Below are 57,671 nucleotides of genomic sequence, written 5' to 3'. Positions count from 1 at the left end.
TTCTTATAAAATTAGATAATAAACTATGTGATATTGAAGGTCAGGTGTCCCATAAACCCATGTCTATTCAATCATTTGAGCTACACTATTTGCGAGCTCGTCATCGAGTAAACGACTTCTTTTGAGAAAAGATTTGAAATGGGAATAACCCCAGGTATTACCATCATGATAAACATAAACATACAGAAATGGAGCTCCACCAATATGTAATAGTTGTCGTGTAGCATCCAGCATATCAATGATATTACTATCTTCCCCACGATCCATATTACTATATTGATACTCAGTAAATACCTCCCTTTTGCATAACAGCGTGTTTTCCCATGGATAAAGGAAAGAAAGGTAAGCCCGCTGGGTAGTGGCATCGTACAGAATCAATTGATTTAAAATCGATGCTTTAAACTTTCCTCCTGATTCTTTGAGATTATGATATTGATAAGATAGCCGGCTTACATGATACCAGTCATCGTCATCCCAGGTACATATGTATTCACCATTGGATTTCGCAACCGCCTGATTCCTTGCCTCGCCAAGACTAAGTTTATCATCCCTTTCCAATTTTATTATCCTTAATTCTCCTGCGGAAATTATCCTGTCAATGATATATCTGGTTAATTTATCCTTGATAGGATAAGATATTATAAGTTCTTTATTTGGATAGTCCTGCAATTTAAAATATGAAATTGCCTTTTGAAGTTTTGCTATTCTGTTGCTGGTAATACAGATACAGGTGATCAATGGATACTCGGTTTTCATAGAAATTTTGATTGGTTGTGACCACGCTTTTCTCTGGGATGTTCAAAATATTTGGTAGTGGTATTGTGCGGATGTAAAAGAGCTACAAAACCATCGATATAGTCGTGCGCATAAACTCTTGCACCGTGTCTAGTAATAAACCCATCATCCTCACCGGTATTCTTATGTTCAAAAGGATGTGCTTCCCAAAATGTTCGCCAGTAGGCGAGGGTGGCTCCGCTTAACCATTGCTGTCTGTAACCCTTGTTTCTGTTCAAAGAAGTTCCTGTCCAGAAGGTATCAGTAACAGGGGAGAAAAAGTGTACATGCTCAATTCCACACATGTCTGCATCAGATTCCTTTAAGTAGTGAACCTGCCGACTAACCCAGTCTGCAGCATACCAGTCATCATCATCCCAATGCATAATAATTTCTCCAGTTGATCTTTCACACGCATAATTACGCTTTGCTCCAATAGTGCCGATAGGCAGAGAATAAAAATATTTTATTCGTTTGTCATCAGGAATAAGGGAAAGGACGGAGTCTTTCCCGTCATCTACAATGACTAATTCGGTGTATGGATAATCCTGACTAAGGAAATTGTCAATTGCCAAAGGGACATATTTCTGCCGGTTAGCAGTCAACATGGTACAAGATACAAGTGGTGTTTCCATATTTTTCGATTGATTAACTGATAAGTTCTCGAATGCTTGCAGTAACTTCATCCGATAGGAGTTCACTTTTCTTCATTAAATACTCGTAATGCTGGTAGTTCCAGGTGTTTTGTCCATGATATATATAGACGTATAAGAATGGGGATTCCTGAATATGATGCAGAAACTTTTTACCATCAAGGAATTTAATTATATGTGTGTCTTCCCCACGGTTTTGGTGTGCGTACTGGTTCTGCATAATAATTTCCTTCCTGCATAAAAGCGTATTTTCCCAGCAATAGGAAAAGGACATGTAAGCTTTTTGAGTGGTATTATCAAACAATAATACTCTCGTCAAAACACTTGCATTAAAGCCAATTCCTGTTGTGTTCATGCTATTGAATTGGAAGGACAATCTGCTGGGATGATACCAGTCATCATCATCCCACACACAGACATAATCTCCTTTACATTTAGAAATAGCCTCATTTCTCGCATTTCCAACTGATTCCTTATCAGATCTTTCAGTTCTGGTGATAGGAAGATCAGATCTCCCCATGAGATCAGCTATGAGTTCTTTGGTCTGACTATCATTGAAAGGATAGGAAATCACAAGTTCTTTATTCGGATAATTTTGCGACGCAAAGCAATTGATCGCTCTTTTCAAAAACTCCGTTCTGTTATTAGTTACACAAATGCAGGAAATCAATGGATATTTATCTCTCATGATACACTAAGCTTTATTTCTTGTTTTAAATATTCAGAGATGCCATATGCAAATTCTTTTTCCAGGGGATCACTTTTTCTGGTTAGGTATTGATAGGACATCCGATCAGTTTTATTTTGACCATGATACACATAGATGTATAGTTGCGGATTAAAGTCAGATTGCAGCAAAAGATTATTTTGGTGCAAATAGTTAATTACTGGTGAACATTCGAATTGATTTGAATTTATACACGGATGTGCCAAAAAATGATCTTTCCTGCAGAGTAGTGTACCCCCCCAATGGTAAGGGAAAGATAAATAGGCTTCGCCTTTACCCGAATCAAATAGAATGATCTGCGGAACTACACTGGCTTGAAAGTACTTCCCGTTTCCTTGTAGCAAGTTGTACTGATCTGCAATGCGACTGAAGAAATAAATATCATCGTCATCCCACATGCATACATAATCCCCGTTGCATTTCGCGACAGCATTATTTCTGGCTGTGCCGATGGTTTCCCCCGGATCTCTTTCTATTCCTAATATTTTTATATCAGAGATTTGCTTTAGCCGGGCAACAATACTCCTCGTAACTTCGTCAGTGCGAGGATAGGTTATGACCAGTTCAGTATTTGGATAATTTTGCTGGTCAAAAGATAAGATTGATTTCAGCAACATGCCCGGTCTATTGTGGGTGACGCAAATACAGGAAATCAAGGGGTGTAGGGGCTTAATCTTCATGGTACACTAGTAATCTTTCAGATAAACAAACTTTTTTGCGCCAACAGGAATTTCTGGTTGTAATTGTCCAGTACTTAAGGCTGTCCGGATATACACTTTCATATTATCCGACAATGGGCTGACTGGCTCCCTGTCTATACCTTCAGCATAGATTGCGCAGATCTTATCACCGCACAAGCACATGTGTTTGCCTACAGGAACCTTTATATATTTTGACGAATCCAGCGGATCATCACCGCCGATAAAAAAATACCACGATTTAGCCATGTGTTTGAATTTGATGTTGTTGTAAAATTATATAAATCAGCTGCAGGGAAATAAGGCCAGTTGTCCCATAATTTATCATCTAAATAATTTCTACAGGCAGCTGAACCTGCCACTCTAAATGGTGTTTTATGCTGTCAGAAATCTCGGTGGGTATAGTTTCACTTTGATTGACAAGGAATAAAAATGTGCTGTACCTGATTAAATTTCGTCCATGAAAAACAGAGATGTATAATGATGGTGCCGGAATTGAGCAAAGCAGCTGGTTGTTGTTTAGAAAATTCAGAATCCCTGCATACTCAAATTGATCAGCATCTAAGCAGGGATATTGTACTAGGTGATCTTTTCTGCAAAGTAGCGTGCACGCCCAATATGATGGGAACGAAAGGTAGGCGGTTTGATTAAATTGGTGGTAAAGTAATATCTGGGAAAGGACATTCGCCTGAAACAAGCGTCCATCACTATTCAAGGTAGTATACTGGACAATTAGCCTGGATTCTTCATAAAGATCATCATCATCCCACATGCAGACATAAACTCCAGTAGCGATGGCAATAGCATTGTTCCTTGCCATACCTATAGATTCATTTTTATCCCTTTTAACACCGATAATTGGTACTGATCTATAGTCCAACAAGTGCTGAACAAACTGTTGCGTTTTGTAATCAGTCTGAGGATAAGAAATAACAAGTTCTTTATTTGGATAATTTTGCTGCTCAAAAGAAATGATGCACTTATAAAGCATTTCTACTCTGTTATCAGTAACACAAATGCAGGAGATTAAAGGGAATTGTGATTGGAAATCCATTGCCATTTTTTATTCAAGATAGAAAGGATTGTGTGCTGGCTCTAGGGTCATCCGACTCAAAATAATTTGCCCAAATGTATTTTTAGACCTATTGATTATCTTAGAATCTTAATGTTTCTATCAAAAAATAATTATTAAATCAGTAAACATGGAAGAGAAAACTGAAATTGATGTGATAATAGTGAGTTATGCACAAACTGATGAACTCAAACAAATCACCATTAATGGAATTGAGTCATTGATCTCATCAGAGGATCCTAATACCATCAAATTTAATGTGATTGTGATCGAGTCAGAGAAGTCTATTGCTCCTTATCAATACCCTTATAGTACTACAGTATATCCAGAGGTCCCTTTTGGTTATCATCGCTATTTGAACATAGGCATAGACATGACTTCATCACCTTATATCTGTATCTGCAACAACGACTTACTATTTCATAAACATTGGGCAACAGAAATATTAAAACCTTTCCAGCAGTTTATTGATGTGTACAGCGCTTCTCCAGTCTGCTCCATTCATCATCCAAAATTTGGCTTCAAATTAAATGACGGTTTCAAAATCGGATATAGAGTACGGTACGAGGTTGCAGGCTGGTGTATTTTCTTTAGAAGGGAAATCTTGAAAGTTATAGGCAGGTTGGATGAGAATTATATCTTTTGGTGTGCAGATAATGATTATGCCAATGCGCTTTACTGCATGAAGCTTAATCACCTATTGGTGACTTCATCTGTTGTGGATCATCTAGAAAGTAAGACCTTAAAAAAACAGTCCCATGAACGCGAATTAGAACTCACCGAAGGAGAAATGTGTTATTTTAAAAAAAAGTGGGACCCACGATGGGGAGAAGAATGGAAAGAAGTAAATTGAAATTGCACCACACTCAACCATTATAAACAGAATAGGGATTAACCGAACGATACGGCTCTGGAGCTGTTCCTGTCACATAAAGGCATCTAGCCAGAATGATAAGTAAAATCACCAAAATAAGAAATAATAACTTCATTAAAAGATGTCTCATAGTCAGCCTTTTAATTGAAGTTATTATTTAAAGAGCTGAATTCTAAGGGTCAAAAGCGTCATAAGACAATGGGGCCAAAAGTCCCAAATTAACACCCTCAGCTTCTACAATTGCTTTTCTTGTTAACTTGTCTTAACTAAATATTCCTGAAATTATTTACCTGAAACGCTTATGAAGTTGATAGAAAAAATTGACCGCCATGAAGTACTGCGACGATGGGCGGTGGGAGAAGTGTATTCCCAATTCTTTAATCCGGTGTATGAATCCAGCAGGCAAGATACATTAGCGATGCTTTTGTCTGGCAACAAGTACCTGGAAAAGGAAGGAATAGAAAGCGTTCTCGAGTTAAAACAAGGTCTGGTAGATTCAATTTCACTGTATATTAACTGGTACAGAGCTTATCTGGAGATTAATAAATCAGATCTCGACATGGTATACACGCTGCAGCTACCAGGATGGGAAAGAAATACTGAAGGTTCCTACCTGATTTCCGATGCAGCGAGAAACATACAGAAAGTACCATACCTGGACTCTCGTGTTACAGGAATCTACCGGGCTCTAAAAAACAAAGAAGTAAAGCTGGAGGGAATAACCCTGCTGGCTGTAGATAAAGTTGGCCCCTATGTAGCTGTTGAAGGCACTGGAAGGCTGACAAGTATTTACATAGCCCAGCAACTTGATCATCTTGATTTACTGGATAACAATCAGGTTGAAATTACTTTGGGTTTGTATTAATGACGGACATTAACAAATATAACCATGGAAGGTATAACAGAAATAGATATCATCATATTAAGCTGTGGGCAAAACGAAGAATTAAAAAGTATTACAGAAAACTGTATCAATTCTTTAATCGTCTCTGAAAGTCCCCATCAGATTAAATTCAATGTCCTCGTAATTGAGTCACAAAAAGATCTGATGCCTTTCCAATATGAAAACTCTACGACTATCTATCCTGAAGATAGATTTTCTTACAACAAGTATCTGAATATAGGCATCGAGTTGACTGAGTCAAAATTTGTTTGCCTGTGCAACAACGATCTGATTTTTCATCCCAGATGGGCAACCGAGATTCTAAAGGCATTTAACCAGAATGCAGATCTATCCAGTGCTTCACCTGCATGTTCTAAACATCATCCTAGAATGGGGTATCAACTAAATAGTGGCTTATATACTGGTTACCGAAGCAGCTATGAACTGGCTGGCTGGTGTGTTTTTTTAAAGCGTGACGCATTACGTATCATCGGTAGGCTGGATGAGAATTATAAATTCTGGTGTGCTGATAATGACTATGCAAATATGCTGTCTGTATTGCGCCTCCGTCATGCATTGGTGTCGTCGTCGATTGTTGATCATCTCGATGGTGCAACTTTTAACAACCGGATCGAGAACGATGATGAGCACATAACAGATCTTGAATTCTTTTATTATGAGAAGAAATGGAACTACCGCACTGACGCCCTTGTGTGGAAGGAATTATGATTTAAAATATAATTCTAAAATTATAAGCAAAGTCAAAATATTATCTGTATGTTTGCAGCTCAATATAATATTATAATACAATGCAAGAAGGAGTAGTAAAATTTTTTAATGAAACTAAAGGTTTCGGATTTATTGTACCAGCTAATGGTGATAGTGAAATCTTTGTTCATTCAACAGGCCTAATGGCTAACATCCGTGAAAACGATAAAGTTACTTACGATGTAGAAGATGGCCGTAAAGGTCTGAATGCAGTTAATGTTCAACTAGTATAATTACCGCATTATAAATCAGGCCCCGGCTGGAGATAATCCATCCGGGGTTTTTTGTTTTATGGGACCATTGTCCCAAAAATGCCCGCGTAATCTTAAGGCAACAGATGATTCTTTATCTTAGTTTCTAACCAAAACTCACGTAGATGAAGATTAAATTTTTTTCCGACTATACCACATCCGAAGATCTTCTGGTAAATTTTAAAGCAAAGTATACGATATCAGATGATCAGCTGAGCTTTACCCTTGACAATGATTATGACTATGCAGTTGTTTTTAATCGCGCTGTAGAACTGATTAAAGAGTCAGCAAAGATCATCACCATTATTCAGGAGCCCTCCTGGAATGAAGTCCACCAGATCAAAACCTTTTTAACTGGCAGCGATGTACTGATTATCCATGATCCGGATTTGTTTGAAAGAGTGCATGGGATCAAACTGGGTGGTAAAGTAATCGAATCACCATCCTATATGTTTTATTACGACCGGGTCGCAAAATCAGCATTCACCGGGGTGGAAAATATACAGAAGGAAAAAAAACTGTCAATGATTGTCTCTTCCCTGGGCTCAGCGAAAGCTAATTATAGGAAAAGATTGGCGCTGGTGGATAAAATAATAGAGTCAGACCTGAATATTGATATTTACGGCAGGGGACTTGACTTAAGAGATGAGAGATATAAAGGAGCTTTAGACTACAAATATATGGGCTTGATCCCTTATGAATATTCTATTGCCATTGAAAATTGTAATGAAAAAAACTACATCACTGAGAAGTTTGCAGACTGCCTGTTGTGTAATACAGTCCCAATTTACAACGGCGCACCCAATATTGCTGAAGTCTATGATGAAAGATATTTTAAAACAATAGATCTCAATAGTCACAGTATTATTGAGGATATCAGGAAGATCATAAGCATTCCCGCACCCGGCACAATCGTAAACCGGGACATATATTTTAATAAGCTGAATTTATATGATAAACTAAAGGAGATCATATTTTCATAGTAAATACTGTTTATCTGTTTTTCTTCAATCGTAAATTTTCAAATGGCTTCACCGTAGTGTTGTCAGGATGAAGGATAGCAATAAATCCATCAATATATTCGTGGGCATAAACCTTTGCATCCTCGTGTTGCACAAATTCTTCATCTTCCCCTTTTTGAAGATCCTTAAATGGATGTTTCTCCCAATAACTTTTGTAGTAAGCCAGAGTTGCACCATGTAGCCAATTTTTTTTATTTGGATCATTGCGGTTATCTGCATCACCATACCAGAATGACCCCATGATCGGTGAGAAGTGATGCGCATGTCTGATCCCGGTGATATCTGCTCCAGTTGTAAAGAGAAAATTTACTTCCTGGCTGATCCAGTCAAATGCATGCCAATCATCATCATCCCAATGAATAATAATACTGCCTCTGGCTTTTTCAATTGCATAGTTCCGCTTTAGGCCAATGGTACCTATCGGTTCAGTATAAAAATACCTGATCTGAGGATTGTCAGGTAGTAAATGTCGTATGGGAACTTTCCCGTCGTCGACAATTACCAGTTCTTTATTGGGATAATTCTGCTCTGTAAAGTAAGCGATGGCAAACGGAATAAATTTCTCCCTGTTCGCAGTTGGCATAATGCATGAAACTAGTGGTAGGCCCATATTTTTTTTTGCAGCAATTTATAAAGGATTGATTTCCATAAACAGGGTCAAATGTCTCATAAGCGCCAGCAAAAGAGCTCACTGCGCACCTGATGCTTATCTTAGAGAATAACCAAATAAAAAAATAACATGAAAAAAATAAGACTCATAACAGCGTCATTCGGAAATGATAAAAAGGAACTGACTGTAAGATCGCCAATCATGCATGACGACTATATTATTGATCAGATCTATTACAACAATACCAACACCAAATCCAGAGTCAACAGCTTACATCCCAGAACTAAGGGCAAAATTCCTAAAATGATGGAGTGGTATGAACACCCCGGTTATGACTATTATATCTGGGTAGATTCTAAATTTACATTGCTTGATGGCTTTATAGATCACATGCTTGAATATGCAGGAGACGAAAGTGCAGATATTTGTTTTTTCAGACATCCGGAAAGATCATCGTCGAAAGAGGAAATGGATTTTATGAGTGACAAAATGAGAGTGGGTGATACCTATCTGCTGAGTCGCTATGAGGGCGAAATTATGGAAGAGCAGCTGAATAAATACCTGGCTGATCCATCCTTTATTGATGATAAACTGTTCTATTGCGGCTTATTTATGTATTCTAAGCGTTTGGTTGAAAACAGAGAAAGTAACCTGATGACAGACTGGTTTCTTCATTGTATTCTCTACCATACCCAGGATCAATTATGGTTCCCGTATTTACTGCATAAGCATAAAGTAAATTATAAAGTATATACCCCTCATATGTTGCATAATAATTTTATGCTGTACAATGTCTGATCTTTATAATTAATTGTATGCAAAAAGTAACGATGAGAATAGGACATTGGTCCTAAAATCAATACTTTATGAAAGAGCCTGAAGCAAGGCTCTTTCAAATTAAATATGATATACAAAACGGTACCAGTCTGTTTCTTTTTCCTTTTCTTAAAGTTATCTGGCCAGGCACAATCACCGGTATCAGGTCTAAAATCAATATCCTTTACTGATATACAAGTTTCTGGGGAACTTGCAACCCGCGCGCTGAAAAATTATGATCGTCTGGAAAGCAGCATTTATACACCAGCTAAGGTTTTTCCTGTATTAAATCTAAATGTTCCGGTTCAATGGCCAGGGGATATTGAAGGAAGGATTATTTTGGGGCTGGTATTGCAAGCACAGGCCACGCATAGAGAACCAAAGTATCTTTCAGAAATTATTCGCCTTCTGCCAGAAAAGGTAAATAAGGATGGATATTTTGGACCAGTGCAAAAAGATACAATCAATGAGCAGCAGCTCTCTGGTAATGGCTGGTTTTTAAGGGGATTATGTGAATATTACAAATGGAAAAAAGACCCAAAAATAAAGGGATACATAGCAAAAGTGATCAGGAATCTAGCCCTACCAACAAAAGGTCAGCACCGCATTTACCCTATTGATCCCACTATAAGGAATAAAACAGTAGGAGCAGCATCTGGCACAACTCAAGCTACTGTAGGTCATTGGAAGTTGTCTTCCGATATTGGATGCAACTTTATATTTATGGATGGTGTGGTTCAGGCCTACGAAATTGTGCCGTCTGAAGAATTGAAAAGTTTAATCGATGAGATGATTTCCCGCTTCCTCGAAATGGATCTCAAAGCTATGAATGCACAGACGCATGCAAGTTTAACGGGGCTAAGGGCGTTGTTACGATACTACACCATGACGAAGAGTTCCAGACTTCTGGATGAAGTGCGCAAGCGCTATGGGCTGTACCGTTCACATGCAATGACGGCCAACTTCGAAAACTTCAATTGGTTCGGACGACCGGAATGGACCGAACCATGTGCGATCGTAGATTCTTACATGCTTGCTGTGCAGTTATGGCAAATAACTGCAGAACCGCTTTATCTGGAAGATGCCCACCATATCTACTTTAACGCCATTGCAAATACCCAGCGGGCAAATGGGGGCTTCGGCTTAAGTAATTGCACCAGACCAAATTTCAATTCGCTGCGGGTGGATATTGATGAGGCTTCATGGTGTTGCACTATGCGTGGGGCAGAGGGGTTGGCAAGTGCCGTGAAGTACAATTATTTTACTGGCACTGATCAATTGGCTGTTCCGTTTTACTGTAACAGCAAGGCTGATTTGAAATTAAAGGATGGAATTGTTACCATTCAGCAGACATCAGCATATCCCTTCAGGGGAGTTGTTAATTTTAGTATTCTCAAGTCTTCACTAAAGTTTTCAGTTCTGATAAAATTAATTGCACCTTCCTGGACAAACAACCATAAACTCAAAATAAATGACGTTGAAATCCCTGTGCTAATCAAAGATGGATTTATAGTTTTTCGGAGAAAAATGATCAAGGGCGACCGTATCGAACTATCATTTTTACAGGATTTAAGTCCTGTAAAAATGATTAATGACGAATATAATTTACCAGATTTCTATACAATAAATTACGGCCCGCTTGTACTTGGATACAATAATAAAGATAAGCAGGAGCAATCTTTTAAAGCAATCCCTGAATTCAAAAGAATCTCTGATATGGACTGGCTGGTTGAAGGTACTGAAAAGCATCTATCACCAGTATATCATTTACTTGACCCCCAGGTCAGCAAGGAATCCGGGCATTCCAAACAAGTACTTTTTAGAATTGATAATCAAAGATAATGCTGATAGTATTGGTGCGAATATTGTCAGTTTATTGTAGCTAAGGCCGGGTTACCCGGCCTTTTTATTTGGAGGACAACTGTCCCATAATCAGGTGCTTACTATAAAATGGATGTGTCAATGCTTATCTTAGGAATAAGCAAATTCGCATCAATGAAGATCAAGTTTTTCTCCAACTATGACAGGCCTGAGGGCTTATTAAAAAGATTCCTTGCAAATTACAATGTTTGGGATAATGAAATATCATTCACTATTGCCGAAGATTATGATTTCGCGGTTGTATTCAATCAGACAAGTGATCTTATTATGCCTTCCGCCAAAATTATAACGGTAATTCAGGAACCCTCCTGGAGTCCTGCACATCAATACACGAAGTTCCTGAAAGGTAGTGACTATCTTATTGTGCATGACGCTAAGCTATTTGAACAGAAACTTGGGTTTAAATTAGGCGGCACAGTGATTGAATCACCATCCTACATGTTTTACGATGACAGGGTGGACAAAACCTTTTTTCATTATGCCAGCAGTACTCAGAAAGTAAGGAAGCTCTCTATAATCGTGTCTTATTTAAATGTACCCCTTGGGATTTATCAAAAACGTACCGCCCTGCTCAAAAAGATACTGGAATCCGATTTGGATATAGATATCTATGGACGGAAACTGGCCATTAATGATCCGAGATATAAGGGTTACATAGATTATAAATTCACCGGCCTTCTGCCATATGAGTATTCGATCGCTATTGAAAATTCAGAAGAGAAAAACTACCTGACAGAAAAATTTGTGGATTGTGTGCTCTGCAATACTATCCCAATTTATCATGGCGCACCAAATGCTGCTGATATATATGACAGAAGCTATTTCAGACAATTGGATCTGGATAGCCCAACCGTTATTGAAGATATCAAATCAATTATAGCCATACCTGCACCATATTCAACGGTGAACAAAATGATCTATTTCAAGGAATATAATCTGTATAAAAAACTCAAAGAAATCGTGCTTAATTAAAATTATGACCTCTTTTGATAAAATCAGGCTGGAAACTTCCAGATTATACCTCTGTCCACTAACTTATAATCAGCTTTTGAAATATGCTGCTCTTGACGACTCTCTGGAGTTAGAATTAAGACTTTCCCCAAGAGCAAGGGAGCTGAATGAAGACTTTAAAAACACCATAGAAACTTATCTGATTCCCTACATTAATCAGCACCCGGATCAGATCCTGTTTGCTACGATATGGATAATTATTCATAGGGAGCAAAATATCGCAGTAGGAGACATTGGGTTTAATGCCGGCCCCAGTGAAAAAGGCGTCGTAGAAGTTGGTTATAGTACCTATCCGGGCTACATGAACCAGGGATATATGACAGAAGCCCTAGCTTCGATATCAGCCTGGGCATTTCGTCATCCCGGAGTGAACATTATCATAGCGCAAACGGACAGGGATAATGTAGCAACACACCGAGTATTAAATAAAAACAATTTCATGCCCTTTGCCGAAGCTGACAACTTCTTATGGTGGAGGCTGGATAAGGAAAATCAGGAAAATTATTCATAACATGAAAAAACATTTAATCAGTTATGGCGATTCAAACTACGCCATGCAGAAAGAATTTTTAAAGGAAACAGCACTGGCATCAGGTTTTTTTGACGAGATCAAAATTTTCTCGGCAGAGGATATCGACCCGGAGTTCGGACAACACATCTTTCGCTTTGTGAAGGGCGGCAGAGGAGGAGGTTACTGGGTTTGGAAACCTTACTTCATAAAACGGGTGATTGATGAGATTGCGGAAGGTGACCTGCTGTTCTACGTGGATGCTGGTTGTATGATCAATGGCAAAGCGAAGGAAAGATTCGATCAATATGTGTCAATGGTGACAGCGGCCGAAACAGGTACACTGGATTTTGAACTGCCATTCCCGGAATTTCAATACACAAAACAGGAGGTGTTTGAGTATTTTAGTTCTCCGGATGTAATTCGCAGATCAAGTCAATTAATGGCTACAATTATAATTTTGAGGAAATGTAAACATGCTTTGATGTTAGTCAATAAATGGTATGACACCCTAATGGATGATTTTTCTCTCTTTACTGATGAGGTGATTTTAACGCAAAATGATGCTTTTGTAGATCACAGACATGATCAAAGTATTTTCAGCATCATTCGTAAGACTTATGGGGCAAACATCATTCCTGATGAAACATACTTTTTGGACTTCTTAAAGGATGGTCAGGATTCTCCGATCTGGGCAACGCGCCTCCGCGGATAAGTACCAGAAAAGATTGTAAATAAATATCATTCAAACAGCTGTTGCTAAAACTATTTAACACTAGAGGTCTGTAATTTAGATGCTTACCTATATTTTTTCACAAGGATTATCTGTATATATTCGCTGAGCCAAATATATAAAATGAGAAAATTCCTTATTATTATCATGCTGTTCTTCTGGACATCCAGTTTTGCACAGGTACGGATTGCTAACCTCCCAGTTTGGGATGAAACTGCTGAACTGACTTCTAAACAGGATTGGATGATCATCAAAAATACCAGCCGGGCAGAAGTGTATAGAAGCAGCGATAGCAAGGATATTATAATCAATAATGGATTAGTAAAACGCTCATTCCGCGTACAGCCAAATCTTGCATGTATCGACTTCAGCAATTTAACCACCGGGGAGCAGCTGTTAAGAGCAGTTGGGCCCGAAGCAAAAATATCTATAGACGGCAAAAACTATAACGTTGGAGGCTTATATGGTCAGAAAGAGAAAGCATATCTCAAGCGGGAGTGGATTGATAACTTCAAGGGTGACCTCTCTGATTTTCAATTTGAATCTTATATTACAACAACTATTATACCCTATGTAAAATGGAGACCATCTCATACCAGTCAGGCTGTACGCCAAGTGCAGCCTGCTGGTAAGATGGTTACCTTCATTTTCTCTTCTCAGGTTCCTGAATTGAAAAATGTTAAAGTTGAGGTCCACTATGAACTTTACGACGGAATTCCAGCTTTATGTAAATGGATCAGCATTCTGAATAATAGTAACAGGCAAATTAAATTGAATAAAGTCTCAAATGAAATATTGGCTGTCCATGAAGAGGAATCTTCAGTGGCGGGTTCAACGGCACAAATGAGAACTCCTCATGGTATTTATGTGGAAAGCAATTATGCTTTTAATGATTCGATGAATGCAAGGTTGTCTGATCAGACAACACATTGGAAGGCAGATTCAACATATACTTCACAAGTTAGTTATGAATTAAATACCCCGTGTTTGCTGGAGGTTTATCCCCCGGTAGGCCCCGGGGTACAACTGTCCCCGGGTAAGACTTTCAACTCTATCAGGACCAATGAATTGTTATTGGATAGTTATGACAGGGAGCGAAATGGCATGGCGCAGCGTTTAATGTACCGGACAATTGCGCCCTGGATTACAGAAAACCCAATCTTTATGCACCTGATATCCAATAAACCTGACAAAGTAAAAGTAGCTGTAGATCAGTGTGTGGAAACAGGGTACGAAGGTATTATTCTCAGTTTTGGAAGTGGTATCAATCTCGAAGATACCGCTGAGAAAAACATCAGGGCTATTAAAGAGTTGGTTGATTACGCACATAGCAAGGGCATCTTATTAGGTGGGTATACATTATTCTCAAGCAGAAGAATTAACGACGAAGAAGATGTGATTGATCCGAAGACAGGCAAAGCAGACGTGCATGCTGCCTTTGCAAAGGCACCCTGTTTAGGTAGCAAGTGGGGACTTAATTATATAAAATCACTAAAGGAAGTCATCACCAGGACTGGTCTTGATATATTAGAATATGATGGCCCATATCCGGGGGATGTATGTGCCTCCGTAAAACATCCGGGGCACAAGGGCCTGGATGATTCACAATGGTCGCAAATGGAATTGCAAAAGGAATTTTATCGCTGGTGCAACGAAAAAGGTGTGTACGTTAATGCGCCCGACTGGTATTTTATGGATGGAACCAATAAGATCGCTTTAGGATACCGCGAAGTAAATTTCTCTTTACCCCGCGAGCAACAAATCATACTCAACCGTCAAAATATATATGATGGAACCTGGGAAAAAACGCCCTCTATGAGCTGGGGTTTTGTGCCATTAACCGAATATCATGGTGGTGGGGCAGCGGCAACACTTGAACCCTTATCGGAGCACTTGCATGCCTACAGGCAATTAATGATGCAATATTATGGTGCTGGGATACAAGCATGTTATCGGGGCCCAAGATTATACGATACAGACGAAACGAAGCGTACGGTGAAAGACGTGATCAGCTGGTACAAAAAATACCGGACCGTTTTAAATTCTGAAATTGTGCACCTTCGACGAGCAGATGGGAGAGACTGGGATGGTATCTTGCACGTACATCCTGCAGGGAAGGAAAAAGGATTGGCGATGTTATATAACCCAACCAGTGAGATGATCACCAGAAAGATTGTATTACCGCTGTATTATTCCGGCTTGAAGAAAAATGCATTTATCCGCGAGATGGATGGCAAAGCCAAAAGATACACGCTCGATCCTAATGGCAAAGCAACATTAACAGTAAAAATCCCTGCCAATGGAAATACCTGGTTAGTCATTGAATAGATTGCTTGCTCTGGTTCAATATTAAAACCCACATCTTATAAATCATATCCGATGAAAATCATCACTTTCTTGTTGCTCTTTGTATCCTTACAAACAGCCGGCTTTGCAAAGGAATATACACTACAATCACCCGATAAAAAAATCACGGTAAAAGTTACAGTTGATAAAAAACTTTACTGGTCTGTCCTTAGGGATCGTGAAGTGCTGATCAAACCAAGCCCGATGAGCCTTACGCTGAATAAAGGAGTTACATTAGGCAGCGCGCCAGTAGTATCGAAAACTGTGGTTAGTTCTGTAGGTGAAATGATTACTGCCATCGTGCCTGTTCGCAATAGGTTAATTCCGAATATTTACAACGAATTAAGATTCCTGATGAAAGGTGGTTATTCCATTGAATTCAGGGCATATGACGATGGGGTTGCCTACCGTTTTGTCACGGAATTAGGAAGGGATGAAATAGAGGTTAAGGGAGAAGAAGTCGCCTTCAATTTCAATGAATCTTGTGATATTTACCTTCCTAAAGAAAACAATCCAGAATTACAATCACACTATGAGGCTGATTTCAAGCACATGAAGATTTCGGATATTTCTGCTGAAACTTACGGATACCTCCCTTTATATATTTCAACCGCTGCAGGTACAAAGATGGTCATCACTGAATCCGATTTGCACGATTATCCAAATCTATTTCTTTACGGCACTGGTAGAAATAGTTTAAATGGAGCATTTCCTAAAGTTATACTTGAGTCGAAAGCAAAGGAGAATTCGGACCGTGCAGAAGTAATCATCCACAAGGCAGCGTATCACGCTAAAACAAACGGTAACAGGTCATTTCCCTGGCGAACAGTAATTATAAGTCCTGATGACAAAGGTTTGCTTGAGAATGAACTTGTTTACAAACTGGCTAAACCAAATGTCCTAAAAAATACCACGTGGATTAAGCCTGGTAAAGTAGCCTGGGATTGGTGGAACGACAACAATATTTATGGTGTTAATTTTAAGTCGGGCATTAACACGGAAACTTATAAATACTACGTCGATTTTGCTTCTGAATATGGATTGGAATATATTATTCTGGATGAAGGCTGGTCCCGCACTACTACTGATCTCATGGCGCCTAACCCTGCATTAGACCTCAAAAACCTGATTGATTACGCAATGCGCAAAAATGTTGGTGTTATTTTATGGGCATTGTGGAAGCCGCTGGACCAGAATATGGAGGCTATTCTCGATCAATATGTGAGCTGGGGTGTAAAGGGTGTTAAAGTTGATTTTATGGCACGTGCCGATCAATACATGGTTAACTTTTATGAACGTGCTGCAAAAGCTACTGCTGAAAGGAAATTACTGTTGGATATGCACGGAGCGTACAAACCGGTTGGATTGAACAGAGAATACCCTAACCTGATCAACTATGAGGGGGTGCGTGGAATGGAGAATAACAAGTGGGAAGAATCTATTTCTCCGGTCCATAACACAACACTGCCTTTTACAAGAATGGTTGCGGGACCAATGGACTATACACCCGGGGCAATGCTCAATAGCAATAAGAATGAATTCCATATCAATTTTAATTCACCAATGAGCAGGGGTACCAGGGCACACCAAACTGCTATGTACGTAGTCTATGATAGTCCGCTCCAAATGTTATGTGATAATCCATCCAATTACAAAAGGGAGCCAGTTTATACGCATTATATATCCAGGATTCCAACGGTGTGGGACAAGACAATCGCGCTTGAGGGAAAGATTGGTGCGTATGCAGTGATGGCCAGGAAAAATGGTAATAACTGGTATATCGGCGGAATCACCAACTGGGAGGGGAGAAATTTTCAGATCCCCTTAACATTCCTTGACGGCAAAAAGTACAAAGCAGAGATATTAAAAGATGGAATCAATGTGGAAAAGCATGCTGCAGACTACCAGTTGCAAAATATAGATCTGAAATCAGGTGATATACTTTCCCTGGATATGGCTGCCGGTGGGGGATATACAGCTATCTTATCACCGGTAAAATAAAAATACAACCGGAGGCCTGATTGTCACCGGTTAGTATTTAACTCAATAGCTAAGATTAATTTTTTAACAGCACCACGGGTGAATTGGCGTCCGAAGGTTGTGACGTTCCTAGTGCCAGTGCATTCGCAATTTGCGTTTTGAGCTTATTCGAGAATTCAAATGGTTGGTCTTCGTAACCGTCAGCATATATTGCACATAAGTTTCGGCCATTTGAACACCATGGTTTCGTATGCACCAGTTGATAATTTTCCGGATTAAATGGATGGCCATAGAGATAGACATACCAATGTTTGTATCTTGATTTATCCCCCATAACAATTTTGTTTTTTTACTAAAAAATTCTAAAACTTGAGGTGTTTGCCTACTCTTACCAGGGTTTTCAGCTTCCCCCTATTTGATTTAAAAATAGAAAAAATAGCATAGGCTGAATTGGACAGGTGACACCAAATACTTTGTTTGATCATTCCTAAACCATGTGTGTATACGCAACCAGGTTTGTGACGTAGCCACATCACCTGATTGAAAAGTATTTGCACTTCAAGCTTGATATCACGGGGATTGATTAGTTATGTTTAACTCTAATTTAAGATCTTATTATGCCTGGATTGCCGGCTTTAAGCTGTGCTTGTCTGTAGTAAAGGCAGTTAATTCTGTCAATATTTCATTTTCTAACTGAAAAAATTTCATCTTTTATATGGGTTCTGTATAGTAATCACTTTGGCATTTTCATTGTACACACTTAACCAGATTTGAAAGGTTATCATTAATTTATAATTCAACTTAAAAGGAGGATTTAATATGTCACTGATTAAATTTAACAATCCAAAAAACGGCCACACATTGGCACCAATGTTTAACGATCTGTTTGAATCGTTTCTGAGCGAGTCCCCATTTTCTGACCGCATGATAGCACGTGTACCAGCTGTAAACATCAGCGAGAATGAAAATGCCTATTCCATTGAGCTGGCAGCGCCAGGATTAAACAAAGAAAACTTTAAAATTCAGCTGGATAAGAATTTACTGACAATCTCTGTTGAGCAAAAATCAGAGAGCAATCAGGAAAGTAAACAATACAATAAAAGAGAATTCAGTTACTCTTCGTTTGTAAGATCCTTTGCTTTGCCAGAATCCGCAGATGATTCTAACATCGATGCAGAGTATACTGACGGAATCTTAAAGATCGCAGTACAGAAAAAAGAAGAGGCAAAATCGATTGCCCGTCAAATTGAAATTAGGTAACGTAAATAGTAAAATGAATCTGTAATACTTTCAAATCGTATATTAACAGTCCATGTCATCTGATGGCATGGACTTTTTTTTGCGCCAGCATTTGAGGCGATCTAATGTTGTTCGTGTATCGTTCGTATATTGCTTTGTATTGACGGCTTGTTGGAGGCGTATTGAAGGCGTATTGGAACCATGTTGGCGGCATCTTGGTAGCAAAAAAAGTGCTCCCAACCCCCTCTCATCATGCTAAGAAAATGGGCATAATATACTGGCAATCCAAAGCAGTGTACGAACAGTGCATAAGCGATGAAGGATAAATAAATATCAATCATCAGGGGCGGGACATTGAAAATACTTCGAAAAAGCTGTTTCAGCAGCATTCTGCGGCCATATTGCAGGGGGCTTGTCCGGGGTCTGCCCGTACTTTGCCTTGGGTAACTCCACAGAAGCTGTACAATAACTGTTTTATGACACCGCTAAAAACTCTAGGGTTTTCAAGGGAGTTAAAGCTTTATTAAAGTGCTGCTTCTGTGGAGTTACCCAAAGCAAACCCCCTGCGAACTACGCGCGAAAGAGGTAAAAGCTCGGGTCAAACCGCGATTGATATGGAATCGCTAACCTTTGCACAATATTTTTTTATAAGAAATATCAGAATAAAATATAACCCTCACCATCTTAAGGCATACCGTATACGATAATTATTGCCTGCCTTTAAAAATTATATTCTGTATATGCCCGGCTATCAAATAAAAAGACTAAAATTAAAATTGCAGATATAAAAGCAATGTCTTAAATTAGTACTACTAAATCAGTAGACATTATATTTGTTACAATCATGAAACACGCTTTACTCTTCAGGACATCTACAGAGAATCATGGAAATCTTTCCCAAAATGTAAACAACGAGCTACGCTCAAGTAACCTGATGCTGCCAGTATCTTGCCTCATGTGTAATAGCATGGGCTGTTAAATTCCTCGATAATCCGTTCTGGATTGTAAAATTCAATACCAACTCTAACATTTCCTGACAGCCTGAAAAGAGGCTGATGGAACTGCTTTGCTCAAAATTTCCTAAACAACAAAAAAATGAATCAACTTTACAAAAAGGGGTTTCTCCTGTTTTTGTGCGCTTTATGGTCTGCCACAACCATCGCACAAGTGAAACCCACAATCAAATCAACCCTGAACGGTACCGTGCAGGATCAGACCAATAATCAGCCATTGCCCGGAGCGGTAGTCAGGATTAAAGGCACAACCCACACAGTGTCAACCGACTCAGAAGGTAAGTTCAGCTTCGTAACCGGTCAGAGTTTCCCCTATACATTGATAGTCAGCTTTATCGGATACGATCAAAAAGAGCTTACAGTAAGCGGAAGTCCGGTAACTATCAGATTGCAGGAAACCCAGAACCAGCTAAACGACGTAGTCGTAACCGGTTACAGCACGCAGGAAAGAAAGTATATCGCTGGTTCCATCAGCAGTATCAGCGGGACGGCAGTGCAAAATCAGCCCTCTGGAGGCTTCAACCAGTTGCTGCAGGGAAAAACTACTGGGGTGCAGGTAACCTCAAATTCCGGAGTTCCGGGAGGAGGGATTACCTTCCGCGTAAGGGGTAACAACTCGATCAACGCTTCAGTAGATCCCCTGTACATCATTGACGGGGTGTTTGTGAACAACAGTGATCCCATTCCAACTTCTGCAGCAGCGCTCGGCCAGCAGGCGATATCCAATCCGCTGGCAGATCTGAACCCGGCGGACATAGAAGATATCCAGATCCTGAAAGATGCCAACGCAACGGCCATCTATGGATCGCTGGGCGCAAACGGGGTAATCATCGTAACAACAAAACGCGGTACACGCAATACCAAAGCAAACATCAGCCTGAGTACATTCCAGGGATGGTCTACCGCAGTGGATAAATTCAAAGTAGCCTCCGGACCTGAAGTTGCGCTCCTGACCAATGAATCAAGGATCAACACGGCCAGAGACAATGGACAGAATCCCTCAACAGTAGTTTTGCCATTCCCGGATCCGGCAAGTCAGCCCACGTATGACCGCATCAGCGGACTGTTCCGTACAGCAAGAACCAAAAATTACGAACTCTCTACACAGGGCGGTACAGATAAAAGCACGTACTACATCAGTTTAGGTTATCTGGATCAGGAATCAATAGTAAAACCTTCAAATTATACAAGATACTCAGGAAGGTTAAACTATGATAACTATCTGACGGATAAACTAAAGATAGGAACAAGTATCAATTTTACCCGTTCTGATAGAAAACTGAGCGGCAGTGATAACAACCCGACAGGGGTAATCAACTCGGCACTGTTTCCACGCTCTTATCTGCCGATCTATAATGCAGATGGTACTTATGCCCGTTACGGAAGTTTCGATAACCACCTGGCACTGATAGAAAACCTTGATAACAAGTCGACCGGCTGGAGGACGATAGGAAACATCTTCGGAGAGTACAACATTATCCCAGGATTAAAACTGCGCAGCAGCTGGAGCATAGATAACACAAGCGAATACGATAACAGCTATTCCAATACCTTAATCAGTGCAGGGATCGCAACCAATGGTGCTGCATCCTCATCTGAAACTAAGTACCAGGTGTTAACCAATGAACAAGTGCTGAGTTTTGTGAAAACCTTAGGTGCAAATAAAAAACACAACATCAATGCACTCATGGGAAACACAATCAATACAGTGCTCAACCAAAGTACTACGGCCTCGGGAACGGGCTTCGCAGCAAACAGCCTGAAATCTGTTTCGGTTGCAGCTACCCGGTCAGGGACTGCGTCAAGAAACGAAACAAAACTGCTGTCTTTCTTCAGTAAAGCGAGTTATACGTATGACGGAAAATATACGATTGACGGAAGTATCCGTGCGGATGGCTCTTCGAAATTTGGTACCAACAAACGCTGGGGTTACTTCCCATCGGGAGGGGTAGCATGGCGACTGAGCCAGGAGGATTTCATCAAGAACCTGAATGTCTTTAATGAACTGAAAGTCCGTGCAAGTTTAGGGCTTTCGGGTAACCAGAACGGAATCGGCGCTTATGCCGCTCAGGGCTTGTGGTCATCCGGCGCGAATTACCTGGAACAGCCGGGTACAGCTCCAACACAGCTGATCAATCCGGACCTTACATGGGAGACTACCCGTCAGTTTAACGTGGGTTCAGACTTCAGTATCCTGAAGAACCGCCTGAGTATTACAGCCGATTATTACAACAAATACACCTATGACCTGCTGTTGAATGTGCCAGTTCCTTACCGCTCTGGTTTCGCTTCGTACCTCCAGAATTATGGTGCAGTGAGGAACAAAGGTTACGAACTCGGTATCAACTCTACGAATATCGAAACCGACGCATTTCAGTGGACAACAAACTTCAATATCTCCTTCAATAAGAACAAGATTGAGAAGCTGGCCTCTGATATAAGTTTAGGTGCTTCGGGAAGAAATATCTCGATCTTAAGACAGGGATATGCAGTAAACTCATTCCAGTTATACAAACAATTGTACGTAGATCAACAGACTGGAAACGCAGTTTATGACGATGTAAACAAAGATGGAATTATCACTTCTGCCGACCGCCAGATAGTAGGGAATGCACTGCCGAAATACACAGGCGGACTGACAAATAACTTCACGTACAAAGGTTTTGACTTCAGCTTTTTCTTCTACTTCCAGCAGGGAAACAAAATCATGAACATGAACGACTTCTTTATGGTACATGGCGGAACGCAGGCTAATATTGGCTTCCTGCCGCGTCAGCTGGAAAGATGGCAGAACCCGGGTGATGTTACAGATATCCCGCGTTTGACAACTTATAGCGGCAACCCAACCCAAAACGGTGGTGCAGCAAATAACTACGGGGGTAATGTAGCAAGTCTTTCTTCGCGTTACCTGGAAGACGGATCATTCATCAGATTGAAAGCGCTGACCCTGGGCTATGCGCTTCCAAAAGATGTACTGAGCAGGATTGGTGTGAGTAAACTAAGAATTTATGTGCAGGGAACCAACCTGCTGACCTTCACCAAATACGGAGGTCTTGACCCCGAAGTAAGTTCGCAGTCGAACAACCAGAACACAGTGGGGTACGACTGGGCAACAGTGCCACAGCCAAAGACAATCCAGATCGGCGCAAACGTAACATTTTAAAAAATAACAACTAAACATATGAACACAACATATATCCGAAACGCAGTGCTGATAGCCTTTATCCTGGTCTCGGCCTCCTGCAAGAAATACCTTGACGAAGTGCCGGATAATTCACTTCCAACTGAAAGCGCTATCATTGACGCGAGTACCGCAAGGGCAGCGATAACCGGTGCTTACGACCGGGTACAAGGCTATTATGCTTCGAATTACCCTACACTGGGAACAATCACTACAGATAATGTGATCTTTAACGGAACGCTGAGTGAATACCTGCAGCTCGATCAGAATGCGATCCCTACTGATAACGTGATCACGGTTGCAGCTTATCAGAACATCTATAGAACTATCAATTCTGCGAATAGCGTGCTCGCTGCTGTGCCGGGGCTGAATGATCCTTTGCTGACCACCGCAGAGCGAAACAAGATCCTGGGTGAAGCGTATTTCATCCGTGCACTCTCGTACTTTGACCTTGGAAGAGGATGGGGAGGAGTACAGCTTCAGCTGAAGCCAACAAGTGATCTGAGTGTATTGAAAGGTATCAAGCGCAGTACACTTGATCAGACTTATGATCAGGTGCTGGCAGATCTGGTGCAGGCTGAGCAACTCCTGCCAGAAGATGCCACAGTAAGAAACCGTGCACAGAAAAGTGCGGCAAGAGCATTGCGCGCAAGGTTGCACCTGTACAGAAAACAATGGGCAGATGCAGAGACATATGCTACTCAGGTGATCAGCAATACAAAATACACGCTGGTTAAACCTTACAAATCGTTTTTCACTGCGCCTTTCCAAACGAGTGAAGCTGTATTGGAACTGGCTTATTCCGCAAACGACAGAAATACGTACTGGAACTTATGGTATCCGAGTTCGGCAGGGGGTCAGTACACCTTGAAACCTTCGGATGCGCTGGTAGCAAAGCTGAACAATCCTGCAATTGGGGGAACGAGAAATACTCTGATTGCCGGCACCGGAACGACTGTATATGGTGTGCTTTACAATTCTACTGCTACCGCTATTGATCCATCTTACCTTATACGCATTGCGGAATTATACCTGATCCGCGCAGAGGCAAGGGCACAGCAAAACAAACTGTCTGAAGCGGCGGCTGATCTGAATGCGGTAAGAGCAAGAGCTGATGTGCCTGCAACAACGGCAACTACTCAGGCCGGACTTTTACAGGCGATAGAGGATGAAAACGGAATTGAGTTTGCCTTTGAGGCACACCGCTGGTTTGATCTGGTGAGAACAGAAAGGGCAGGTGCTGTACTGGGTGTAACCAACAGGAACTACTGGCTGTTCCCGATCCCATATTCTGATATCCAATCAGATCCGGACGTAGTGCAGAACCCGGGATATTAAATTGTTCCAATCACATCAAGAGTAAATAGATAATAACTGAAAATAGAATGAAAAAATTCGTCAGCATAACAAAGATTCTCATTGCATTTAGCTTCATCTGGATTAGCCAGGCATCAGCGCAGAATGGCTATTTCTTTCCGAAAGCGACTTCGCTGGATGCAAAAATTCCTACGCCAGAACAATTTCTGGGTTATCCCATCGGAACATACTACACAAGGATAGACCAGGTGGCTGCCTATTTCCGTCAGCTGGAAAAGGTATCTGACCGTGTACACGTGCAAAACATAGGCAAAACCTATGAGCAGCGTGAGCAGATTATTGTAACGATCACGGCACCCTCAAATTACGCAAAACTGGAACAGATCAGACAGGAACACTTAACACAGGTTGATCCTGCGAAACCGGTACTGAGCCCGGCTGCGCCAGTCATTATCCACTTGGGTTATGGAGTGCACGGGAACGAAACCTCAAGCACTGAAACAAGTTTACTGACAGGCTATTATCTGGCGGCAAGCAATGATGCAGAAACCCAAAAATGGCTGTCAGAGTCGGTCATCTTCATCGATCCCGCGCTGAATCCTGATGGCAGGGACAGGGCAGCGAACTGGCATAATGCTTATCACTCTTTTCCTGCGGTAGGTGATCCGGTGGATAAGGAACACCAGGAAGGCTGGCCAAACGGCAGGACTAACCATTATTTCACAGACCTGAACCGCGACTGGCTAAATCTGGTACAGGTGGAAAGCCGTAACCGCCTTGCGTTCTTCCACCAGTGGTACCCGAATGTGCAGATCGATTTTCATGAGCAGGGCGCAAACGCCACCTACTATTTCGAACCAACGCCGAAAAGCCACGAAAGCCCGATTATCCCGCAGTTTTTGTATGATTTCCAGGTCATCCTCGCCAAGTATCATGCGAAGGCCTTAGATGACATCGGATCGCTCTATTTTACTAAGGAGAACTATGACAACCTTTCGCCGATTTATGGATCAACTTACCCAAAATTCTTTGGTTCAGTAGCAGCGACATTTGAACAGGCAAGTTCACGCGGTATTTTGCAGGAATCCACTAACGGTCCTTTAACGTTTGCCTTTACAATCCGAAACCACCTCGCAACCAGCTTCTCGACAATCAGGGGTGCCGTGGAAGAAAAATCTGGTCTGTTCAAAGTACAAAAGGATTTTTTTAAATATGCGCTTCAGCAGGGCCAAAAGAATCCTGCAAAGGGATTTGTATTTGGGGACAGCAACGATATCAACCTGACGCAGAAGTTCCTTGGTTTGCTGTTGCAGCATCACGTAGAGGTTTATGAGGTTCAGGATAAGCTGAGTCAGGAAGGAAAGACTTTTGAAAAAGGTAAATCTTATATCGTGCCTTCGGCACAGCCGAACTTCCTGATCGTTCATTCGATCTTCGAAGAGAACGCGCTTAAAGACAGCATCTTTTACGATAATACAGGCTGGAGCATCGTTCACGCCTACGGATTGAAATATGCGAAACTGAACGGTTCTTTCTCAAAAGGCGCGGTTGTAAAAAATGTGCCTGCTGAAACCGGGAGTTTAACCGGGGACAAATCGGCCTATGCCTATCTGATCAATTCTTCGGATTATAACTTTACGAAAGCGCTTTATCAGTTGCAACTGAAGAAAGTCTTTGTGAAAACTGCATTTAAGTCTTTTGTCTCCAATGTTGGCCCGTCTGCTGCGGGATCACCGAACAGTAGCCCGGGTAAGGGTAGTGCTTCTAAAAAAGCGTTCCTCCCAGGATCACTGGTAATCCCGGTGGCGGGTCAAACCATTTCAGCGGATTCACTTTATGCAGCATTGAAAAGTGTTGCAGTTTCGGCAAACGTGGAGATCGTTCCTGTTTCCACCGGCTTCAGTGCCGAAGGGATAGACCTCGGTAGTAACAACATCAAAGGCCTGCGCAAGCCGGAAGTAGTCCTTGCATTTGGGCAGGGAGTAACTGCCTCTGAGGCCGGTCAGGTTTGGTTCCTGCTGAACCAGCAATTGAACCTACCCGTTACTAAACTGGATTTACAGAGTTTCGCCAGGGCGCCGCTGAACCGGTATAATGTGCTGGTACTTCCCGGAGGAATTTACACCGATTGGGATAAAGCCACAGTAGAAAAGATCAAAAACTGGGTAAGCGATGGAGGAACGCTGATCACCTTCCAGACGGCAACAGCCTGGGCTGTGAAACAGGGCATCGTGCAGGAAAAGCTTTCAGAAACGGATAATTTCTCCAGAAGAGGAGATACTCCGGCAGCGACATCAGCTCCGGCATCATCATCACCATCAGGTTCTTCAGGAGCAGGTTCTTCCGGTTCGGACACCAATAGTTCAGCCGCAACAGCAGCCAGCAGTTCCAAAACCGCTGATAAAGCGAAAGCCACAGACCCTGCAGGCAGGTCTGGCAAACCCGCAACCGAAAGGCTTGATTATGCGAGACAGGAAGATGTCGAGGGTTCGAAAAGGATCAACGGGGCGATTTTCCTGGCCGACCTGGACATTACCCATCCGATTGCTTTTGGCGTAACATCGCGGAAGCTGTTCATCAACAAAAATGGCCCCACCTTATTGCTGCCAAGTGCAAATAAGTACGCTACAGTAGCGCAGTATGGTGCAAAACCTTTTGTGAATGGTTATTCCTCTAAAAACAATATTGGCAAAGTAGCGAATTCTGCAGCGATCATTGCAACAGCAAGCGGTAGCGGAGAAGTGATTCTTTTTGCAGACGATCCTACATACAGGGGATACTGGTTAGGTACCAGTCGTTTGTTCCTGAACGCGATATTTTTTGGGAATCTTTTAAATGTTGGATACAGATAAAACTTCTAAGCATTTGGCGGATCTATTTTCATCAATTGCTATTTACAAAATAATCTATGCAGGGGGTCATGTAGCTACCCTCTGCATTTAGATCAGGCGGAGTGGCTGAGTGGTCAGGCGGGGGTCTGCAAAACCTTTTACGGCGGTTCGATTCCGCCCTCACGCCTCTGAAATATTTCGAATATTATTCCTCTTTTAAATTATAGTATATTAAATTAGTATAGTAATTATTTATCAAAAAAAAACATGAGCGCAATATCCATATCTTACGAACAGCCAGACTGGTTCAAACCATTATTCGCGGAGCTGGAAAAAAGGGGAATACCTTTCCAGACTACCAATCCTACAGCACATTATTTTGCTATCGATGGTGCAAAACCGTCATTCGATCTTTTCTTTAACAGGATGAGCCCATCTGCCTATCTGAGAGCGGGTATACAGGGAACATTCTACACCCTGAACTACCTGAAATTCCTGGAAGAACATGGTATCCGCGTGATCAACGGTTACAAAGCATTTACCTACGAAACATCGAAGGCCCTGCAACTACTATTACTTGAAAAACTAGGTATCCGTTATCCAAAATCATGTGTTGTAAACCATGTCTCCCAGATTGAAAAGGCAGCTGAAGGACTGCGTTTCCCGATCGTAATTAAGGCCAATATTGGCGGCAGTGGCGCGGGTATTGAAAAGTTCGATGACATAGATGGCCTGCGGGAATCGATAGCCAATAATACCATTGATTTCGGGATTGACCACACCGCATTGGTGCAGGAATTTATTCCGGCCAGGGGCGGATACATTACCCGGGTAGAAACGCTGGGCGGAAAATATCTGTATGCCATCAGGGTATATACCAATGGGGACAGCTTCAATTTGTGCCCTGCGGATATCTGCCAGACTACCGGCGGTCAGGAACTGGTACGTAATGCCTGCGCGGCAGATGCCCCAAAAAACGGACTCAGGGTTGAGGCTTTCACGCCTTCGGCAGAAATCATTGCCAACATTGAGAAAATCGTGCAGGAAAGCGGTATTGATGTAGGTGGTATCGAATATATCATTGACGACAGGGATGGCGAAGTCCTGTATTACGACGTAAATGCGTTATCAAACTTCGTAGCCGATGCAGTCAATGTGATCGGCTTTAATCCACATGAAAGGCTGGTTGATTTCCTGGAAGAGGAACTGGAAAAAGCTGACGGCATTAAAACAAGCTATTCGATATGAGATACGGCTATTGGTTACCTGTTTTCGGAGGCTGGCTCCGGAACGTGGAAGATGAAAATATGCAGCCCAGCTGGGAGTATGTAAAGCGGCTGGCTATCCGCAGTGAAGAGATTGGTTTTGATCTCGCGCTGATTGCAGAACTGAACCTGAACGACATCAAAGGAGAACATGCGCCGTCGCTTGATGCCTGGTCTACCGCTGCGGCGTTGGCTGCCGTAACTACCAGGCAGGAGCTCATGGTGGCAGTAAGACCAACATTTCACAATCCGGCTTTGCTGGCAAAACAGGCAGCAAATATTGACCACATCAGTGGCGGAAGGCTATCGCTGAACCTGGTGTCATCCTGGTGGAAGGACGAAGCAGAGAAGTATGGAGTGAACTTTGAACAACACGATGACCGCTATGCGCGCTCGGCCGAGTGGCTGGAAGTGTTGGACAACGTCTGGAAAAAGGACAACTTCAGCTTCGACGGCAAGTATTACACAGTGAAAGACAATATCCTGCAGCCTAAGCCCATTTCTTCGCCACGCCCGCCGATTTATGCCGGCGGGGAATCGGATGCCGCAAAAGACCTGATTTCATCAACCTGTGATGGTTATGTGATGCATGGAGATTCACCGGAGCTGATTGCCAGAAGGATCAATGATCTATCAGAGCGAAGGGACAAAAAAGGATTACCGCCAATGCAGTTTGGTGTTGCTGCTTACAGTATCATCCGGAACAGCGAAGCGGAAGTGAAAAAAGAACTGGAAAGGATTACAAATGTGCAGGAGGGAAGCTCAGGTTACAAGAACTACCAGCAATGGATATCGGGAACGCAGCTGGAACAGCAGGTATCGCTTTATGATTACTCGGTTTCTAACCGGGGCCTTAGAAGCGGCCTCGTCGGAACGCCCGCTCAGGTGCAGGATCAGATTGGCGCTTTTGAGAAGGTTGGTGTCAATTTCTTTTTGCTGCAATGCAGTCCTCAGCTGGAAGAGATGGAGCGCTTCGCTGACACGATTATTCAGACACACAGCGTTGTTTAATAATAAAACAGGCTGTCGCTGCTGTGCATCAAATTTTGATACTCAACAAACGACAGCCTGCACCAGCTAATTTTTGACTGAGCTTTACTTAGTCGATCACAATACTGTTTAAACCTTTTTCCATTGCCTCTTCGGCCATGCCGGCCATATTCGTTCCTTCAACTCTCACAACACTGATGTCTGTCAGGCCAAGGAATCCCAATACCGCTTTCAGATAAGGCACAACGAAGTCGAAAGCTTCCATTGGACCTTCACTGTAAATGCCACCAGAAGACATTGCGATATATACTTTTTTGTTTTTGATCAGTCCCTCTGGTCCGTTCTCATCATATTTGAAGGTAATGCCGGCTCTTGCGATATGATCAATCCAGGCTTTTAGCGCAGAGTGAATACTGAAATTGTAAAGCGGCGCACCGATCACAATGATATCAGCATCGAAAATTTCTGACAGCGCTTCGTTCGAATGTTTGATCGCTGCGGTGTTTTCAGGACTGTGGTTTTCCTTCGGCGTAAAGAAAGATTGCAGATGCGACTCCTCCAGATGGGGGAAATGCTGGGTCACCAGATTTCTTTCTATAACTGTACTGCCTGGATAAGTTTCTTTGATCTGGTCTATAATTGCATTACCAAGTTTAATGCTTACTGAGGATTCACCTCTCGGGCTGGAGATGATGTGAAGTATCTTTTTCATATGATTTTTTTGTCTTTGAAACATTTTGTTGAAGCAATAATACATATATTTGGTAATGAATTGTTAGTACTATACAAAAGGTTAGTAGTAACCTTTTGTATAGTATATGTAAATCAACTAGTTATGGCAAGTACTGTTGTAAGAGATAAAGAAGCCTGCACAGGTGCATTGGGAAATATAGGAGATGCGCTGTATGTGATAGGGGGAAAATGGAAGCTGCGTCTAATCATGTCGATGCGCGAGGGCAACCACCGGTTCAACGAAATACAGCGCGCGGTAGAAGGTATCTCTGCCCGGGTGTTATCCAATGAACTGAAAGAACTGGAGTTGAACGGCTTTGTCAGAAGGACTGTTCATACCGATACACCAGTAGTAGTAGAGTACAATATCACAGAATACGCGGATACCCTGGACGAAGTACTCGATGCACTGGCGAGTTGGGGAGCCATGCACCGCGATAAACTGCGTTCTGAACGATAAAATTTAGTCTACTGCCTTAGTAGATTTAATATTAATTTTCTATGTTTGTAGGATCACATGAATACTACAGCAATCATAGGAACCCAGCCCATTTTTGGGATCAGATACTATCTGACGAACTGCTGTACAGCAAAGGTGATGCGTTATTGTTGTTGCCGGTAAATCTGGTCTCAATAGAGCATTACAGACAGTTCATATGAACTGCCGGATCAAATAAGGACGATCTGTCCTCAACTATCAGCTGATTTCCCGAATACTTTAAAATTACCGCATGGCCTCCCGCGTAGTGCTGTTACTTAAAACAGCAGTTTTTACCCTGATCTTTTTGTTTAGCAGTAATTCGTTTGCCCAGATAACTGCGCATAACAGCTATCTTACAGCGCTGTCTCCTGATGCTCATGACAGATCGCGCTTAGCTTACAATGCAATCCCCGCATCGAAAATCTCTGCAGATTCTGCCGCAGCGCTTAACATTTCCAGGGAACACAGCAGACTTGTGAATTATTTGAAAGCGCTTGGAATACCTGATGAAGAACGCAGGCCGAACAAAAAGTTCTATTATCATATGGCCAATGTTTTCGCGCGCTTGAGGTTATATCCACTTGCAATGAAATGTTTTTTCAAAGCTGCGGGGTCTGATGACCGCAGGATGGACAGTCTTTATTTGTCCGCCAGGAAGTCAGGGCTTGGGAAGACAGATGACAAGGCCTCATCAGACTATGCTGCATTGGAGCTGAGCAGTAAAGACGATTCTGTAGTGAGTTCCAAAGCTATTGTTCTAAAAGCTGAGTCGGGCAAAAAACGGCAGATCAAAAAAAGCAAACGTACCAGTTTTCCGCAGATCTTAAACAATTTCAATGATGGAAAAGAAGCTGTAGCTTATGCCTTGCTATTTCATGTTAAACAGCCTGCACCGGGCAAAAGGAAGATATTTGTCGGGGTAAATACCGGACATACTTTCATCACTCTAATCAAGTACAATGCTGATTCTACATATGCTTCGGCCTCTTTTGGATTTTATCCTGATAAGGATCAGATGCTTTCCGCCACGCCTTTCGCGCCTACTACTTCGGCAACCTTCAAGGACGATGCGGCACACCTCTGGGACGAGGTGCTGGGTAAGTTTATTTCCAGGCGAAATTTCATAAAAATACTGGACCTGACCCAGAAATTTGAGGGAATGACTTACAATTTGAATAAGCAGAACTGTACTGATTTTGGTCTGAAAGCAGCAGGCCTGGCAGGAATTCATATTACTGATACTTTTGGAAAATGGCCTCTGGGCAAAGGCAATAATCCTGCAGTAACGGGACAGAGTATCCTTATGCGAAGGATCAGCACAGAAAGCACCCTGAACGATGGAGAATTTTTTATGGATGAAACCGTAACAGGTGTGGAGGGATTGAAGCTGTAAAAAAAATCAGCCGCTCCCGAATAATGGAAGCAGCTGATTCAATAGGTAACAAACAGTTAAAATTTATGATTCGATGAAGGCCAGCAGATCAGCATTGATCGTTGCAGCTTCAGTAGTTGGCATTCCATGCGGGAAACCCGGATATGAAATCAGTTTACCGTTTTTCAAATGCGTAATAGTTTTCGCTCCTGAGATCGGGAAAGGAACCACCTGATCATCTTCGCCATGTAATACAAGTACCGGGATATCTACGCTTTCCAGATCTTGGATAAAGTTTGTTTCTGAAAAGGCTTTGATGCCGTCATAATGAGCTTTTACGCCACCCATCATGCCCTGACGCCACCAGTTATCCCTGACACCTTGTTTGATTGTCGCGCCTTCGCGGTTATATCCGTAAAATACCATCGTGAAGTCGGCAAAGAACTGAGTTCTGTTGTTTGCTGTATTTTCGCGGATGCCGTCTAAAACTTCCATAGGAACACCATCAGGGTTGGATTCACTTTGTGCCATGATTGGAGGTACAGCGCTGATCAGAACAGCTTTTGCCACGCGGTCTTTGCCATATTTTGCAGCGTAACGAATAACTTCGCCACCGCCTGTAGAGTGACCGATGTGAATCGCATCTCTTAAGTCAAGCGCTTCAGTCAGTTCAGCAACATCAGCTGCGTAAGTATCCATATCATGACCTGTAGCACCCTGGCTCGATCTGCCGTGACCTCTGCGGTCATGAGCAATAACCCTGTATCCTTTTTCCAGGAAGAACATCATTTGTGCATCCCAGTCGTCGCCCGATAGTGGCCAGCCGTGGTGAAATACGATAGGTTGTCCTGTTCCCCAGTCTTTGTAATAAATTTCGGTACCGTCTTTTACTGTAATTTTCATGTTTTGCGATTTATATAGTTATGATCTGAAAGATGAATTCATGATTAAACACACTACGGGGGTAGCGATTAATATGCCATATTACTAAAACCTTACATGACAGTAATTTAATCATAATATCTCACTTTCAGACTCACGATATATCGTTTATTTACGACAATCGCTTCAATGCAAATAATACAGTAACTGGCGCTAAACAGGAAACTTTCACAGACTAAGCTATTGTTTGGAAACGCTGAATTACGTTAACCAGCAAAAAGAAGGTTATAAACCTTATTTGCCGGTCTCCATATCAAGCGCATCCACGGGTTTAGATTCAGGAGAGCCCTTCTGACGGAGAAAAATCGTAAAGAAAACAATAGAGGCTACAGAAAGAAACTCGCTCTGCCAGTTTTGAAAAGTTTCGAACCAGAACTCAGCCTGTCCCAGATATTCGGCTACTGTATCCGTTGGTAAGTGTTTGGCCAGCTGTTCCACATTGTGGTTTTGCCAGCTTCCGTAAAGGTGTAGTCCCCAGCTCGCGAAAAACAGGATACCGAAACAGATGGAAAGCGAGTTACTGTATAAGCTGAGTATGAATCCGCCTTTGCGTACGGGCCATGGGGCATCGGCCGAAGGAACAGGTTCCCGGTCAACTTCTTCAGCTTCATCCAGTTTCTTGGATTCTGCCGATCCGATCTGGCGAAGGGAAATGGTCAGCAGCACATAAAGTGACATCTGGAGGAACTCACTTTCAAAGTTCTCAAATGTTGCAGAAATGAAGTGACCGCTGCAAAGATAAGTTCCCAGTCCAATCTCCTGGGCATGATCATCTTTCAGGTCCTGATTATGGGTTTTCCAGCCGGTGAGCGCCTGCGCAAGCAGTGTAATTATAAAAAGGAGGAGGAACACGATCGTAAGCCCGTTTCTGTAGAAGAAGGACCGTTTACGTAACTGAGGTTTATTCATTGATGTATTTGTTTAGGCAGTTGTGCCGGTAGCTCCAACAAAAATTAACCTTAATAGTTTCTACTTTCCAAATCTCGTATAAGGCAACAAATGCTTTCAAAGCATATTCTACTGTGGCAAGATTAATTGTTATCTATCATGGACAACCTGACTGCAAACGATTGCACAGATATTTTCAAGCCCGGGACCTGAAAATCAGCCGAAAGTATGTAAGATTGTCCAACCGAATATAGTCTTATGAATAAACTGATCCCTGTTATCCTTCTTGTTTTGTTCTCTTTTAAACTAAGTGCACAGAAGCCTGTTCCCGTAAAACCCCGCGTGCTGATCAGTACTGATATTGGCGGCACAGACCCCGATGATAACCAGTCAATGGCGCACCTGCTAATGTACAACAACCTTTTTCATGTGGAGGGGCTGGTTTCATCTCCATCGTATGGCAACGGAACAAAAGGCGAGATCCTGAGAATGATCGGCCTCTATGAAAAAGATTTGCCCAAACTGCAGCAGCATGTGAAAAACTTTGCTTCACCTGATGAACTCAGGGCTGTGACTAAACAGGGAAGGCATGGTGCCGCGCCATATAAAGGATATGATCAACCTTCCGAAGGATCGGACTGGATCATCAAATGTGCTAAAAAACAAAGTGATCAGCCTTTGTGGATACTGGTGTGGGGAGGACTGGAAGACCTTGCACAGGCTTTGCATGATGCGCCTGAAATCAGGAACAGGATTAAAGTTTACTTCATCGGAGGACCGAACAAAAAATGGTCTGCAAACAGTTATGCCTATATCGCGCAGCATTTCCCAGATCTGTGGTTTATAGAATCGAACTCGTCCTATTACGGATTTTTCTCTTCCAATAAAGTGCCCGACAGCCTGAGCAATCAGAATTACTATAAGAACTACATCCGCGAAGTGGGATATCTGGGTAAGGATTATAAGAACAACCACTATCAGGGAAGGGTTAAAATGGGGGATACGCCATCACTGCTCTATATGATGGATGGAGACCCGCTTGATCCGTCGCGGGAAAACTGGGGCGGCAGTTATGAGAAGTTTGACAGCAGTCCACGGATTGTATTTAACCGAAATACGACCATTGCAGATACGTTGACTGTATACTCTATTGTCGAATTTCATTTCAAAGGCCCGAAGATCAATATTCCTGCTGATTCTGCATGTTTTACCATGACAGTACAGGCCGAAATCGGGGAGCAGAAATGGGATGGCTTCTATCTGGGCAAGGGTGATTACGTAATCAGGTATTCCCCGAAACGAACTGAGAAGCTGTCATACAAAGTGACCTCTGGTATTCCAGGCTTCAGGGAACAAAAAGGGGAGTTTGTAGTGGATAATATCTGGCCGGGGAAAGCTCGGGTCACAAATTATCGATTAGGCAAAAACTGGTACACGGATAGGAGAGATCCGGAACTTTTCGATGGCATTTATCAGGGTGGAGAAACAGTAAGAAAATGGAGAAGCAATATCTTATTGGATTGGGCGAAACGCTGGGAATGGTTGCGGTAATCTTCTTTCATTTAGAAAATTTATATCATAATTTTATGTTTAAATCGTTAAAGTGAAAATTAATAGTAAATTATAAGCTTCGAATCCTATTGTCATGATAGTGTCTTATTTATAATCGTTAAAGATAACGACGTAGATTGTAAGATTCTTGTTTTATGTTTGTGCGTAAAATCATTCTAAATAAACATAAATATGGAAAAAATCTACAAAAATTGTCTTGTTCTTTTGATGGCCACATTCCTCAGTGTGACATCATTTGCACAGAATAAAACGGGTACCATTACCGGAACCGTCCGTACCTCTGATGGAGTTTCTGCTGATGCTGTAGAGGTCTCGATCAAAGGAATAGCAAATACTACGGCCGACAGAAAAGGAAACTACACACTGAAGGATGTTCCTGCAGGTTCTTATACAGTCACAGCAAGGTTAGTAGGATTGAAACCCAGTTCAGCTCCGGTAACAGTGACTGCTGGCGGTACTGTATCCCTTGATCTGATGCTTCAGGCTTCGAATCAGCAATTGCAGGAAATTGTAATCAGTCAGGGAAAAAAGAACAAGTTTTTTTCAAAGGAAAGCAGCTTTGTTTCCAAAATGCCCTTAAAAAATCTGGAGAACCCTCAGGTTTATTCTGTAATCAACAAGGAACTGCTTGCTGATCAGATCGTCACTAATTTTGATGATGCCTTGAAGAATGCTCCAGGTCTGGATAAACTATGGTCATCTTCAGGAAGGTCCGGAGATGGAGCCGGTTATTTCACATTAAGGGGGTTCGCAGTACAGCCTACACTGGTTAACGGTTTGCCAGGTTTGACGAACGGAAGTCTGGATGTATCGAATGTGGAGCGTATTGAAGTTTTGAAAGGCCCCTCCGGTACACTCTTTGGCAGTAGCCTGGTTTCGTATGGTGGTTTGATCAACACTGTGACAAAACAGCCTTTTGATACCAGAGCCGTAGAAATAAGTTACACCGCAGGAAGTTACGGACTGAACCGCATTACAGCGGATGTGAATACCCCACTGGATTCTGCGCATAAGATTTTGTTCAGAATGAACGCCGCTTATCATGATGAAAGCAGTTTCCAGGATGCTGGTTTCAGAAAGTCGAGGTTCTTTGCACCTTCATTGTCCTACCAGTTGAACGACAGGGTTTCATTCCTGTTTAATGCGCAGTTTCTGCAGTCTGAAGGTACCAACCCAACGATGTTGTTCTTTAATAGAAGCGTTGCGCTGAGATCAACTGATTTAGCAGCTTTGGGTTACTACAACAGAAAATCATATACCACAAATGATCTGACGATGAAAAACCCGGTAACGACTATCCAGGCGCAGATGAACTATAAGATGTCTGATCAATGGCGTTCGCAGACTATTATCTCACGTGGTACTACAAAATCAGATGGTTATTACAGTTATTTGTTTGAAGGTACTACAGCCGCGGGAGTTGCTCCTGTTACTGGAAATGGTATTTTCAGCAGATATATCACCGATCAGAACTCGACTACCGAAACTACTGATATTCAGCAGAACTTCATTGGCGATTTTACCATTGGCAATATGCGTAACCGTGTAGTTGCCGGTTTGGATTACTTTTATGCTGCATCTATAAATAACAGTTCAAATTATGCACTTGCAGGTACTGTAAATCCGTTGGTAAATGCGGCGGAGAACCTGTCAAAACAAAAGATTGACGACCTGATATCGGTTGCAGGATACGGGGGGAGCACAAGGACAACCCGTGAAGTTTACAGTGCATATGTTTCTGATGTATTTAACCTGACTTCAGCACTTTCCGTAATGGCAAGTATTCGTGCCGACCGCTTCCAGAACAGTGGTCTAAGTACCGCGCCGGCTTCCAAATATGGTCAGACTGCCTTTTCTCCGAAATTCGGTTTGGTTTATCAGCTGCTGAAAGACCAGCTCTCTGTATTTGGTAATTACATGAATGGATTTAAAAACGTGGCACCGGTTAACGCGAATGTGAACGGAGCCAATACAATTGTAAACTTTGATCCTGAGCATGCCAACCAGGCTGAAGCTGGTATTAAATCTGATCTGTTTGACGGTAAATTATCTGGTTCATTGAGTTACTATGATATCAAGGTTTCTAATATTGTGCTGACTACTGCACCCAACCAATACTCACAGGGTGGTGATCAGTACAGTAAAGGTTTTGAAGCACAGCTTACTGCAAATCCTTTTGAGGGACTGAACATTATCGCAGGTTATGCTAAAAACAAAAGCAGACTGACAAATGCCCTGGCAAACCTTGAAGGAAGAAGACCAGTTGGTGCAGGGCCGGAAGATCTCGCTAACCTTTGGATCAGCTACAAAATTACCAGCGGATCTGTAAAAGGATTAGGATTTGGTTTTGGCGGAAATTACTCAGGTAAAAGTAGCATTGTGAATGATGCTACAGTAGGGGTGTTTACCTTGCCTTCTTACACTATTTTGAATGCTTCTGCTTCATACGGAATAAACCAGTTTTCATTCGGGTTGAAACTGAATAATTTGGCTAACAAAGAGTATTATAAAGGCTGGACTACCCTGGAGCCAATGCAGCCACGTATGGTTGCTGGTAATGTTACGTACAGGTTCTAAAGAATTTTATATCTATGAAGAGCTGCATGATCGAAAGACGTGCAGCTTTTTTTATGCCGCCCATCTTGTTTTTTTATTTGCATAAAAAAGCCTTTGATGTTTTCTGTAGCGCTCAAAACGATTATTCGACTATATTAGCACTACAAGACTTCTGTTATGAAATTATTATTCACTGTTTTACTCTTTATCGGTGCAGCCACCGTATCTCATGCCCAGGTTACACCAACGTTACAAATGAACCCCTGGAAGCAGGAACAAGTAATGCAACCACAAACTCTTGCAGGATTAATTGATGCCCATAAACAGCTGAAAATTTACAACATTGGCGTAGTCCAGAACATTAAAGGAGCAAGCAATGTAGGAGCAGCAAGCGATAGCGCTAATCTTGTAAAGTTTAAAGCGGTGCTGAAACATCTTCCTAAGAACCAACAGATTGTAATTTACTGCGGATGCTGCCCAATGGGCAAATGCCCGAACATCAGGCCCGCCTTTGAGGTCTTGTCTGATATGAAGTTCAGCAACATAAACGTACTGGATCTTCATACAAACCTCAAAACGGACTGGATTGATAAAGGTTACCCTATTGAATAGGATTGCTTGATTATAGCAGCATAGCTTCTCCTCGGATTTTGTGAACTCAAATTACTATCCGTAAAACTTTCGAGGATTTATTATCAAGCAGGGCTTCTGCTGTGGCTGCCCTTTTTGTTCACCGTAAAACTTTCTGATACATTTCAGGTTGTGTATCATTGGTTCATTCTGCATTATATGATAGTTAATTATTCTGAAAACGGTTGGGAAATCATTACACAACGCTCACACGGCCTGCTTGCTGCGCAGATTTGTGCACAGTGGCGGAAGGATGACCAGCCAAAACGCTGGGTAGAAACACTGATCGCTACCGCTGAACATGATGATGTTTACAATGAGTTTGAAAATGATAATTTATTAAATGATAAAGGCGGCCCCGTTAATTTTATCAATACTGGCTTTGAAAAAGATCATTGTGAACGACTGATGGGGATGGCCGAAACCAAGAGCGCTTATATAGCATTGCTGACTTCCAGACATATTCAGTTTATACATGCCGCAGACCCGAAGGCCAAAAGTTTTATAGCAGATCTTATCAAAAGAGAAAAACAGTGGATAATCGCCGCGCAGAGTACTCAGGCCGAAGTCAAAAGGGGATATGCAGTCCTGCAATTTTGTGATGCATTCTCGTTGTTGATTTGTCAGGGTCTGGTACAACCGGAACACCGTAAAATTGAAATCAGCAGCGGCCCGGACGGCACGGTTTACCAGATGTTCGAGCAGGATGCTACGCTGATCGTTGAGCCATGGCCTTTTGAAGAGGCTTCCTTTGAACTGAGTTATGAATCAAGAAATCTGCCTGCACTAACTTATAGAAGTACTTCGCAATTTCGCAAAGCAATTGCGGAGGCAGAAGTTTCTACTCATAACATAATGTTAAGGAGCAATCGTTCTAAAGATTAAACCAGCCCGTTACCCATTGCCATGATACCCTCGGCATTGCCCCTAAAAGTTCCAGTGAAATGGCGAAGATTGGTAAGACAAGGTACGCCCATATAGGATATTTGAATTGCGTTGACGTTCCCTGAACAAAAACTTTCAATGCTGCGAACACTTTTTGTTTATAATGCACCAGTATTAAGGTGGTCAGCAGTAAATAGAACAATAATCTCGTCGTAAAGGGTGTGTTAAGACCAATAAATGACATGTCCCATATTAAAATATTCATCCAGATCGGAATAGATAGAAAGGCACCTAAAATAACTGTGCGGTTATACAGTAGAAGCCCTGCGGTAATGATCTGAGAAATTCCAATGAAAGATTTGAATTGTTCATGATCAGCCATTTCAAATATCTGCTACAAAACTCAAAACAATAATCCTTCTGACCAGTTGTCGAAACATAAACATTCTTAGCGAAATTTATGGAAGAGAACGGAACAGCAGCAAAAAAAGAAAATATATCAAGAAAGGACTTTTTATCCTTAACAGGGAAAACAGTAGCCGCGGGTGCGGCGGGATCTATTGCTCTCGGCGGACTTCTGCCAAACGAATTATGGGCACAAAGTACAACCAGGGCAATGTCGCCACCAGCAGATATACCACCCGGTACAGAAGACCCCATTGTGCTGGAAGAATGGAAATCTGCCGTAGACCAGCAATCCGGCCCTACGCCAACACCACTGCCTCCAGGCATGCGTATCAGATATGCAATAGTTGGATTAGGCCATCTTGCACTCGAAGAAATTATCCCCGCTTTAGGATCCTGCAAAAAATCCAAACTTACCGCACTGGTGAGCGGCAGTCCTGAGAAAATGAAAAAGGTTGCAGCACAGTACGGTATCAAAGCAGAAAACTGTTACAGTTACCAAACTTATGATCAGCTAAAAAACAACAGGGAAGTAGATGTCATCTACATTGTCCTGCCAAATTCACTGCATAAAGAATACGTGATACGCGGTGCAAAAGCAGGCAAACATATCCTATGTGAAAAGCCAATGGCTGTATCCTCAAAAGAATGCGAAGAAATGATCGAAGCCTGTGAAGCCGCTAAGGTGAAACTGATGATCGCCTACCGTATTCAGTATCAGCCCCACAACAGAAAACTAAGAGAACTGGTGCAGCAAAAGACCTTTGGCGTCCCAAAATTTATTGAAGCATCAAATTCGCAAAGCAGTGCCAACCCTGCACACTGGCGTCATAAAAAAGCCCTGGCCGGAGGTGGTGCTTTACCCGATATCGGTTTGTACTGCCTGAATACCAATCGCTTTATCCTGGGAGAAGAGCCCACAGAAGTATTTGCTTACTCATACAGCACTCCGGGCAATCCCTTGTTTACTGAAGTGGAGGAGCTGATTTCATGGCAGATGCGCTTCCCAAGCGGGGTCATTGCCAACTGTTCATCGGATTATAATGTGCACGAAAGTCGCCACTACAGGGTCTTATGTGAAAAAGGCTGGCTGAATATGGACAAGGCCTACGCCTACAAAGGACAAAAGTTAATGACGGCAAAAGCGGAAGGCAAAATGGAAAAACAGGAGGAAATCGGACTGGCGGAAAACGATCAGTTTGCTGCGGAAATGGACCACTTCTCTGACTGCATCCTGAATAACAAACGTCCGTTTACGCCAGGTGAAGAAGGCTTGCAGGATCATATTGTAATGGAAGCCATCTACCAATCGGCCAGAGAGGGTAAACCTGTAAAGCTCACACATAACCTGAAAAGCACAATGCGTGGTCCGGAGCCAAAAACAGAATAATAAATTCTCATTGCTTCTGTTTATCAGGACAGTTCCGGATCAACAACTTTTCTGGACTAAAGGAGAATAAAAAACCAGTACTTTATTCAGGATAAGGTACTGGTTTAATAATGTATGCATTATTTAACGTCCTTTTTGATTGCAGTTGCTGAATCAAGGTGCATTTTCAGCACCGGCAGTGTTTTAGCAGCAAAGGCTTTAATTTCAGTATCTTTCAGATCTTTCGCTGCCATTTCAAACTGATCAATATCATCTTTATGGTCATCAGTCATCATACTGATATAATGCTTGTCAAACTCTTTACCACTTAATTTTTTCATCTCATCAATATGCTCCTGAATTTTAGCTGGCATTTTTGAGGGGATGATAATGCTTTTGGCACTGGCCAGATCCATCAGCTCCTTATTAGACTTTGAATGATCTTTAACCATCATAGCACCAAAATTTTTCACACGGGGACTTAAAGCTCTTTCCTGCGCGAGATGTCCAAGTTCAACTTCCATGAGGCCACCTGCGGCTGCCTTTAATGCGAAAGCGGTAACGCTGTTGCCAGCAGTGTCTGAGGGCGTATTAATTGAAGTATCCGAAGTTGTTGCGGCAATGCTGTCGCCCGCAGTGGTATTACCTGTTGATGATTTATCACCACTACTGCAGGAATACATTGTGACCATTGCCGTGGCCGCCAAAAAAGTTAAATTGATTTTTTTCATAGCTGTTGTTTTTTTTGGCTTAACAAGCTATCCTTTTCAATTGTTTTGATAGTTGGCTGTTACAACATTCATTGATAAGTTGTGTTGTTTCAGCTGATCCATGGGGCAGCTGAAATAGAACCAGTTTCCTGTTTCATTGCTCCGCCTCCCTGTGGAGTTGCTCAATATCGGTCGTCTCTTTCATTTTCTCTAACTCAGTGTCATTATCCTCAATACCCAGTTTTTTCTGTATCACGTGGAGCATCTCCAAAACTTTCGTGATTTCTTTCTCTGCCCTGATATTGATCTCAAACTCAACCTGCTGATTGATTTTCTCCAGTCTGGCCTGTCTTTTTTGACTAATCAACACTGATATTGACAATATAATGGCGAAAATTGAAACCACCATCTCCAATTCAGGAAAAGGAAAGCGGTCGAAAGGTTTGATTCCCGGAACCAAATTTAAGTTACAGCAGATCCAAAGGACAATAAAGATTGCACAAACCAATAGAAACAGGACACTGCCAAATGTATTAGTGATGAATAAAGAGACTTTGTCGTTATGATTTTTAAGTATACGGGGTTTATTAGCACCGATATCTTGTCCGGGACCTATCTCGTTGATCTGCATAAACTTTGATTTATTATTCACAGGCAAAGCTGATGCCAAGGCTAATCTCCTTTCTGAAGATTGTTCTTTGCGCTTTTTGCGATCTCTACAGCGTAAGTCTGGATAGTTCCCTCGAAATTGCCGCCAAAAACTATCCATTTTCCATCCGGTGTAATATGCACATTTGGTTCTAACCCCTTGGTTTGTGGTTTTTCGCGGTAAATGTGTGCCCGCATATCGACCAGCTTTTCTGATCTGAACTTTGTGCCCTCGGGATGGAACAAATAAATCCACTGTCCGTTTTTAGCCCTCGCAACCTGTGTAGAATCACCTCCATCACCGGCGAAGAAGTCATTTTCAGGTGATACCGCAAAATGTATAGACCATTCGTCGGCAGTCATTTGGTAGGTAGCAACAGATTTACCGCTTTGTACGTTTGTGCCCGAAAGGAAAAACGTTTTTCCTTTTGGCTTTTGGAGATCAAACCAAATGGTCTTGCCATCCGGTGCGAAGAATTCGTGTCCGGCAATTTCATTTTGCATGCTCCGCTTGTGCATCAGCAGCAATTCTTCCGTTTTGATATTGTAGCGCCAGATCCTGTCTACTTTCTCCCATGGGCCTTCGTGGCAGAACAAAAGAATGTCCGGATCCACCGGTGAAAACTGGACATGGCCAAGCCAGTTGTTCTCTTCATGGACTTTTTTACTTATGCCTGTACGCAGATCAAAAGTAGTGATGGTATTCAGCAGGTGTGCGTCATAGATCCGGTTAAAATAATCGGACTTTGCCGGATACTGTTTCAGGATAGCTGCCTGCTCTGGCGTTGAACTTCCGGCAGCTACCATTGTGGCATCAGCCGTTACAGTTGACAAGCCTACTTTTTCACCAGGTTTTATTACATACAGCAACCTGATTTTCTTTGTATCAGGATTCCCTGCATATATACTGTCAGCGGCCTGAAATATAAATTCATGGGTTTTTTGCGCACTGGTGGAAGCCAGGGTTTTCGGCGAAGGCCCAAAAGTCAGCTGATCAGATTTAAAGGTCTTCATATTTAACGCAAAAACCTGACGGACATTTTTGCTGTCAACATCCATAAATACCATTTTGTCACCGAGGCCGTCCGGCGCAACAAAGAAGGGGTTATTGTGAAAATACCAGTTTTTAATGGCATTGCCTGTCGGACCTGTCAGACGCACAATTTTATGGCCTGTTTCTTTATCTATCCAAACATCGGGCATTGGTTTAAGGGAACCTGTTACAAGAGTTTGCTGGGCAAAGATGCCGGTTGCAAACATATTGAATAAGCATACTGATAAAATAGTTATTTTCTTCATCGGTAGATGTGTTTAAGAATTCTTTTTCCTACAAGTTATCAATTACGGCAGACAATTTATCCTCAAAGTTTTGATAAGCATCCGATTCCCACTGATCAAATAAAATATTATCAGTACGTTAATCCACTCCCTGCGGTTGTGAAAGCAGTTTATTTTCAAAATATAAAAAATATTTATAAGGTTAACCGCGTAAAATGATATATTAGTGCAAGCGTTTGATTGATAGTCTCAACAGTTACCATCTTAGCAATCCGGAATTCCGCATTATACCCTATTATATCACCCAAGTTCTCAATTTATTCTCATGCAAAAAACAAAAAAGAAAGACATGTCCAGTGTGCCCACCGAGGAACTTGCTTTTCAGCATGAGGAAAAAGAAAACCGGGCAGCTGAACTGATCATTGCGAATAAGGAGCTGGCTTTTCAAAACGGCGAGAAGAAGGAGAGGGCAGCTGAACTGATCATTGCCAATAAAGAACTTGCCTTTCAGAAAGAGGAGAAAAAGAAGCGCGCAGAAGAATTGGTAATTGCCAATAAAGAACTGGCCTTCCAAACCGAGGAGAAAGAAGACAGGGCCGCCGAGCTGCTCATTGCCAATAAAGAACTGATTTTTCAGAACGAGGAAAAAGAAAACCGGGCGGCCGAACTGATCATCGCCAATAAAGAGCTGGCCTTCCAGAATGAGGAGAAGGAAAACAGGGCAGCCGAACTGATCATCGCCAATAAGGAGCTGGCCTTCCAGAATGAAGAAAAGGAAAACAGGGCAGCCGAACTGATCATTGCCAATAAAGAGCTGGCTTTCCAGAATGAAGAAAAAGAAAACCGTGCTGCTGAACTGATCATTGCCAATGAGCATTTGAAAAAGGCAGAGCAGCAGATTGCAGAATTGAACATCGGACTTGAACAGAAAATCATAGAGCGTACAGCACAGCTGGAAGCTGCAAATAAAGAACTTGAATCCTTTTCATATTCTGTTTCACACGATTTAAGAGCACCGCTTCGCGCCATTAACGGCTTTACCCAGATTTTGGTAGAAGATTATGAAAATCAGCTGGATCCGGATGCGCTGGAGATTTTAAATGAAATTGTAGGCAACTCCACCAGAATGGGACAGCTGATTGATAACCTGCTGGAATTTTCGCGGTTCGGCAAACAAAACCTCTCCATGGTGAATATCAACGTTACGGAAATGGTAGAATCCATTGTTGCGGGACTGCTTAAGGAAGATTCAGACAGGCATGTAAGTATCAAGATCCATCCCCTGGAGAACATTAAAGGGGATAAAAACATGTTAAAGCAGGTATTTATTAACTTGATATCAAACGCATTTAAATATACCGGCAAAAAAAGCGAAGCCATCATCGAAATTGGTTCCTACGGGAAACACAGGCAGTCGGTCTACTATGTGAAAGACAATGGCGCAGGATTCGACATGAAGTATTACGATAAACTATATGGCGTTTTTCAGCGTCTCCACAGTTCCAACGAATTTGAAGGAACGGGCGTAGGCCTGGCCATCATCCAGCGTATCATTAACAAACACAACGGATCAGCATGGGCTGAAGGAGTAGTGGGCCAGGGCGCATGTTTTTATATTTCCTTACCAACCTTGATCAAATAATAAAATGACAGCAGAAGAAATGACCATTACAGATATCCAAATCCTTTTGGTAGAAGACAATAAATCAGATGCTATGTTAACTATCAGGGCATTAAAAAAACATAACCTGGCCAATAACCTGGTACATCTGATCGATGGGGCACAGGCACTGGACTTTATCTTCGGAAAGGGAGAATTTGAGGGCAGGGACGTGGAGAACAAACCCAAAGTCATCTTCCTTGATATCAAAATGCCAAAAATAAGCGGACTTGAAGTACTCCGTATCCTTAAAAGTGATGAGAGGACGAAACTGATACCAGTGGTTATGATGACCTCCTCCAAGCAGGAAAAGGATATCATGGAAAGCCATCAGCTGGGGGTAAATAGTTATGTCGTAAAACCAGTAGGCTTTGAGAATTTCTCCAAAACTATTGCTGAACTCGGATTTTATTGGGTGGCAATTAACAACTCACCGGAATTTTAATCGGATGGTATGCAAACTAGACTGAAAATATTACACCTCGAAGATCTGTTCAGTGATGCCGAACTGGTAAACAGGACTTTGAAAAAAGCAAAGTTCGACTTTGAAAGACTGGTGGTAGACAACAGGGAAAACTTCATTAAAGCTTTAACCGACTTTGCTCCGGATATTATTCTTTCTGACCATTCACTGCCTGCCTTCAACTCTCATGAAGCCCTGTCTATCTTTAAAACCATGGGGCTGAACATTCCGTTTATCCTGATCACCGCCACCATCTCAGAAGAGTTTGCGGTCGACGTGATCAAACGGGGAGCGGACGATTATATTCTGAAGGACAGACTTGAAAGGTTACCTACTGCGCTGGCAAATGCACTCGAAAAGTTTCAGCTTCTGAAAGACCATCAAAGTGTGCAGGATGATCTGGTTAGAAATGAAACGTTATTTCGCGCTTTGATAGAAAACAGTGCCGATGCTATTATCGTGATCAATGAGCGGATGGAGTTTGGCTATCAGAGTCCTGCAGTAGAAAGGATTACAGGATTCGACTATACTGAATTAGTTGGTAAAATTTTATTTGACTTCATTCACCCGGATGATCTGGAAGATTATCACCTGTTTTTTGAACAGGTGTTGCAGCTGCCGGGAATCGCTATCGCCAATAAGTTCCGTTTTCTGAGAAAAAAACTGGACTATATTCATACTGATGGAACCATCACCAACCTGCTGCATGATAAAAATGTAAATGCGCTGGTGATCAACTTCCGCGACAATACCAAAAAACTGAAAGCCGAGGATGAAAAAAAAGCATTGGAAGTCTTACTGGATAAAGCCACCAGTCTGGCCCGTATCGGGAGTTATGAGCTCGATATAGTAAACGATAAACTTTACTGGTCTGGCATTACCAAACAAATTCATGAGGTAGATGAGGACTATATTCCTACCGTTGATTCAGCTACCAGCTTTTACAAAGCGGGGTTCAGCAGGGAAACAATTATCGATCAGCTAAATAAGACAATAACCAGCGGAAAGACTCTCGATCTGGAACTGCAGATTGTTACCGCAAAAGGCAATGAACGCTGGGTCCGGATCATTAGTGAGCCGGATATCATCAACGGTAAATGTGTCAAAGTAAGAGGCAGCTTTCAGGATATAAACATGCTTAAACTGGCCGAACTCGAACTGCTGAAAGTTGCGGAAGAGAAGAACATGATCCTGGAAAGTATTGGTGATGGTTTTTTCACCCTTGATGCCAATTGGATCGTTACCTACTGGAACAAAGAAGCCGAGAACATTCTCCAGAAAAAACGGGAAGAGGTGATCGGCAGGAATATCTGGGATCTCTATGACAATGCGATCGGCACCCTCAACCACCTGAATGCGCTCCAGGCCGCCAATGAAAATAAGGTGCAAAATTATGAGTGGTATGTGGAAAGCCTGCATTGCTGGCTCGATGTTACGGTATATCCATCTTCTAAAGGATTGTCTATATTTTTCAAGGACATCACTGACCGTAAACTGGGCGAGATGGAAAGGACAAAAATGGTATCAGATATATTAAAGCGGAACAATGACCTGGAACAGTTCTCCTACATCATTTCACATAACCTGCGGGCACCTGTCGCAAATATCATCGGTCTGGCAGAGGAGTTAATTAGGGAAGAGGTAAGCAAGGGAGAAGATAACCAGGTGATGGACTACCTGCTTGCCTCCACAAAACAGCTGGATACGGTCATCAAAGACCTCAATACCATCCTTCAGGTTAAACGTGAGATCGTAGAACATAAAGAGGTCATTAAACTCTCCAAACTCGTAGAAGAGGTTTTAACCTACCTGCCAAACCTGATCAGGCAGCAGAAAGTGAAGTTCATTATCGACTTCAGTGCCGGAGACGAACTGTTTACCCTGAAAAGTTTCATGCACAGCATTTTTTATAATCTCATCTCCAATAGTATCAAATACCGCCAGGCGGTATTTAACCCAATCATTGAAATCAAAAGTGAAAGAAGAGGAAACAAATTCATTCTGATCTTTTCAGATAATGGCATAGGTATAGACCTTGTGAAAAACAAAGGCCAGGTTTTTGGATTGTATAAACGTTTTCATAGTCATGTTGAAGGAAAAGGAATGGGACTATTTATGGTAAAAACACAGATAGAAACGCTGGGGGGTAGCATATCAGTAGAAAGTGCGGTAAACCAGGGTACGCAGTTCAGACTGGAGCTGAACCTGAATCCGCCGGTTTAATGCAAATTGTCCTGCTAATATTTCATTAATGCACAATAATATTGATTTTTAGAATCTTTTGTGTGCTATAATAATGAAATTCAGTCTCATATTTGAAAATATATAATTAGATTTGGGTATAACAGACTGAAACCGCATGGATTATACGCTCTTATCTGATTCTTCTCTCGTCAAGCTCCTGAAAGATGGCGATGAAAGGGTTTTTAAAGAGATTTATCTGCGGTATTGGAAGGAATTATACAAAACGGCCTATTCAAAAGTCCATGATAAAGAGCTTGCCGAGGAAATGACGCAAAACTTATTTGTTGATCTGTGGAACAGGAGGCTAAATGTACATATCGATTCACTAGCCTCTTATTTATTTGGCAGCCTCAGGTACGGGATTATTAATCACTATAAGTCTCAACTGGTTAAACAAAAATACAACAGCCATCTCAGCGCCCAGCCTTTGCGTAATACTAATAGTACAGATGAACAGGTTTTACTGCGCGATCTTTCAGCTGCACTGGAGGAAGGAATAGCATTACTGCCGAAAAAAACAGGCGCAGTCTTTAAACTTAGCCGGATGGAAAACCGTTCAACGAAAGAAATATCCCGGGAATTGAATATTTCTGAGAAATCTGTAGAATATCATATCACGCAGTCCTTAAAAGCGATGCGTTTCCACCTCAAAGAACATCTTTTCCTGATTATCTGCTTATTTATTCATAATATTTAAAATTTATCATAATAAATTTTAGGGATATGGTCTGCTAAACTTACATATAGTTTAAAAGCCGTTAAAATGAGCAGGGAAGACCTTCATACCTTATTGGAAAGATATCTTAAAAACCAGTCTTCTCCTGAGGAAAAGCTGCTCGTTGAAAAACTATACGGAATGCTGGATAAAGAAGACCTGCCGGAAGTTATTCCAGATGAACTTTCTGCGCTTGAGGAGAAACTCTGGCACAATATCAAACAGCAATCAGCTGTGTCAGATAACCATCAGTATAGAAATGGTCCTGGAACGCGATTGTGGTATGCTGCGGCTGTAATTTCAGTAATTTCTTTGCTCGCAGGTTATATATTTCTGGCTGATGCCCGAAATCCACAATATACCGCTTTTCAGAAATATGCCGATTTGCTGGAAAAGACGAATAGCGGCAAGACCCCACTTGGCATTAATCTGGAGGATGGAAGTAAAGTTGTTTTACAGCCTAAATCATCACTGCGCTATCCGGCGCATTTTAAACCAGGCCAGCGTGAAGTACTGCTACATGGAGAAGGATATTTTCTGATCAGCAAGAATCATAAAAGGCCATTTTTTGTCTACAGCAATAATGTCATTACCCGGGTAGTAGGAACCAGTTTCACTGTCAGATCGGGGAACAGCACAGCGCCGTCGGAAGTAATTGTAAGAACAGGAAAAGTGGTTGTCATACCCAATCAGGACAGGCGCCTGAGTTTATCAGAACTGTTCAGAAAACAGGCGAAAGCAGTGCTTACCCCAAATCAGAAAACTGTTTATTCGCCGGATAAAGGAAGTTTTGAGAATTCTCTTGTTCCGGAACCTCTACCTTCAGCAGATGCCCTGGGGACAAAAAATCAGGACGTATTTGAAGATACACCCTTAACAGAAGTAGTGGCAGCGCTCCAGCGGACCTACGGAATTGAGATTGTCATTAAGGACCAGAGTCTGCGGCGCAATACCTTTACAGGTGACATTTCCAACAGGGGTTTATATAAAAAGATAGACCTCATCTGTAGCGCTATGGGAGCCGGATATGTGATTTCGGGAACAAGAATCATCATTCAGGAAAAAAAAAGATAACCTTATTATAATCAGCCTATGATCAAATTAAACCTGACCTAAACCATCCACCAAAAAAAAGCTGGCAATGTTCCCCAACATTGCCAGTTAAACATCTCTGTACGGAATTTTCACATTAACGAACAAAAACTTCTAAAGGTATGAATAAAAAGCGATTTGTTGCTTTAATCAAAACAGCAATGCGGGTAACCATGGCACAAGTATTTCTGGGAATAGTATTCACCTGCTCCTCATTCGCCAAGAATGTAAGGGGTCAGGAGATACTGAATAAAGAAATCTCTATCAATATCAGGCAGGGAAAGATCAAAACGGTCCTTTCTCAGCTACAAAATCTAACTAAGGTCAATTTCATCTATAGTGCTACGGTCATAGGTGCTGAGCGTAAAATATCAGTAGAGGCAGCCCACATGCGGCTGGGTACCTTTCTGGATCAGACCTTAAGTCCTCTTCACATCTTTTACAAGGTAGATGATGACCATATCCTCCTATTTGAAAATGAAGGTTCGGCAGCCAAAGTGCAGTCGCCGGTAAAGGGAAAGGTGACCTCCGAAAAAGGTGTTCCCTTACCGGGTGTAAGCGTAAATATCAAGGGAACGCGAATCGGAACCACTACGGATGTCAACGGAAATTACACGATCAACGCTGCAGGACCAGATGTTGTACTGGTATTTTCCTATATAGGTTTTACCGGAAAGGAGATCCCTTTAAATGGTCAGACGGTGATGAATGCACAGCTTACTGAAGAGCTGACATCTCTTGGCGAGGTAGTGGTTGTGGGATATTCCACGCAAAGGAAAAAAGACCTGACCAGTGCTGTATCTGTTGTGAACGTTGGAGACATGGTTAAACAGCCTTCAGCATCCGTGAATAATCTCCTGCAGGGACAAGCCTCAGGTGTTACCGTATTGGGATCGGGCCAGCCAGGTGAAGAACCACAGGTAAGGATCAGGGGAGTAAACACATTCGGTAATAACAATCCATTATATGTAGTAGATGGAGTACCTACAGGAAGCATCAGCGACCTCAATCCGAATGATATTGAGACTATGCAGGTGCTGAAAGATGCAGGATCGGCTTCTATCTATGGTTCAAGAGCTTCCAATGGGGTAATCGTGATCACTACGAAAAAAGGAAAGGGAAAAGTACAGGTGGCATACGATTCCTATGTTGGAACGCAACGGCCTAAAGGCGGCAATGTATGGGACGTGCTGAATCCGCAGGAAATGGCCGATCTGAAGCGTTTGGCGCAGACAAATTCGGGAGTAACTGATTTCAATGATCCGCTGTATGGAAGTGGCTCATCGTATGTATTACCGGATTATTTGTTGCCCGAAGGAGCAAAAGAAGGAGATCCGGCAACGGATCCTTCACTATACAATGTGAAACCTTTTTACACCTCATCTGATGAGTACAATTCATTTTACAGGATCACCCGCGCCAACAAGGAGGGTACGGACTGGTACCACGAAATTTTCAAACCGGCACCAATCACCAGTCAGAATATTGCTGTCAGTGGAGGCTCTGATCAGGGCAGCTATCTGTTTTCTGCAAATTACTTCAACCAGCAGGGAACCCTCATTGATACTTATCTGAAAAGATACACCGTACGATCGAACAGCCAGTACAATGTAAGCAAACACATCAGAGTGGGCGAAAACATGGCTTATTCCATCACCAACAACCCTCAGGTTTCATCCCTGAGTGGCGACAATGCAATTGGTCATGCTTTCCGCGAGCAACCGATTATCCCCGTGCATGATATCATGGGTAATTATGCAGGAACCTATGGAGGAGATCTGGGGGATGCTTTCAATCCGGTAGCAATGCTTGAACGTACCAAAAACGACAGGTCTGCTGATAACCGCCTTTTTGGGAATGTTTTCGCAGAGGCCGACCTAGCAGATTTCCTTACCCTGCGAACTCAGTTCGGTGGAGAATCGTACAGTGGAAACGCACATTCCTTCACTTATCCAATGTACGAAAATGGTGAAAATACAACTATCAACAGCTACAACGAGTCTTCGTACAGCGGTTACAATTATACCTGGACCAATACGCTGTCACTAAATAAGACATTTGGCAAGCACCGCATCAAAGCTGTTGTGGGAAGTGAATACTATAAAGACCGTTACAGCAACATGAGCGGAAGCAACCAGGGGTATTTCTCTTTTGATCCGGATTATACCAATCTCTCTACAGGAAGTGGTCCCAAGAATACAGATAGCTACCGTACTGCCAGTACTTTATTCTCGCTTATAGGAAGAGTAGATTACAGCTTTAACGATAAATATCTTTTGGGCGCAACCATTCGCCGGGATGGCTCATCCAAATTCCTGGATAATAAATACGGATGGTTTCCTGCAGTAAGTGCCGGCTGGAGACTATCACAGGAGAATTTCCTGAAAGATGTGAAATGGATTACCGATCTGAAGCTGCGCGGAGGATACGGGATCATGGGCAACCAGGTAAATGTTACAGGCGGAAATGCCTACACGACCTTCGGAAGTTCGATCGCCAATTCTTACTACGCGATCAATGGCGGGAACACCGTTGTTTCCGGATTCTACCAAAACCAGATAGGCAATCCCGGTGCGAAATGGGAAAAAGATATCAACTCCAACTTTGGTTTTGATGCCACATTATTTGGCGGCCATATTGATATTTCTGCAGATTACTACCGTAAAAATATTACAGACCTGCTGTACAATCCCGAAGTACTGGCCACAGCAGGAGCAGCTTCAGTTCCTTTTGTAAATATCGGGAAAATGAAAAATGACGGTTTCGACATCTCCCTTTCGGGTAATACAAAGCTGAGCAGGGACCTGAAGCTAAACGCAACAGCAACAATCACTACTTACAGAAACACTATCCAGAAAATTTCAGGGGATGCCGATTATTTTGATGTAGACTCCCGCCGTTTTGATGGAAGCAGCATTATCCGCAATCAGGTGGGGCATTCTATCAGTCAGTTCTTTGGCTATAAAACCGATGGCTTCTGGAACAGTCAGGCCGAGATAGATGCCGCCAATGCCAGGGTTACCACAGCATCCGGCAATGCGAACGATGTGTATCAGACAGATATGGGGGTAGGGCGCTTCAAATATGCCGATACCAATGGTGATGGCAAAATTACAGCTGACGACCGCACCTTTCTGGGCAACGCCAATCCTGATTTCAGTTATGGCCTTAACCTGGGCTTGACGTACAAACACTGGGATGTAAGTGTTTTCCTGTATGGTGTACAGGGAAATTCAATCTGGAACCAGGTAAAATGGTGGACAGATTTTGAACCTTCTTTCAACGGCGCAAAGAGCCACACCGCACTCTACGATTCCTGGACGCCGTCACACATGGACGCGAAAGCACCTATTCAGGAAACAGCAAATTCATTCAGTACAAATGCTGTCCCTAATTCGTACTTCGTAGAAAACGGATCTTACCTGAGGCTCAAGAATGCGCAGATAGGCTATACGATCAATTCTGCGCGATTGATGAAAGCCGGTGTCAGCAAATTGAGGGTTTATGTTTCGGGGGCTAACTTGTTTACGATCACCAAATATTCTGGTGTTGATCCTGAGATCGGAACTTCCAGCGAAACCGGACAGCAGACCGCATATGGCGTTGATGACGGTTCTTACCCAAGTCAGCGTACATTTTTATTTGGCTTAAACCTTACTTTTTAATCATCTATTGAACAGGCTTATCCTGGCCTGAACACCTTAATTTACAAAACAGATGAAAAAATATACATACATTATACTTATACTATCAGTATTCACGGGCCTCACTTTGAATTCCTGTAAAAAAGCTTTGGACCAGCCACCATTGGGTTCACTCAGTGAAGAACTGGTAGCCAACAAAAGCGGCGTAAACTCTTTACTCATCGGTGCTTATTCAGCATTGGACGGTACAGGAAGTGACGGTACCAGTTTAGGCGGAGGTTCTGCCTGGGAAGCATCTCCAAGTAACTGGGTTTTGGGATCTATCACATCAGGTGATGCCTCAAAAGGCAGTGACGGATCTGACCAGCCGGCGATTGACCCCATTGCCAATTTTTACGCTGATGCGAACAATGTTTTTTTCAACAGCAAGTGGAAGGCATTATATGAAGGGGTTTCCCGCACAAATAATGTGATCAGGCTGCTGGCGAAAGCTACAGATATCTCTGCTGATGAGGCTAAAAATATCTCGGCCCAGGCGCGTTTCTTAAGGGCTCACTATTATTTTGAGTTGAAAAAAGCCTGGAACATGGTTCCGTTGATTGATGAAAGTACGACCAATTACAACCAGCCCAATGACAAAGACCTATGGCCTGTAATTACCGCTGATCTTCAGTATGCTTATGATAACCTGCCTGCCACTCAGTCTGAGATAGGAAGGGTAAACAAATCCGCCGCTGGCGCTTACCTGGCCAAAGCTTATTTGTATCAGCATAAATATGCAGAAGCTAAAGTATTGTTTGATCAGGTGATTGCCTCCGGAGTAACCACCAGTGGACAGAAATATGACCTGAACGCTTCGTTTGAGGATAATTTCCTGCCAAGCAAGGAAGACAATCCTGAGGTTGTGTTTACTATAGAAATGGCAGCTAATGTTGATCCCTCTGGTCCTTCAAATGCCAATAACGGTGACTTCCTGAATTTTCCCTATGGCAGCAGTCCCTTTGGTTGCTGTGGTTTTTTCCAGCCAACCATAGACCTGGTGAACCATTTCAGGACCAATCCTGCAACAGGACTTCCGTACCTGAGTACATACAATGATTATGCTATCAAAAATGATATGGGTGTTTTAGGCACAGCACCTTTTACACCAGATCAGGGCACCCTGGACCCAAGGCTCGACTGGACAGCAGGAAGACGCGGGATACCCTATCTGGATTGGGGATATTATCCTGGTGAACCATGGATCAGAGACCAGAGTTATGGAGGCCCTTACGGACCTAAAAAGAATATCTACTGGCAGGCTACTGCCGCTACTGATGCCGACTTAACCTCATGGGCTCCGGGATCAGCAATTAATTACCTTGTCATCCGCTTTGCAGATGTGTTGTTAATGGCAGCCGAATGTGATGCCCAGCTGGGAAACCTGTCCATTGCCCAAAGTTACGTGAACAGGGTTAGGGCCCGGGCAGCAAACAAAGTGGGATGGGTGTACAAGTACAAAGATGATACTAATCCCCTTGCAGGTTTCTCCGACACTCCCGCAGCCAACTATCTCGTTAGCGAGTATCCTGCAGGCGATTTTGCAAGTGGCGGTAAAGATTATGCCTTGAGTGCTATATATTACGAGCGAAAAATCGAGCTGGCAATGGAAGGTCACCGCTTCTTCGATCTGGTAAGATGGGGAATTGCTGCCAAAGAGATCAATGCCTACTTCAGCTACCAGGGCAAACTTACTTCTGATGTGAGAAGAGGAAATTTCCTGACCGGCAAAAATGAATATTTTCCGATTCCACAGCGTCAGATTGACCTGAGCTTATCAGGAGGGGCTAAAGTCTTAAAACAGAACCCGGGATATAACTAGATCGTAGTACAACGGAAACCGGATATAAAAAGGATCGCTATAACAAGAAGCTCGAAGTATAGCGACACCGGAAAAATTTAAATCATATTGAACTAATGACGACACCAACAACAGAACGATTCCTTTCCCTGGATGTATTCAGAGGCATGGCACTATGCTTCATGATTATTGTGAATACTCCGGGGAGCGGATCTTTACCATTTGACATGCTTGAACATGCACCATGGCATGGCTTTACGCCAACGGATCTTGTTTTCCCCTCTTTTCTTTTTGCCGTGGGCAATGCCATGAGCTTTTCAATGAAGAAATTTGAAACCATGGATAACGCTAAAGTGCTGCTGAGGATTTTTAAGCGTACCTTCCTGATCTTTTTAATCGGTTACCTGATGTACTGGTTCCCCTTCTTTAGCTACGACGCACAGGGACACATGATTGCAAGACCAATATCACATACCAGGATCTTCGGTGTGCTGCAAAGAATAGCGCTTTGCTTTGGGATTGCATCTTTGATGGTGCATTACCTGTCCAAAAGAGTTGTGATCTGGACAAGTATATTGTTTTTGCTGGGCTACTGGGCTATTCTTTTGTTTTACGGAAGTCCTGGGGATGAATTATCAATGACGGGCAATGCGGGGCTCTTCCTCGATAAATATATCCTGGGTGACCTGCACCTGTACCATGGTGAAGGAATTCCGTTCGATCCGGAAGGAATTTTAAGTACTGTTCCTTCAATAGTTAATGTGATCGTAGGTTACTTTGCAGGAAAGTTTATCATTGAAAATGGCAAAGGGTATGAAAGTATTGCCAAACTGTTGCTCGTTGGTGCTTTGTTTGTGGTGATTGCGGTATTCTGGAACAGTGTTCTGCCGATCAACAAGAAAATCTGGACAAGCTCTTTTGTGATGGTCACTACAGGTATAGATATGGTGATTACTGGGGCCTTGCTATACATTATAGAGATCAGGAAATCAGTTAGCTGGACCAGATTTTTCGTCATCTTCGGCAAAAACCCATTGTTTATTTACATCGTGGCGGGTATGCTGATGGAGATCATAGATCTTATTTTTCCGCAGGCGCACTTTTATCACTGGGTGAATGCAAATTTTTATCAGGTGATTGCACCGGGGCGGATCGGCTCTTTGCTGTTTGCACTCAGCTTTATGCTGGTATGCTGGCTGGTAGGGTATATTCTTGACAAAAAGAAAATTTACATCAGGGTCTGATCCGGATAAGATATTTGAATCTATTTGTCCAAAGCTTTGTTCTACCAGTATAATATCAAAGACAAATAGAAAAATGAAGGCAGCAATTTATGATCAGCCCGGAAAACCGGAAGTGTTATATTATACCGAACTACCTGATCCCGTTCCGGGAGAGGGCGAAATTTTGATAAAAGTTGAAGCGATCAGCATCGAAGGTGGCGACATCGGAACGCGCCGTTCTACTCCTCCTGCATACAAGGGGCAGGTTGGCGGTTATGCAGCATCAGGCGAAGTCCTGGAACTTGGACCTGGGGTGACTGAATTTGAGGTAGGACAGAAAGTGACAACGTTTGCATTTTCTGGATCCCATTCATCGCTTCGTGCGGTTCCGGCATCACAATCCTGGGCTGTGCCCGAAGGAATGGACATGCAGCTGGAAGCGGCAGCGCTAATTGGCTGCGGAACTGCTGCTCAGGCATTGGCTCAGGCTGATCTAAAAGCAGGGGAAACAGTATTGGTATTAGGGGCAGCAGGTGGAGTAGGGATCCCTACATTACAATTGGCGTCGAAACTGGGTGCACGAATATTGGGAACAGGCAGCAGTGCTGAGACACTTGAAGAGTTGCGCAATTATGGGCTTTCTGATCCTATTGTGCTGGATGGCACTCCGATAGATCAGAAAGTGAAAGCGATATTGGAAGGTAAAGGTGTTGATGTACTTATTGATACGGTTGGTGTTGCCGACCTGCAGGATGTACTTTCTGCTGTAAAAGATGGAGGAAGGGTAGTAGTGCTTGGCGCATTCGAATCATCAAAAGCTACCTTGAGTACAATGCATATTCTTGGTCACAGGTTAGTGATACATGGTTGTTTGCTGGG

At 42.4% G+C, this 57,671-nt stretch carries 48 protein-coding genes and 1 tRNA gene; 35 read left to right on the top strand and 14 right to left on the bottom strand.

The features are described 5' to 3' along the window. Window positions 1-63 precede the first annotated feature (63 nt). The 6 genes from ABWY16_RS15640 to ABWY16_RS15615 all read right to left on the bottom strand — a co-directional run bounded on the left by ABWY16_RS15640 (window position 64) and on the right by ABWY16_RS15615 (window position 3,906). The gene (locus ABWY16_RS15640) at window positions 64-756 is read right to left on the bottom strand and encodes a glycosyltransferase family 2 protein (protein WP_353905586.1); all 693 of its coding nucleotides are present in this window, start codon (window positions 754-756) and stop codon (window positions 64-66) included. After that, complete coding sequence (locus ABWY16_RS15635; protein WP_353905585.1) at window positions 753-1,409, bottom strand: glycosyltransferase family 2 protein; 657 nt, start codon at window positions 1,407-1,409, stop codon at window positions 753-755. Before ABWY16_RS15635 ends, ABWY16_RS15640 begins: the two co-directional genes overlap by 4 nt. A gap of 13 nt (window positions 1,410-1,422) precedes the next feature. Continuing rightward, a complete protein-coding gene (locus ABWY16_RS15630; RefSeq protein WP_353905584.1) occupies window positions 1,423-2,115 on the bottom strand; it encodes a glycosyltransferase family 2 protein in 693 nt (230 codons plus the stop codon). Then, the gene (locus tag ABWY16_RS15625; protein WP_353905583.1) at window positions 2,112-2,834 is read right to left on the bottom strand and encodes a glycosyltransferase family 2 protein; all 723 of its coding nucleotides are present in this window, start codon (window positions 2,832-2,834) and stop codon (window positions 2,112-2,114) included. The genes ABWY16_RS15630 and ABWY16_RS15625 overlap by 4 nt, the downstream gene beginning before the upstream one ends. A gap of 6 nt (window positions 2,835-2,840) precedes the next feature. Beyond that, entirely contained in the window at window positions 2,841-3,101 is a 261-nt protein-coding gene (locus tag ABWY16_RS15620) for a hypothetical protein (RefSeq protein ID WP_353905582.1), read from the bottom strand. A 79-nt stretch (window positions 3,102-3,180) separates the two neighbouring features. After that, window positions 3,181-3,906 carry a glycosyltransferase family A protein gene (locus tag ABWY16_RS15615; protein WP_353905581.1) on the bottom strand — a complete coding sequence of 242 codons (726 nt, stop codon included), beginning with the start codon at window positions 3,904-3,906 and terminating at the stop codon, window positions 3,181-3,183. A gap of 148 nt (window positions 3,907-4,054) precedes the next feature. On the opposite strand from ABWY16_RS15615, the gene ABWY16_RS15610 reads away from it, so the two are divergent. The 5 genes from ABWY16_RS15610 (at window position 4,055) to ABWY16_RS15590 (ending at window position 7,683) form a co-directional block, all read left to right on the top strand. Next, window positions 4,055-4,777: a glycosyltransferase family 2 protein gene (locus ABWY16_RS15610; RefSeq protein ID WP_353905580.1), complete on the top strand. Its 723-nt coding sequence runs from the start codon at window positions 4,055-4,057 to the stop codon at window positions 4,775-4,777. A gap of 322 nt (window positions 4,778-5,099) precedes the next feature. Further along, window positions 5,100-5,663, top strand: a complete 564-nt coding sequence (locus ABWY16_RS15605) for a hypothetical protein (protein WP_353905579.1) — start codon at window positions 5,100-5,102, stop codon at window positions 5,661-5,663. A 24-nt stretch (window positions 5,664-5,687) separates the two neighbouring features. After that, window positions 5,688-6,410 carry a glycosyltransferase family 2 protein gene (locus ABWY16_RS15600; RefSeq protein ID WP_353905578.1) on the top strand — a complete coding sequence of 241 codons (723 nt, stop codon included), beginning with the start codon at window positions 5,688-5,690 and terminating at the stop codon, window positions 6,408-6,410. Window positions 6,411-6,490: 80 nt separating this feature from the next. Continuing rightward, window positions 6,491-6,682: a cold-shock protein gene (locus tag ABWY16_RS15595; RefSeq protein ID WP_353905577.1), complete on the top strand. Its 192-nt coding sequence runs from the start codon at window positions 6,491-6,493 to the stop codon at window positions 6,680-6,682. 143 nt (window positions 6,683-6,825) lie between these two features. Next, window positions 6,826-7,683, top strand: coding sequence for a glycosyltransferase family 10 domain-containing protein (locus ABWY16_RS15590; protein WP_353905576.1), 858 nt, complete (start codon window positions 6,826-6,828; stop codon window positions 7,681-7,683). 10 nt (window positions 7,684-7,693) lie between these two features. Here ABWY16_RS15590 and ABWY16_RS15585 read toward each other — a convergent pair whose 3' ends face one another. Next, the gene (locus ABWY16_RS15585) at window positions 7,694-8,332 is read right to left on the bottom strand and encodes a glycosyltransferase family 2 protein (protein ID WP_353905575.1); all 639 of its coding nucleotides are present in this window, start codon (window positions 8,330-8,332) and stop codon (window positions 7,694-7,696) included. Window positions 8,333-8,461: 129 nt separating this feature from the next. Here ABWY16_RS15585 and ABWY16_RS15580 point away from each other — a divergent pair, with 129 nt between their 5' ends. The 14 genes from ABWY16_RS15580 (at window position 8,462) to ABWY16_RS15515 (ending at window position 29,464) form a co-directional block, all read left to right on the top strand. Then, window positions 8,462-9,130 carry a glycosyltransferase domain-containing protein gene (locus ABWY16_RS15580; RefSeq protein WP_353905574.1) on the top strand — a complete coding sequence of 223 codons (669 nt, stop codon included), beginning with the start codon at window positions 8,462-8,464 and terminating at the stop codon, window positions 9,128-9,130. Window positions 9,131-9,235: 105 nt separating this feature from the next. After that, window positions 9,236-10,990, top strand: coding sequence for a glycoside hydrolase family 127 protein (locus ABWY16_RS15575; protein ID WP_353905573.1), 1,755 nt, complete (start codon window positions 9,236-9,238; stop codon window positions 10,988-10,990). 153 nt (window positions 10,991-11,143) lie between these two features. Beyond that, complete coding sequence (locus tag ABWY16_RS15570) at window positions 11,144-12,001, top strand: glycosyltransferase family 10 domain-containing protein (protein WP_353905572.1); 858 nt, start codon at window positions 11,144-11,146, stop codon at window positions 11,999-12,001. 4 nt (window positions 12,002-12,005) lie between these two features. Further along, a complete protein-coding gene (locus ABWY16_RS15565) occupies window positions 12,006-12,551 on the top strand; it encodes a GNAT family N-acetyltransferase (RefSeq protein ID WP_353905571.1) in 546 nt (181 codons plus the stop codon). A gap of 1 nt (window position 12,552) precedes the next feature. Further along, on the top strand, window positions 12,553-13,263 hold the full coding sequence (locus tag ABWY16_RS15560) for a hypothetical protein (RefSeq protein WP_353905570.1): 711 nt from the start codon (window positions 12,553-12,555) through the stop codon (window positions 13,261-13,263). A gap of 141 nt (window positions 13,264-13,404) precedes the next feature. Beyond that, on the top strand, window positions 13,405-15,609 hold the full coding sequence (locus tag ABWY16_RS15555; RefSeq protein WP_353905569.1) for an alpha-galactosidase: 2,205 nt from the start codon (window positions 13,405-13,407) through the stop codon (window positions 15,607-15,609). Between the two features lie 51 nt (window positions 15,610-15,660). Then, window positions 15,661-17,628, top strand: a complete 1,968-nt coding sequence (locus tag ABWY16_RS15550) for a glycoside hydrolase family 97 protein (protein ID WP_353905568.1) — start codon at window positions 15,661-15,663, stop codon at window positions 17,626-17,628. 798 nt (window positions 17,629-18,426) lie between these two features. Next, a complete protein-coding gene (locus ABWY16_RS15545; protein WP_353905567.1) occupies window positions 18,427-18,867 on the top strand; it encodes an Hsp20/alpha crystallin family protein in 441 nt (146 codons plus the stop codon). Between the two features lie 1,074 nt (window positions 18,868-19,941). Then, window positions 19,942-23,022 carry a SusC/RagA family TonB-linked outer membrane protein gene (locus tag ABWY16_RS15540; RefSeq protein ID WP_353905566.1) on the top strand — a complete coding sequence of 1,027 codons (3,081 nt, stop codon included), beginning with the start codon at window positions 19,942-19,944 and terminating at the stop codon, window positions 23,020-23,022. 18 nt (window positions 23,023-23,040) lie between these two features. Beyond that, entirely contained in the window at window positions 23,041-24,378 is a 1,338-nt protein-coding gene (locus ABWY16_RS15535; protein ID WP_353905565.1) for a RagB/SusD family nutrient uptake outer membrane protein, read from the top strand. A gap of 47 nt (window positions 24,379-24,425) precedes the next feature. Next, entirely contained in the window at window positions 24,426-27,209 is a 2,784-nt protein-coding gene (locus tag ABWY16_RS15530; RefSeq protein WP_353905564.1) for a M14 family zinc carboxypeptidase, read from the top strand. A gap of 95 nt (window positions 27,210-27,304) precedes the next feature. Continuing rightward, window positions 27,305-27,376, top strand: a tRNA-Cys gene (locus ABWY16_RS15525). A 79-nt stretch (window positions 27,377-27,455) separates the two neighbouring features. After that, window positions 27,456-28,436, top strand: a complete 981-nt coding sequence (locus ABWY16_RS15520) for an ATP-grasp domain-containing protein (RefSeq protein WP_353905563.1) — start codon at window positions 27,456-27,458, stop codon at window positions 28,434-28,436. Beyond that, complete coding sequence (locus ABWY16_RS15515) at window positions 28,433-29,464, top strand: LLM class flavin-dependent oxidoreductase (protein WP_353905562.1); 1,032 nt, start codon at window positions 28,433-28,435, stop codon at window positions 29,462-29,464. Before ABWY16_RS15520 ends, ABWY16_RS15515 begins: the two co-directional genes overlap by 4 nt. 88 nt (window positions 29,465-29,552) lie before the next feature. Here the strand turns inward: ABWY16_RS15515 and ABWY16_RS15510 are convergent, their stop codons facing one another. Then, a complete protein-coding gene (locus ABWY16_RS15510; RefSeq protein ID WP_353905561.1) occupies window positions 29,553-30,155 on the bottom strand; it encodes an FMN-dependent NADH-azoreductase in 603 nt (200 codons plus the stop codon). Between the two features lie 123 nt (window positions 30,156-30,278). Between ABWY16_RS15510 and ABWY16_RS15505 the strand changes: the two genes are divergently transcribed. Both ABWY16_RS15505 and ABWY16_RS15500 read left to right on the top strand, forming a co-directional pair. After that, window positions 30,279-30,635 carry a winged helix-turn-helix transcriptional regulator gene (locus tag ABWY16_RS15505; RefSeq protein ID WP_353905560.1) on the top strand — a complete coding sequence of 119 codons (357 nt, stop codon included), beginning with the start codon at window positions 30,279-30,281 and terminating at the stop codon, window positions 30,633-30,635. Between the two features lie 271 nt (window positions 30,636-30,906). Beyond that, window positions 30,907-32,049, top strand: coding sequence for a hypothetical protein (locus tag ABWY16_RS15500; protein ID WP_353905559.1), 1,143 nt, complete (start codon window positions 30,907-30,909; stop codon window positions 32,047-32,049). Window positions 32,050-32,112: 63 nt separating this feature from the next. Here the strand turns inward: ABWY16_RS15500 and ABWY16_RS15495 are convergent, their stop codons facing one another. Beyond that, window positions 32,113-32,931, bottom strand: coding sequence for an alpha/beta fold hydrolase (locus ABWY16_RS15495; RefSeq protein WP_353905558.1), 819 nt, complete (start codon window positions 32,929-32,931; stop codon window positions 32,113-32,115). Window positions 32,932-33,204: 273 nt separating this feature from the next. Then, window positions 33,205-33,879: a DUF6766 family protein gene (locus tag ABWY16_RS15490; protein ID WP_353905557.1), complete on the bottom strand. Its 675-nt coding sequence runs from the start codon at window positions 33,877-33,879 to the stop codon at window positions 33,205-33,207. 237 nt (window positions 33,880-34,116) lie between these two features. Here ABWY16_RS15490 and ABWY16_RS15485 point away from each other — a divergent pair, with 237 nt between their 5' ends. From ABWY16_RS15485 to ABWY16_RS15470, 4 genes are all read left to right on the top strand, one after another. Next, entirely contained in the window at window positions 34,117-35,409 is a 1,293-nt protein-coding gene (locus ABWY16_RS15485) for a nucleoside hydrolase-like domain-containing protein (protein ID WP_353905556.1), read from the top strand. 192 nt (window positions 35,410-35,601) lie between these two features. Then, window positions 35,602-38,007 carry a TonB-dependent siderophore receptor gene (locus tag ABWY16_RS15480; protein WP_353905555.1) on the top strand — a complete coding sequence of 802 codons (2,406 nt, stop codon included), beginning with the start codon at window positions 35,602-35,604 and terminating at the stop codon, window positions 38,005-38,007. Between the two features lie 156 nt (window positions 38,008-38,163). Beyond that, window positions 38,164-38,598, top strand: coding sequence for a rhodanese-like domain-containing protein (locus tag ABWY16_RS15475; protein ID WP_353905554.1), 435 nt, complete (start codon window positions 38,164-38,166; stop codon window positions 38,596-38,598). Window positions 38,599-38,775: 177 nt separating this feature from the next. Further along, a complete protein-coding gene (locus ABWY16_RS15470; RefSeq protein WP_353905553.1) occupies window positions 38,776-39,501 on the top strand; it encodes a DUF3891 family protein in 726 nt (241 codons plus the stop codon). On the opposite strand, the gene ABWY16_RS15465 is transcribed toward ABWY16_RS15470, so the two are convergent. After that, a complete protein-coding gene (locus ABWY16_RS15465) occupies window positions 39,491-39,883 on the bottom strand; it encodes a hypothetical protein (protein WP_353905552.1) in 393 nt (130 codons plus the stop codon). The genes ABWY16_RS15470 and ABWY16_RS15465 overlap by 11 nt on opposite strands. A gap of 78 nt (window positions 39,884-39,961) precedes the next feature. Between ABWY16_RS15465 and ABWY16_RS15460 the strand changes: the two genes are divergently transcribed. Further along, on the top strand, window positions 39,962-41,296 hold the full coding sequence (locus tag ABWY16_RS15460; protein ID WP_353905551.1) for a Gfo/Idh/MocA family protein: 1,335 nt from the start codon (window positions 39,962-39,964) through the stop codon (window positions 41,294-41,296). 119 nt (window positions 41,297-41,415) lie between these two features. Here the strand turns inward: ABWY16_RS15460 and ABWY16_RS15455 are convergent, their stop codons facing one another. The 3 genes from ABWY16_RS15455 to ABWY16_RS15445 form a co-directional block, all read right to left on the bottom strand. Further along, the gene (locus ABWY16_RS15455; protein WP_353905550.1) at window positions 41,416-42,006 is read right to left on the bottom strand and encodes a DUF4142 domain-containing protein; all 591 of its coding nucleotides are present in this window, start codon (window positions 42,004-42,006) and stop codon (window positions 41,416-41,418) included. 133 nt (window positions 42,007-42,139) lie between these two features. Next, window positions 42,140-42,616 carry a DUF1003 domain-containing protein gene (locus ABWY16_RS15450; protein ID WP_353905549.1) on the bottom strand — a complete coding sequence of 159 codons (477 nt, stop codon included), beginning with the start codon at window positions 42,614-42,616 and terminating at the stop codon, window positions 42,140-42,142. A gap of 41 nt (window positions 42,617-42,657) precedes the next feature. Further along, complete coding sequence (locus ABWY16_RS15445; protein ID WP_353905548.1) at window positions 42,658-43,932, bottom strand: oligogalacturonate lyase family protein; 1,275 nt, start codon at window positions 43,930-43,932, stop codon at window positions 42,658-42,660. Window positions 43,933-44,236: 304 nt separating this feature from the next. On the opposite strand from ABWY16_RS15445, the gene ABWY16_RS15440 reads away from it, so the two are divergent. The 9 genes from ABWY16_RS15440 to ABWY16_RS15400 all read left to right on the top strand — a co-directional run. Next, window positions 44,237-45,553: a sensor histidine kinase gene (locus ABWY16_RS15440; RefSeq protein WP_353905547.1), complete on the top strand. Its 1,317-nt coding sequence runs from the start codon at window positions 44,237-44,239 to the stop codon at window positions 45,551-45,553. Window positions 45,554-45,557: 4 nt separating this feature from the next. Further along, window positions 45,558-46,016: a response regulator gene (locus ABWY16_RS15435; RefSeq protein WP_353905546.1), complete on the top strand. Its 459-nt coding sequence runs from the start codon at window positions 45,558-45,560 to the stop codon at window positions 46,014-46,016. A gap of 9 nt (window positions 46,017-46,025) precedes the next feature. After that, window positions 46,026-48,257 (top strand): PAS domain S-box protein, encoded by a 2,232-nt coding sequence (locus tag ABWY16_RS15430; RefSeq protein ID WP_353905545.1) that lies wholly within the window; start codon window positions 46,026-46,028, stop codon window positions 48,255-48,257. 136 nt (window positions 48,258-48,393) lie between these two features. Beyond that, window positions 48,394-48,975 carry an RNA polymerase sigma factor gene (locus ABWY16_RS15425; RefSeq protein WP_353905544.1) on the top strand — a complete coding sequence of 194 codons (582 nt, stop codon included), beginning with the start codon at window positions 48,394-48,396 and terminating at the stop codon, window positions 48,973-48,975. A gap of 66 nt (window positions 48,976-49,041) precedes the next feature. Then, the gene (locus ABWY16_RS15420; protein ID WP_353905543.1) at window positions 49,042-50,067 is read left to right on the top strand and encodes a FecR family protein; all 1,026 of its coding nucleotides are present in this window, start codon (window positions 49,042-49,044) and stop codon (window positions 50,065-50,067) included. Between the two features lie 140 nt (window positions 50,068-50,207). After that, complete coding sequence (locus ABWY16_RS15415; RefSeq protein WP_353905542.1) at window positions 50,208-53,750, top strand: SusC/RagA family TonB-linked outer membrane protein; 3,543 nt, start codon at window positions 50,208-50,210, stop codon at window positions 53,748-53,750. 52 nt (window positions 53,751-53,802) lie between these two features. Continuing rightward, window positions 53,803-55,590 (top strand): RagB/SusD family nutrient uptake outer membrane protein, encoded by a 1,788-nt coding sequence (locus tag ABWY16_RS15410; RefSeq protein WP_353905541.1) that lies wholly within the window; start codon window positions 53,803-53,805, stop codon window positions 55,588-55,590. 95 nt (window positions 55,591-55,685) lie between these two features. Continuing rightward, entirely contained in the window at window positions 55,686-56,813 is a 1,128-nt protein-coding gene (locus ABWY16_RS15405) for an acyltransferase family protein (RefSeq protein WP_353905540.1), read from the top strand. A 73-nt stretch (window positions 56,814-56,886) separates the two neighbouring features. Next, window positions 56,887-57,671 (top strand): quinone oxidoreductase family protein (locus tag ABWY16_RS15400; RefSeq protein WP_353905539.1); only part of this gene is annotated, 785 nt, incomplete at its 3' end.

This window comes from Pedobacter sp., from assembly GCF_040513095.1.
In the GTDB taxonomy this organism is placed as follows: Bacteria; Bacteroidota; Bacteroidia; order Sphingobacteriales; family Sphingobacteriaceae; genus Pedobacter.
Note: the sequence above shows the minus strand (reverse complement) of the source record. Positions and strands in the feature narration are given on the sequence as shown.

What these genes read in the sequence shown, in the direction of transcription:
- ABWY16_RS15545 (WP_353905567.1), top strand. Translation starts at nt 18,427, where the DNA reads ATGTCACTGATTAAATTTAACAATCCAAAAAACGGCCACACATTGGCA.
- ABWY16_RS15520 (WP_353905563.1), top strand. Translation starts at nt 27,456, where the DNA reads ATGAGCGCAATATCCATATCTTACGAACAGCCAGACTGGTTCAAACCA.
- ABWY16_RS15425 (WP_353905544.1), top strand. Translation starts at nt 48,394, where the DNA reads ATGGATTATACGCTCTTATCTGATTCTTCTCTCGTCAAGCTCCTGAAA.
- ABWY16_RS15515 (WP_353905562.1), top strand. Translation starts at nt 28,433, where the DNA reads ATGAGATACGGCTATTGGTTACCTGTTTTCGGAGGCTGGCTCCGGAAC.
- ABWY16_RS15465 (WP_353905552.1), bottom strand. Translation starts at nt 39,883, where the DNA reads ATGGCTGATCATGAACAATTCAAATCTTTCATTGGAATTTCTCAGATC.
- ABWY16_RS15580 (WP_353905574.1), top strand. Translation starts at nt 8,462, where the DNA reads ATGAAAAAAATAAGACTCATAACAGCGTCATTCGGAAATGATAAAAAG.
- ABWY16_RS15410 (WP_353905541.1), top strand. Translation starts at nt 53,803, where the DNA reads ATGAAAAAATATACATACATTATACTTATACTATCAGTATTCACGGGC.
- ABWY16_RS15485 (WP_353905556.1), top strand. Translation starts at nt 34,117, where the DNA reads ATGAATAAACTGATCCCTGTTATCCTTCTTGTTTTGTTCTCTTTTAAA.
- ABWY16_RS15570 (WP_353905572.1), top strand. Translation starts at nt 11,144, where the DNA reads ATGAAGATCAAGTTTTTCTCCAACTATGACAGGCCTGAGGGCTTATTA.
- ABWY16_RS15530 (WP_353905564.1), top strand. Translation starts at nt 24,426, where the DNA reads ATGAAAAAATTCGTCAGCATAACAAAGATTCTCATTGCATTTAGCTTC.
- ABWY16_RS15625 (WP_353905583.1), bottom strand. Translation starts at nt 2,834, where the DNA reads ATGAAGATTAAGCCCCTACACCCCTTGATTTCCTGTATTTGCGTCACC.
- ABWY16_RS15535 (WP_353905565.1), top strand. Translation starts at nt 23,041, where the DNA reads ATGAACACAACATATATCCGAAACGCAGTGCTGATAGCCTTTATCCTG.
- ABWY16_RS15575 (WP_353905573.1), top strand. Translation starts at nt 9,236, where the DNA reads ATGATATACAAAACGGTACCAGTCTGTTTCTTTTTCCTTTTCTTAAAG.
- ABWY16_RS15565 (WP_353905571.1), top strand. Translation starts at nt 12,006, where the DNA reads ATGACCTCTTTTGATAAAATCAGGCTGGAAACTTCCAGATTATACCTC.
- ABWY16_RS15610 (WP_353905580.1), top strand. Translation starts at nt 4,055, where the DNA reads ATGGAAGAGAAAACTGAAATTGATGTGATAATAGTGAGTTATGCACAA.
- ABWY16_RS15470 (WP_353905553.1), top strand. Translation starts at nt 38,776, where the DNA reads ATGATAGTTAATTATTCTGAAAACGGTTGGGAAATCATTACACAACGC.
- ABWY16_RS15555 (WP_353905569.1), top strand. Translation starts at nt 13,405, where the DNA reads ATGAGAAAATTCCTTATTATTATCATGCTGTTCTTCTGGACATCCAGT.
- ABWY16_RS15475 (WP_353905554.1), top strand. Translation starts at nt 38,164, where the DNA reads ATGAAATTATTATTCACTGTTTTACTCTTTATCGGTGCAGCCACCGTA.
- ABWY16_RS15450 (WP_353905549.1), bottom strand. Translation starts at nt 42,616, where the DNA reads ATGCAGATCAACGAGATAGGTCCCGGACAAGATATCGGTGCTAATAAA.
- ABWY16_RS15490 (WP_353905557.1), bottom strand. Translation starts at nt 33,879, where the DNA reads ATGAATAAACCTCAGTTACGTAAACGGTCCTTCTTCTACAGAAACGGG.
- ABWY16_RS15435 (WP_353905546.1), top strand. Translation starts at nt 45,558, where the DNA reads ATGACAGCAGAAGAAATGACCATTACAGATATCCAAATCCTTTTGGTA.
- ABWY16_RS15420 (WP_353905543.1), top strand. Translation starts at nt 49,042, where the DNA reads ATGAGCAGGGAAGACCTTCATACCTTATTGGAAAGATATCTTAAAAAC.
- ABWY16_RS15615 (WP_353905581.1), bottom strand. Translation starts at nt 3,906, where the DNA reads ATGGATTTCCAATCACAATTCCCTTTAATCTCCTGCATTTGTGTTACT.
- ABWY16_RS15585 (WP_353905575.1), bottom strand. Translation starts at nt 8,332, where the DNA reads ATGGGCCTACCACTAGTTTCATGCATTATGCCAACTGCGAACAGGGAG.
- ABWY16_RS15630 (WP_353905584.1), bottom strand. Translation starts at nt 2,115, where the DNA reads ATGAGAGATAAATATCCATTGATTTCCTGCATTTGTGTAACTAATAAC.
- ABWY16_RS15600 (WP_353905578.1), top strand. Translation starts at nt 5,688, where the DNA reads ATGGAAGGTATAACAGAAATAGATATCATCATATTAAGCTGTGGGCAA.
- ABWY16_RS15445 (WP_353905548.1), bottom strand. Translation starts at nt 43,932, where the DNA reads ATGAAGAAAATAACTATTTTATCAGTATGCTTATTCAATATGTTTGCA.
- ABWY16_RS15595 (WP_353905577.1), top strand. Translation starts at nt 6,491, where the DNA reads ATGCAAGAAGGAGTAGTAAAATTTTTTAATGAAACTAAAGGTTTCGGA.
- ABWY16_RS15590 (WP_353905576.1), top strand. Translation starts at nt 6,826, where the DNA reads ATGAAGATTAAATTTTTTTCCGACTATACCACATCCGAAGATCTTCTG.
- ABWY16_RS15510 (WP_353905561.1), bottom strand. Translation starts at nt 30,155, where the DNA reads ATGAAAAAGATACTTCACATCATCTCCAGCCCGAGAGGTGAATCCTCA.
- ABWY16_RS15495 (WP_353905558.1), bottom strand. Translation starts at nt 32,931, where the DNA reads ATGAAAATTACAGTAAAAGACGGTACCGAAATTTATTACAAAGACTGG.
- ABWY16_RS15560 (WP_353905570.1), top strand. Translation starts at nt 12,553, where the DNA reads ATGAAAAAACATTTAATCAGTTATGGCGATTCAAACTACGCCATGCAG.
- ABWY16_RS15540 (WP_353905566.1), top strand. Translation starts at nt 19,942, where the DNA reads ATGAATCAACTTTACAAAAAGGGGTTTCTCCTGTTTTTGTGCGCTTTA.
- ABWY16_RS15550 (WP_353905568.1), top strand. Translation starts at nt 15,661, where the DNA reads ATGAAAATCATCACTTTCTTGTTGCTCTTTGTATCCTTACAAACAGCC.
- ABWY16_RS15620 (WP_353905582.1), bottom strand. Translation starts at nt 3,101, where the DNA reads ATGGCTAAATCGTGGTATTTTTTTATCGGCGGTGATGATCCGCTGGAT.
- ABWY16_RS15415 (WP_353905542.1), top strand. Translation starts at nt 50,208, where the DNA reads ATGAATAAAAAGCGATTTGTTGCTTTAATCAAAACAGCAATGCGGGTA.
- ABWY16_RS15430 (WP_353905545.1), top strand. Translation starts at nt 46,026, where the DNA reads ATGCAAACTAGACTGAAAATATTACACCTCGAAGATCTGTTCAGTGAT.
- ABWY16_RS15505 (WP_353905560.1), top strand. Translation starts at nt 30,279, where the DNA reads ATGGCAAGTACTGTTGTAAGAGATAAAGAAGCCTGCACAGGTGCATTG.
- ABWY16_RS15460 (WP_353905551.1), top strand. Translation starts at nt 39,962, where the DNA reads ATGGAAGAGAACGGAACAGCAGCAAAAAAAGAAAATATATCAAGAAAG.
- ABWY16_RS15500 (WP_353905559.1), top strand. Translation starts at nt 30,907, where the DNA reads ATGGCCTCCCGCGTAGTGCTGTTACTTAAAACAGCAGTTTTTACCCTG.
- ABWY16_RS15640 (WP_353905586.1), bottom strand. Translation starts at nt 756, where the DNA reads ATGAAAACCGAGTATCCATTGATCACCTGTATCTGTATTACCAGCAAC.
- ABWY16_RS15405 (WP_353905540.1), top strand. Translation starts at nt 55,686, where the DNA reads ATGACGACACCAACAACAGAACGATTCCTTTCCCTGGATGTATTCAGA.
- ABWY16_RS15440 (WP_353905547.1), top strand. Translation starts at nt 44,237, where the DNA reads ATGCAAAAAACAAAAAAGAAAGACATGTCCAGTGTGCCCACCGAGGAA.
- ABWY16_RS15455 (WP_353905550.1), bottom strand. Translation starts at nt 42,006, where the DNA reads ATGAAAAAAATCAATTTAACTTTTTTGGCGGCCACGGCAATGGTCACA.
- ABWY16_RS15480 (WP_353905555.1), top strand. Translation starts at nt 35,602, where the DNA reads ATGGAAAAAATCTACAAAAATTGTCTTGTTCTTTTGATGGCCACATTC.
- ABWY16_RS15635 (WP_353905585.1), bottom strand. Translation starts at nt 1,409, where the DNA reads ATGGAAACACCACTTGTATCTTGTACCATGTTGACTGCTAACCGGCAG.
- ABWY16_RS15605 (WP_353905579.1), top strand. Translation starts at nt 5,100, where the DNA reads ATGAAGTTGATAGAAAAAATTGACCGCCATGAAGTACTGCGACGATGG.